Annotated in this window: 59 protein-coding genes (1 of these 59 running past the window's edge); 29 read left to right on the forward strand and 30 right to left on the reverse strand. The window is 42.1% G+C overall.

Annotation, left to right across the window (positions count from 1 at the left end; genetic code table 11):
- From J8L84_RS11950 to J8L84_RS12025, 16 genes are all read left to right on the forward strand, one after another.
- Positions 1 to 450, forward strand: a 450-nt coding sequence (locus J8L84_RS11950) for a hypothetical protein (protein ID WP_211070898.1), incomplete at its 5' end; no start/stop codon positions are given.
- A gap of 541 nt (positions 451 to 991) precedes the next feature.
- Entirely contained in the window at positions 992 to 1,378 is a 387-nt protein-coding gene (locus tag J8L84_RS11955) for a hypothetical protein (RefSeq protein ID WP_211070899.1), read from the forward strand.
- A gap of 153 nt (positions 1,379 to 1,531) precedes the next feature.
- Positions 1,532 to 1,978 carry a GNAT family N-acetyltransferase gene (locus J8L84_RS11960; RefSeq protein WP_211070900.1) on the forward strand — a complete coding sequence of 149 codons (447 nt, stop codon included), beginning with the start codon at positions 1,532 to 1,534 and terminating at the stop codon, positions 1,976 to 1,978.
- A gap of 110 nt (positions 1,979 to 2,088) precedes the next feature.
- Positions 2,089 to 2,814 carry a hypothetical protein gene (locus J8L84_RS11965; RefSeq protein WP_211070901.1) on the forward strand — a complete coding sequence of 242 codons (726 nt, stop codon included), beginning with the start codon at positions 2,089 to 2,091 and terminating at the stop codon, positions 2,812 to 2,814.
- 87 nt (positions 2,815 to 2,901) lie between these two features.
- A complete protein-coding gene (locus J8L84_RS11970) occupies positions 2,902 to 3,369 on the forward strand; it encodes a DUF2314 domain-containing protein (RefSeq protein WP_211070902.1) in 468 nt (155 codons plus the stop codon).
- Between the two features lie 86 nt (positions 3,370 to 3,455).
- A complete protein-coding gene (locus tag J8L84_RS11975; protein WP_211070903.1) occupies positions 3,456 to 4,037 on the forward strand; it encodes a M23 family metallopeptidase in 582 nt (193 codons plus the stop codon).
- Between the two features lie 436 nt (positions 4,038 to 4,473).
- The gene (locus tag J8L84_RS11980) at positions 4,474 to 4,980 is read left to right on the forward strand and encodes a GNAT family N-acetyltransferase (RefSeq protein WP_211070904.1); all 507 of its coding nucleotides are present in this window, start codon (positions 4,474 to 4,476) and stop codon (positions 4,978 to 4,980) included.
- 333 nt (positions 4,981 to 5,313) lie between these two features.
- Complete coding sequence (locus J8L84_RS11985) at positions 5,314 to 5,565, forward strand: superinfection immunity protein (protein WP_057791723.1); 252 nt, start codon at positions 5,314 to 5,316, stop codon at positions 5,563 to 5,565.
- 132 nt (positions 5,566 to 5,697) lie between these two features.
- Positions 5,698 to 5,856 carry a hypothetical protein gene (locus J8L84_RS11990; protein ID WP_211070905.1) on the forward strand — a complete coding sequence of 53 codons (159 nt, stop codon included), beginning with the start codon at positions 5,698 to 5,700 and terminating at the stop codon, positions 5,854 to 5,856.
- 326 nt (positions 5,857 to 6,182) lie between these two features.
- A complete protein-coding gene (locus J8L84_RS11995) occupies positions 6,183 to 6,536 on the forward strand; it encodes a hypothetical protein (RefSeq protein ID WP_211070906.1) in 354 nt (117 codons plus the stop codon).
- A gap of 158 nt (positions 6,537 to 6,694) precedes the next feature.
- Positions 6,695 to 7,633 (forward strand): acyl-CoA thioester hydrolase/BAAT C-terminal domain-containing protein, encoded by a 939-nt coding sequence (locus tag J8L84_RS12000; RefSeq protein ID WP_211070907.1) that lies wholly within the window; start codon positions 6,695 to 6,697, stop codon positions 7,631 to 7,633.
- Positions 7,634 to 7,725: 92 nt separating this feature from the next.
- A complete protein-coding gene (locus J8L84_RS12005; protein WP_211070908.1) occupies positions 7,726 to 8,145 on the forward strand; it encodes a hypothetical protein in 420 nt (139 codons plus the stop codon).
- An 86-nt stretch (positions 8,146 to 8,231) separates the two neighbouring features.
- Positions 8,232 to 8,612 (forward strand): VOC family protein, encoded by a 381-nt coding sequence (locus J8L84_RS12010; protein WP_211070909.1) that lies wholly within the window; start codon positions 8,232 to 8,234, stop codon positions 8,610 to 8,612.
- Positions 8,613 to 8,708: 96 nt separating this feature from the next.
- Positions 8,709 to 9,035: an antibiotic biosynthesis monooxygenase gene (locus tag J8L84_RS12015; protein WP_057791715.1), complete on the forward strand. Its 327-nt coding sequence runs from the start codon at positions 8,709 to 8,711 to the stop codon at positions 9,033 to 9,035.
- Between the two features lie 87 nt (positions 9,036 to 9,122).
- A complete protein-coding gene (locus J8L84_RS12020) occupies positions 9,123 to 9,638 on the forward strand; it encodes a hypothetical protein (RefSeq protein WP_057791713.1) in 516 nt (171 codons plus the stop codon).
- A gap of 1,095 nt (positions 9,639 to 10,733) precedes the next feature.
- Positions 10,734 to 11,879 (forward strand): alpha/beta hydrolase-fold protein, encoded by a 1,146-nt coding sequence (locus J8L84_RS12025; protein WP_211070910.1) that lies wholly within the window; start codon positions 10,734 to 10,736, stop codon positions 11,877 to 11,879.
- Between the two features lie 46 nt (positions 11,880 to 11,925).
- Here the strand turns inward: J8L84_RS12025 and rluF are convergent, their stop codons facing one another.
- The 4 genes from rluF to J8L84_RS12045 form a co-directional block, all read right to left on the reverse strand.
- Entirely contained in the window at positions 11,926 to 12,666 is a 741-nt protein-coding gene (gene rluF, locus J8L84_RS12030; protein WP_211070911.1) for a 23S rRNA pseudouridine(2604) synthase RluF, read from the reverse strand.
- A 136-nt stretch (positions 12,667 to 12,802) separates the two neighbouring features.
- Complete coding sequence (locus J8L84_RS12035; protein ID WP_013784036.1) at positions 12,803 to 13,045, reverse strand: EF-hand domain-containing protein; 243 nt, start codon at positions 13,043 to 13,045, stop codon at positions 12,803 to 12,805.
- 61 nt (positions 13,046 to 13,106) lie between these two features.
- Complete coding sequence (locus J8L84_RS12040) at positions 13,107 to 14,102, reverse strand: rhodanese-related sulfurtransferase (RefSeq protein WP_211070912.1); 996 nt, start codon at positions 14,100 to 14,102, stop codon at positions 13,107 to 13,109.
- A gap of 86 nt (positions 14,103 to 14,188) precedes the next feature.
- On the reverse strand, positions 14,189 to 14,674 hold the full coding sequence (locus J8L84_RS12045; protein WP_211070913.1) for a VC2046/SO_2500 family protein: 486 nt from the start codon (positions 14,672 to 14,674) through the stop codon (positions 14,189 to 14,191).
- Positions 14,675 to 14,866: 192 nt separating this feature from the next.
- On the opposite strand from J8L84_RS12045, the gene J8L84_RS12050 reads away from it, so the two are divergent.
- Together J8L84_RS12050 and J8L84_RS12055 are read left to right on the forward strand one after the other, a co-directional pair.
- Positions 14,867 to 16,510 carry a response regulator gene (locus J8L84_RS12050; protein ID WP_211070914.1) on the forward strand — a complete coding sequence of 548 codons (1,644 nt, stop codon included), beginning with the start codon at positions 14,867 to 14,869 and terminating at the stop codon, positions 16,508 to 16,510.
- Positions 16,510 to 16,839: a hypothetical protein gene (locus J8L84_RS12055; RefSeq protein WP_211070915.1), complete on the forward strand. Its 330-nt coding sequence runs from the start codon at positions 16,510 to 16,512 to the stop codon at positions 16,837 to 16,839. The genes J8L84_RS12050 and J8L84_RS12055 overlap by 1 nt, the downstream gene beginning before the upstream one ends.
- Here the strand turns inward: J8L84_RS12055 and J8L84_RS12060 are convergent.
- A complete protein-coding gene (locus J8L84_RS12060) occupies positions 16,836 to 17,024 on the reverse strand; it encodes a hypothetical protein (protein ID WP_211070916.1) in 189 nt (62 codons plus the stop codon). The genes J8L84_RS12055 and J8L84_RS12060 overlap by 4 nt on opposite strands.
- On the opposite strand from J8L84_RS12060, the gene J8L84_RS12065 reads away from it, so the two are divergent.
- The gene (locus J8L84_RS12065) at positions 17,023 to 18,018 is read left to right on the forward strand and encodes an ATP-dependent 6-phosphofructokinase (RefSeq protein ID WP_211070917.1); all 996 of its coding nucleotides are present in this window, start codon (positions 17,023 to 17,025) and stop codon (positions 18,016 to 18,018) included. The genes J8L84_RS12060 and J8L84_RS12065 overlap by 2 nt on opposite strands.
- 146 nt (positions 18,019 to 18,164) lie before the next feature.
- Here J8L84_RS12065 and J8L84_RS12070 read toward each other — a convergent pair whose 3' ends face one another.
- From J8L84_RS12070 to J8L84_RS12085, 4 genes are all read right to left on the reverse strand, one after another.
- Positions 18,165 to 18,992, reverse strand: coding sequence for a LytTR family DNA-binding domain-containing protein (locus tag J8L84_RS12070; RefSeq protein ID WP_013784030.1), 828 nt, complete (start codon positions 18,990 to 18,992; stop codon positions 18,165 to 18,167).
- Positions 18,989 to 20,068, reverse strand: a complete 1,080-nt coding sequence (locus J8L84_RS12075) for a histidine kinase (protein WP_211071093.1) — start codon at positions 20,066 to 20,068, stop codon at positions 18,989 to 18,991. The genes J8L84_RS12070 and J8L84_RS12075 overlap by 4 nt, the downstream gene beginning before the upstream one ends.
- A gap of 119 nt (positions 20,069 to 20,187) precedes the next feature.
- On the reverse strand, positions 20,188 to 20,649 hold the full coding sequence (locus J8L84_RS12080) for an Mpo1-like protein (RefSeq protein ID WP_211070918.1): 462 nt from the start codon (positions 20,647 to 20,649) through the stop codon (positions 20,188 to 20,190).
- A gap of 57 nt (positions 20,650 to 20,706) precedes the next feature.
- Complete coding sequence (locus tag J8L84_RS12085; RefSeq protein WP_211070919.1) at positions 20,707 to 21,390, reverse strand: PilZ domain-containing protein; 684 nt, start codon at positions 21,388 to 21,390, stop codon at positions 20,707 to 20,709.
- A 130-nt stretch (positions 21,391 to 21,520) separates the two neighbouring features.
- On the opposite strand from J8L84_RS12085, the gene J8L84_RS12090 reads away from it, so the two are divergent.
- Positions 21,521 to 23,305, forward strand: coding sequence for a PDZ domain-containing protein (locus J8L84_RS12090; protein WP_211070920.1), 1,785 nt, complete (start codon positions 21,521 to 21,523; stop codon positions 23,303 to 23,305).
- A 208-nt stretch (positions 23,306 to 23,513) separates the two neighbouring features.
- Here the strand turns inward: J8L84_RS12090 and J8L84_RS12095 are convergent, their stop codons facing one another.
- The 3 genes from J8L84_RS12095 to yejK form a co-directional block, all read right to left on the reverse strand.
- A complete protein-coding gene (locus tag J8L84_RS12095; RefSeq protein ID WP_211070921.1) occupies positions 23,514 to 24,401 on the reverse strand; it encodes a M23 family metallopeptidase in 888 nt (295 codons plus the stop codon).
- A gap of 152 nt (positions 24,402 to 24,553) precedes the next feature.
- A complete protein-coding gene (locus J8L84_RS12100; RefSeq protein WP_211070922.1) occupies positions 24,554 to 25,429 on the reverse strand; it encodes a 6-carboxytetrahydropterin synthase in 876 nt (291 codons plus the stop codon).
- A 65-nt stretch (positions 25,430 to 25,494) separates the two neighbouring features.
- Positions 25,495 to 26,559, reverse strand: coding sequence for a nucleoid-associated protein YejK (gene yejK, locus J8L84_RS12105; protein WP_211070923.1), 1,065 nt, complete (start codon positions 26,557 to 26,559; stop codon positions 25,495 to 25,497).
- A 160-nt stretch (positions 26,560 to 26,719) separates the two neighbouring features.
- Here yejK and J8L84_RS12110 point away from each other — a divergent pair, with 160 nt between their 5' ends.
- Both J8L84_RS12110 and J8L84_RS12115 read left to right on the forward strand, forming a co-directional pair.
- Positions 26,720 to 26,935, forward strand: coding sequence for a DUF1414 domain-containing protein (locus J8L84_RS12110; protein ID WP_211070924.1), 216 nt, complete (start codon positions 26,720 to 26,722; stop codon positions 26,933 to 26,935).
- A gap of 12 nt (positions 26,936 to 26,947) precedes the next feature.
- The gene (locus J8L84_RS12115; RefSeq protein WP_211070925.1) at positions 26,948 to 28,465 is read left to right on the forward strand and encodes a DUF3413 domain-containing protein; all 1,518 of its coding nucleotides are present in this window, start codon (positions 26,948 to 26,950) and stop codon (positions 28,463 to 28,465) included.
- Between the two features lie 196 nt (positions 28,466 to 28,661).
- On the opposite strand, the gene J8L84_RS12120 is transcribed toward J8L84_RS12115, so the two are convergent.
- The 4 genes from J8L84_RS12120 to J8L84_RS12135 form a co-directional block, all read right to left on the reverse strand.
- Positions 28,662 to 29,219 carry an HAD family hydrolase gene (locus tag J8L84_RS12120; RefSeq protein WP_211070926.1) on the reverse strand — a complete coding sequence of 186 codons (558 nt, stop codon included), beginning with the start codon at positions 29,217 to 29,219 and terminating at the stop codon, positions 28,662 to 28,664.
- 24 nt (positions 29,220 to 29,243) lie between these two features.
- Entirely contained in the window at positions 29,244 to 30,107 is an 864-nt protein-coding gene (locus tag J8L84_RS12125) for a putative RNA methyltransferase (RefSeq protein ID WP_211070927.1), read from the reverse strand.
- A 148-nt stretch (positions 30,108 to 30,255) separates the two neighbouring features.
- Positions 30,256 to 31,386 (reverse strand): enoyl-CoA hydratase/isomerase family protein, encoded by a 1,131-nt coding sequence (locus J8L84_RS12130; RefSeq protein WP_211070928.1) that lies wholly within the window; start codon positions 31,384 to 31,386, stop codon positions 30,256 to 30,258.
- Positions 31,387 to 31,433: 47 nt separating this feature from the next.
- Entirely contained in the window at positions 31,434 to 32,588 is a 1,155-nt protein-coding gene (locus tag J8L84_RS12135) for an acyl-CoA dehydrogenase family protein (protein ID WP_211070929.1), read from the reverse strand.
- 313 nt (positions 32,589 to 32,901) lie between these two features.
- On the opposite strand from J8L84_RS12135, the gene J8L84_RS12140 reads away from it, so the two are divergent.
- The gene (locus tag J8L84_RS12140; RefSeq protein ID WP_282100440.1) at positions 32,902 to 34,545 is read left to right on the forward strand and encodes a response regulator; all 1,644 of its coding nucleotides are present in this window, start codon (positions 32,902 to 32,904) and stop codon (positions 34,543 to 34,545) included.
- An 81-nt stretch (positions 34,546 to 34,626) separates the two neighbouring features.
- Here the strand turns inward: J8L84_RS12140 and J8L84_RS12145 are convergent, their stop codons facing one another.
- Positions 34,627 to 35,538, reverse strand: a complete 912-nt coding sequence (locus J8L84_RS12145; protein WP_211070930.1) for an NAD(P)-dependent oxidoreductase — start codon at positions 35,536 to 35,538, stop codon at positions 34,627 to 34,629.
- Positions 35,539 to 35,634: 96 nt separating this feature from the next.
- Between J8L84_RS12145 and J8L84_RS12150 the strand changes: the two genes are divergently transcribed.
- Positions 35,635 to 36,117, forward strand: coding sequence for a glutathione peroxidase (locus tag J8L84_RS12150; protein WP_211070931.1), 483 nt, complete (start codon positions 35,635 to 35,637; stop codon positions 36,115 to 36,117).
- A gap of 35 nt (positions 36,118 to 36,152) precedes the next feature.
- A complete protein-coding gene (locus tag J8L84_RS12155) occupies positions 36,153 to 37,169 on the forward strand; it encodes a 2-hydroxyacid dehydrogenase (protein ID WP_211070932.1) in 1,017 nt (338 codons plus the stop codon).
- A 124-nt stretch (positions 37,170 to 37,293) separates the two neighbouring features.
- Here the strand turns inward: J8L84_RS12155 and J8L84_RS12160 are convergent, their stop codons facing one another.
- Complete coding sequence (locus tag J8L84_RS12160; RefSeq protein ID WP_211070933.1) at positions 37,294 to 38,199, reverse strand: LysR family transcriptional regulator; 906 nt, start codon at positions 38,197 to 38,199, stop codon at positions 37,294 to 37,296.
- Positions 38,200 to 38,312: 113 nt separating this feature from the next.
- On the opposite strand from J8L84_RS12160, the gene J8L84_RS12165 reads away from it, so the two are divergent.
- Both J8L84_RS12165 and J8L84_RS12170 read left to right on the forward strand, forming a co-directional pair.
- Positions 38,313 to 39,611, forward strand: a complete 1,299-nt coding sequence (locus tag J8L84_RS12165; RefSeq protein ID WP_211070934.1) for an SGNH/GDSL hydrolase family protein — start codon at positions 38,313 to 38,315, stop codon at positions 39,609 to 39,611.
- The gene (locus tag J8L84_RS12170) at positions 39,611 to 40,699 is read left to right on the forward strand and encodes an alkene reductase (RefSeq protein WP_211070935.1); all 1,089 of its coding nucleotides are present in this window, start codon (positions 39,611 to 39,613) and stop codon (positions 40,697 to 40,699) included. The genes J8L84_RS12165 and J8L84_RS12170 overlap by 1 nt, the downstream gene beginning before the upstream one ends.
- A 309-nt stretch (positions 40,700 to 41,008) precedes the next feature.
- Here J8L84_RS12170 and J8L84_RS12175 read toward each other — a convergent pair whose 3' ends face one another.
- From J8L84_RS12175 to J8L84_RS12225, 11 genes are all read right to left on the reverse strand, one after another.
- Positions 41,009 to 41,860, reverse strand: coding sequence for a universal stress protein (locus J8L84_RS12175; RefSeq protein ID WP_211070936.1), 852 nt, complete (start codon positions 41,858 to 41,860; stop codon positions 41,009 to 41,011).
- Between the two features lie 10 nt (positions 41,861 to 41,870).
- Complete coding sequence (locus J8L84_RS12180) at positions 41,871 to 43,361, reverse strand: SulP family inorganic anion transporter (protein WP_211070937.1); 1,491 nt, start codon at positions 43,359 to 43,361, stop codon at positions 41,871 to 41,873.
- Between the two features lie 365 nt (positions 43,362 to 43,726).
- Entirely contained in the window at positions 43,727 to 44,488 is a 762-nt protein-coding gene (locus tag J8L84_RS12185) for a methyltransferase (protein ID WP_211070938.1), read from the reverse strand.
- Positions 44,485 to 45,246 carry a Nif3-like dinuclear metal center hexameric protein gene (locus tag J8L84_RS12190; protein WP_211070939.1) on the reverse strand — a complete coding sequence of 254 codons (762 nt, stop codon included), beginning with the start codon at positions 45,244 to 45,246 and terminating at the stop codon, positions 44,485 to 44,487. The genes J8L84_RS12185 and J8L84_RS12190 overlap by 4 nt, the downstream gene beginning before the upstream one ends.
- Positions 45,247 to 45,365: 119 nt before the next feature.
- A complete protein-coding gene (locus J8L84_RS12195) occupies positions 45,366 to 45,605 on the reverse strand; it encodes a hypothetical protein (RefSeq protein WP_348771834.1) in 240 nt (79 codons plus the stop codon).
- Positions 45,606 to 45,770: 165 nt separating this feature from the next.
- Entirely contained in the window at positions 45,771 to 46,151 is a 381-nt protein-coding gene (locus tag J8L84_RS12200) for a hypothetical protein (protein ID WP_211070940.1), read from the reverse strand.
- Between the two features lie 294 nt (positions 46,152 to 46,445).
- Positions 46,446 to 46,853, reverse strand: a complete 408-nt coding sequence (locus J8L84_RS12205; protein ID WP_211070941.1) for a GFA family protein — start codon at positions 46,851 to 46,853, stop codon at positions 46,446 to 46,448.
- A gap of 72 nt (positions 46,854 to 46,925) precedes the next feature.
- A complete protein-coding gene (locus J8L84_RS12210) occupies positions 46,926 to 47,585 on the reverse strand; it encodes a TetR/AcrR family transcriptional regulator (RefSeq protein ID WP_211070942.1) in 660 nt (219 codons plus the stop codon).
- Between the two features lie 128 nt (positions 47,586 to 47,713).
- Positions 47,714 to 48,742: a protease SohB gene (sohB, locus tag J8L84_RS12215; RefSeq protein ID WP_211070943.1), complete on the reverse strand. Its 1,029-nt coding sequence runs from the start codon at positions 48,740 to 48,742 to the stop codon at positions 47,714 to 47,716.
- 116 nt (positions 48,743 to 48,858) lie between these two features.
- Positions 48,859 to 51,444: an acylase gene (locus J8L84_RS12220; RefSeq protein WP_211070944.1), complete on the reverse strand. Its 2,586-nt coding sequence runs from the start codon at positions 51,442 to 51,444 to the stop codon at positions 48,859 to 48,861.
- A gap of 195 nt (positions 51,445 to 51,639) precedes the next feature.
- On the reverse strand, positions 51,640 to 54,243 hold the full coding sequence (locus tag J8L84_RS12225) for a VolA/Pla-1 family phospholipase (protein WP_211070945.1): 2,604 nt from the start codon (positions 54,241 to 54,243) through the stop codon (positions 51,640 to 51,642).
- Between the two features lie 316 nt (positions 54,244 to 54,559).
- Here J8L84_RS12225 and J8L84_RS12230 point away from each other — a divergent pair, with 316 nt between their 5' ends.
- A complete protein-coding gene (locus tag J8L84_RS12230) occupies positions 54,560 to 55,327 on the forward strand; it encodes a YciK family oxidoreductase (RefSeq protein ID WP_211070946.1) in 768 nt (255 codons plus the stop codon).
- A gap of 160 nt (positions 55,328 to 55,487) precedes the next feature.
- Here J8L84_RS12230 and glnS read toward each other — a convergent pair whose 3' ends face one another.
- Positions 55,488 to 57,155 carry a glutamine--tRNA ligase gene (gene glnS, locus J8L84_RS12235; protein WP_211070947.1) on the reverse strand — a complete coding sequence of 556 codons (1,668 nt, stop codon included), beginning with the start codon at positions 57,153 to 57,155 and terminating at the stop codon, positions 55,488 to 55,490.
- Between the two features lie 279 nt (positions 57,156 to 57,434).
- Between glnS and J8L84_RS12240 the strand changes: the two genes are divergently transcribed.
- On the forward strand, positions 57,435 to 57,671 hold the start of the coding sequence (locus J8L84_RS12240) for a LacI family DNA-binding transcriptional regulator (protein WP_211070948.1). The gene runs 804 nt beyond the window's last position; only the first 237 of its 1,041 coding nucleotides appear in the window; it begins with the start codon at positions 57,435 to 57,437; the stop codon falls past the right edge of the window.

Genomic DNA, 57,671 nt, shown 5'->3' on the forward strand with positions numbered 1-57,671 from the left:
ACTCCCGCCCCTTATTTAAAAGTTAGGTGTTTCGTGAAGCATATATCTATAATTGCATTTTTATCGCCACTTATTTCTATTCCTGTAGCGATCTTGTATGGCGCGTTTTTGGCCGGTTACTATTCGTATTTAGTTAACGGAAACGTTGATATTAGCGGTTTCGGAATTTTCGTAATTAACGCTCTTTTTCTCTCTCTTCCGATAGGATATGTTTTTACGTTTAGTTATGGTCTTGCCATATATAAATTATTTAAATGGCTCAAAATCGATGGACTTTTTTATTATGCTATTGCAGGTTTAGTTCCAGGTTTTATCTATAGCTTCTATGCTAGGGTGTGGGTTGAAACAGGGTTGGCTAGTATCTTATTCGGACTATCAATATCTCTCTGTTTTGGGTATCAAGTTCGAAAAAACAAGCAAATAGCGACTTTATTGCAAAACAACACCTAACAAGTACATTAAGACGGTCGCAAGCTCCCTAGGGCAGTAACACGTGGGCTCTGTCGCTTCGCTCGGATTTTAGCCCACGTATTACTGCCCCTTATGTGGATGTTAGAAGGCGCCAGCCTAAACCTCGTTTGGCTTAATACAAATCTCAATGCAACTACCCTCACCTGCTTTCGCCAACATCGCTCTGGCTTTTGGTGGTTTTAACTTCGCCGCATTAACTTCAAAAGTTGCGCAATAGGCGCTTTACCGCCAAGTTATTGTTCTAGGCCAGCAAGCGCCATTGCACTCGGTAGCTCAAATGGCGGCTTGTTTCATCTAAATCACCTACATCACTGCACTGGCATTTTGCTTGTTTGCTTTAACAATCAATCGTATGCTGGCTTTATTAGTTTTTAATTAGGCCAAAGGAACAGGCTCTGCTTCTAACAAAGCGCTTAAGCCTCTCCCTTCGGTCGCTGGACGCCTATACGCGGGGCGGCTTCGCCAATTATGCCTCACGTATCTGCGCCCCTTAGCTTAAAGTTATATGCTAGGAGGTAACTTGAAAAAATTTCTTTGTTCATTTGTCTGTCTTTTCTTGGCTTCAGGTTGTGCCATATCACCGGAACCAAATTTTGCCTACTATAAAAATTCAGATCCTACTTCATGTCACTTGGTTGTTGGTTTGTCACAAGAAGACAATCTATATGTGTATGAAGTTACAACGGATTCTCGCTCTGTTAGGGGAAACTTCATGAAAAATGGCCAAACAATTGTCTTTTCGGATCTATTCGCCTCAAAACCGCGTGGTGATTTTAAAGTTAAGGTAAGTGCCTCGTTGCAAGATGACACGTTGCAGTTCCAAAATTACGGGAATAGCATGAATCCTTTTACACTTTTTTCAGAATGCGATAGCAAATATCTATCACTGGTTAGAGTACGCATATAACAAGCGCATCAAGCAAGGTTCGCTTCGCTCACGGGACACCAAAACTACGCGGCGATTTAGTTTTGGTGCTTCGCAAGTTTAACCAAATCGCCGCTACGTTTCGGTGCCCCTTCTTGGGGTGTTATACCCCAACTCTAATTTTGGATGTTTTATATGAGTTTTATTATTAGAACAGGGACCTTGGGAGAGTTAATGCAGGTAAATCTCAAAATACCAGAATTTGATCGAGAAGTTACTCAAGATAAATTTAAAGCTCGATTAGATGGTAAAGATTATCTAATTCTAGTGGCGTGTTCTAGCTCTGAGCCTATTGCCTACAAAGTCGGGTATGCGGTATCTCCAACTGAATTTTATAGTTGGATGGGCGGAGTTGCTCCTGATTACAGAAAAAAAGGAGTAGCGACAAAATTGAGGAAAGCTCAAGAGTTATGGGCTGCCAATAATCACTATTGCTCTATAAGCGTCAAATCCATGAATCGATATCCTGATATGCTCCAACTACTTATATCAAGTGGTTACAAGATTTGTGGTTACGAAGATCAAGGCAGTGAAAACAACAGCAAAATTAGGTTTGTAAAAAGTCTAGTATCAAAGGTATAACAAACCAAGTAAGCGGGACAATAACACGTGGGCTCCCGTCACTTCGTTCCGAATTTTAGCCCACATGTTATTGCCCCTTCTTGGGGTGTTATGGATACTAAGGAAGTTTGGTGCGAATTCTAATCGTTCTATTGTTTTTACCTTTGGTTGCGTTAGCAGACGAGTCTAGTCTCGTAAAACAGTTTTTTGGCCAAGATGGAATTAAAAATAAAAGAGAAGTGTATGCCGGTGAAATGTTGGAGCATTATCTAGATAAACCTACTTTGGGCGAGAGTTTGCCCAAAGGTATCGAGGTTAGCCTGAGGGCGCTTGAAAAAAATCCGAAAAGGGAGATTTATGCTGTATTGCTCTCAAAGGACGGTAGATCTCAAGACTGGTATATCTATTTAGTATATGACCAAAACAGATGGAAAATTTCAGCCGTCAGAAATCTAGCATTACCAGGTTTGTTCTTTATGGCTTTGCAAGAGGTTCAAAGCAAAGCTAATCGAACAAAAGAAGAGGAGCACCAATATCAGAATATGCTACTTACTTTGCAATTGGATTCCGAGCTTAAAGAGTTTCTACATAAGAATATTGATAGCCTAAATACGATAGCGTTGGAGGCTAAAACAAGTCAGGAAAAGGCCACTGAATCAGCCAAACATCTAAATTTTAATTTTGTAGGATACGAATCAACTAGTGGCATCGTTGACGTCAATATAGGCGGAATCTTGGATAATTCAGTTGGTTATTTGTTTGTGCCAACTGGAACTGAAATGCCAATAATGTCAGACGATAACTATATCTATATTGAGCATATCGTTGGAAATTGGTATGTGTATAAGACATCGTAACCATAACAAAGCCAGCCAGAGGGACAGCCAAACCGCTGCGCGCTTTGTCTGTCCCTGCTGGCGGCGTTATGAATCATGAGGTATATAGTGAAAGGACTTGCAGTATTTCCGCTTTTATTAATATGCACACCGATATTGGGTTCTAATGATGAGTTTTTCCTCAAGGAAAGAGGTGATCAAGTTGTCGTTAATGCTTTTGCGAAGGCCAAGCAGCATAGAGGCTTATTTTTAGATGCTTTAGAGGGTAGAGGTTCTGAGAATTCTAAATATAATTATTATGGCGCTTATCTCAAATTTACAGAGGGAGAAACTGTTGAATATTTGTGGTTGGGGGACGTACAGAAATATAAAGATTTCTATATAGGCGTAATTATCAGCAACCCGCGGCTCTTGGAGGATACTAAAAGTGGAGAGACCATAGGGTTTCAAGCATCAGACATCTATGACTGGCAGCTGACTGAGAAGAAAAGCGGTCAGTCTCTTGGTGCATTTTTGATTTGTTCCACCTCAGAAGATGAATATATTAAAAGCAACGGGTTTACTTGTGAATTGTAGAGTTCATAACAAACCATTGAAGACGGATAAAAACAAGAGCGGTTTTTACCGCTTAAAAGGGTATTATGCACTTAAGGATGAGACAAATGAATATCAAAGCTAAGTTACTTATGCTTGTGATTTTGATTCCTTTCAAATTACATGCGAAAAAACCTATAGAAATTCACGCTATCCATAAAGAAACATTCGCATGTACGGAGCATTGGGATGGTCAGTTTAAGTATGCTGGCGATGCACTAGGAACAGACTGCGTTATTGGGGGGTGGTATGAAGATGATAAAAGGCTATTTCAAAGATCCTTCATAAACAGCGGTTTTGAAAATGAAGATTGGTTTGGTTTTAAAAAGAATGTGCTAGCACCATGCGATTGCACAGTCACGAAGATCCACTTAAATCCAATTACGAATCAACCAGGCGTTATGACCCCGGGAAGAGCAAGCTCAATAACCTTCAAAACTAAGGATGGATTGTCAGTAATACTAGCCCATATACGAGAGATAGATGTAAAAGAAGGCGAAATAGTTAAGCGTGGCACTGTCGTTGCTAAAGTCGGTAATAATGGATACAGCCGAAACCCCCATATTCACATTGGTGCGTGGGATAAAGAAGGCAAACCTATTCAAATACAGTTTGATCAAAGTACGTTGGCGCTGCTTGATCGCGAGTAAGTGCATAATAAATTGTTAGGTGTCACTAGTTTAAAGTTTCTACCGTATATTTATATGGGTGCAGCATTCTATTGTGTGGTGTACTGGATTATTTGGTTTGTTCCATTTACTGCAGTTATCATTGGTACGTATGGTTCATGGTATTTCGGACTTGGAATTCTTTCATTATGGATTTTACCATTCCTAGTTTTGGGCTGGTTTTTTTCCGTTGTCAGGTCAATTGTTATTGCAACGTTAGGAAGCATGAAATCTTATATATCAGTTGGTCTCATTATTTGCTTTTTTTCGTGGGGTGCTTTTTTAATGGCGAGTTTGTATATTCATGGTCCGTGAGCACCTAACAAAGCAAATCAAGTCGGACGCGGATTACGTGCAGTTGTTGTTTTTACAATGAAAGCGCCCCTCATTTAAAAGTTAGGTGCTTCTAGGATATTTAATGCTTATCAATCCTTTAGTTGAAATTGAAGATAGCTATTTAGACTACATCAAAGAATTGGGTAGCGAAGAACGTTATCCCTACCCAATGGATTTAGATTGCTCGAACTTTCCTGCTTTTGTTCAGTTGCTAAGCGATTATTCAGAGGGTATCAACTTACCCTGTCACATGGTGTCCAATACCACTTTCTGGCTCATCGAAAACCAAGAAATTATTGGCTGCTCCCATTTACGGCACACATTAAACGACTCATTACAACATGCTGGCGGACATATCGGGTTAGGTGTAAGGCCGAGTTATCGCGGCAAAGGCGTTGGAAAACGTTTGCTATCTCAAACCATTGAGCAAGCGAATAAAATGGGTATTTTAGCGGTGCATATTCACTGCTACAAAAGCAATATCAGCTCTACAAAGCTCATAGAATCTTCTGGCGCAATACTACATTCAACTATAGATTTAGAGGATAGTTCGGAAACGGTACTTAGGTTTATTCATGAGCACACCTAACATCTCAATAATCTCACTTCGTTCGCTAGGCGCATACACTCAGGGCGACGCGCTTGTAGGCACTCATGAGTAACGGAATACACTCTCAAAAAAATGAACTTGCTCACCTCGTGGGCTGTGTCGCTAATACATAGGCTGTATCTCTTAGTTCCTGATTTTTGCCCACATATATTTGCCATTTTTTGGTGGGGTTATGTTTCAATTGCTCCTTTGTATCGAAAATATTTTGATTGGTTCTGTAATAAATTTCTTAGATTCAAGACTACTACCTTTGACAATCAAATTTCATTGTCAGTTTCATCAAATCAGTAGTTAATATTAAGGGCGAATAAAATGGAATACATCGATAGTATTTTGGCAAGTGACAACTACGCATTTATAGGCTTTTTACTTGTTGGGGTATTAATCCTCTGGTTCCTTCCAGCATTGCTTGCCTTGGCTTTTAATAGAAAACAATTCAAATATATATTGCTTGCTTGTATTCCCGCAGGCTTTTCTCTAATAGCATGGGGAGGAGTAATGGTTTGGGCTACAACGGGCAAAGCAATTGGTAAATATGCAAATAAAGCCAGTAGTGAGAATTAAAAAGTAACAAGCGCATTAACCACTCGCTTCGCTCGTTATTATCGCCCACGCATTTGCCCCGCTATGCGGGTGTTAGCAGGCTTTAAAATTTTCGCATTTACAATCGACGTAAAATATATAAGGATAAATTTTATGGAAAAATCAAAAAATAACTATACACCGATAAGTCTCATGTTAACTGCAGTTGGCACACTGTTAATTGCTCAAAATCCACCCTTTTATTTAGATATAGCTATTTTATGTGTCGCTTTAGTAATAGGTTTTATAGGTTACAAAAAAGGTGAAAAATAAACGCGCTGCCCTACAAAACTGATTAGGGATCAACATGCCAATTAAAAAATGGATATTTCAATACAGTATCGCTTTTCCCCTGGTATTCGCGTTACTTTCAGGTATTCAATACATTAAAGGGCATACGCTTTATGACTCTGTCGTTTTTGGTATAACGTGGTCTTTTATTTCAGTAGCTATATTTGCCACTCGAAGAGCTTATAATTTTAAGAAAAATATCGACTGCCAATTATGTAACGACTTAACCCAAAGTGATTCACAACAAAAGTAGGTTTAAAATATTACTTATTTAGAAGCTATGTTTCTCTCAACTGGAAGTGCGTACTATGAAAGAATGGCTTGAAAAAGTAGAAAGCGCTTTATCTAAAGCCCTGGAATCTGTAGATAGCAGCGATGAAGTTCCTAGAGAGAATATGTATATGCTCGCTCCTATTTTTTATTCTCAGGCTCAAAACATGAATGATGGGCAGTTGTTAAAAGAAATGATAGAAGCAAATGATGAGCAATTTAAAGAAGACTGTTCTCATGATGAAAATTCAAAACTCCAATACAAGTACCATTATGTGTCTTCTTTTTTGAATTGCTACGTTGTCGCTGGAAAAATTGATGAGATGAAATTCGATGAAATAATGGATTATATAAACGAAAAGTTGAATCTTTTTGAAGACGGTTATGAATAGTACTAAAGCATATAACCTGCGGCGGTTTTCTCCTCTTAAGGTCTGTGACTGCCTTTTTGCTGCTTCACCTCTGAGCCGTTTAGCATTAGCTAATCTTAAATAGTAATGAAACAAACTTTAAAAAGTAACATCTTTTAAAAAATGAAAGGAAGCAAACGGTGTTGAAAATAGTTAAATATTTTAGCTTTATAGTTCTCATCATATTAATTTTGTTAGTTGGATTTGTATTCATTATTCCAATGACATTCGATTCTAGTACTCCCCCTTTGAACTATGGAAAAGTTGATGCTGAGCTGTTTTTGGGTGAAGGTAAGGAACAGCCTTTACTTGTATACTTTGGCGGTAGTGAAGGCGGAAATAGTATGACGAGGCCTCATAACATTAAAGAAAGACAGCAATATATTGATCAAGGATATGCGATGTTAGCTGTTGGATATTTTGGTATGGAAGGTATACCTCAAGAGCTAGATCGAATTTCTCTAGATGCTATTTATAATGAAATAGTTCTAACATTAAATAACCCAAGATTAAATTCGAATTGCGTCGCTGTTATGGGGGGCTCTAAGGGAGCTGAATTAGCACTTACCTTGGCTTCCAAATACACACAAATCAACGGTGTTGTTTCATTAGCTGGAAGTCATGTCGTATTTGCCGGCCCTTCTTTTTTTGCTGATGGCAAAACCTCTTCATTTATGTTTAATGACCAAGAGCTCCCTCACGTACCACTAACGCTAAATATTTTACCATCAGTTTTAATGGGCGATTTACGACGTGCTCATGAAATAGCGCTAATGGATATTGATTCGGTCGAGGAGGCTAGAATAAAGGTAGAGGATATTAATGGACCTATCTTATTAGTTTCCGGTGAAAAAGATCACATATGGCCTTCACAAGAAATGTCGGAAGAAGTAATAGAGAGATTAAAAACAAAGGGCTTCCCCCATCCTTTTAAACATATCGCTGTTCCTAACGGAAATCACTTTCAACCTCAAAATAATTTCCACCCGGAAGTGATTAAATTTTTGAATGAAAAATTCTTGCCTTACTGCAATGCTCATCACCAGAACATAGCCGTTGACACCAAAAAGGCCATTTAAGCTCGTAAATTCGCTTGGACAATTAACAATACGCTATTGTCGCTGTGCTCAATAATGCTTAAGCTTATGTTGACGTTTAACAAGGATGATTTATGAAACCAGTACTTTTAATATTGTTACTAAGCCTGTATGCATGTTCCCCTTCCCCTGAAGATTTAGCGAATATAGCAAGTCAGCAGTTCAGGGAAAGTGGCGAAACAGAAGAGAGCTGGCTACATGACGGTGAACTCCATTTTTCCACCGCATTAGAATGGCAAAAAGCGTCTTTTCAAAATAAACGGGCGACTTCTTCAGATTTTCTATTAGCGCTCGACGAACAAGGGCGACTGGTAATTAACATTGCTGACAATCAAAGTTTAAAAATACATAGCGAAGAACTTACCCGCAAATTAAACAAGCAATTCGAAATTATTGGTCCGGCAGTGGATAACAAAAACAAATACAAAGACCTATTAATTAGTGATGCCGTAGTCTTAATAGCATCTCAAAATGGTTGGCTAAAAAGCGTATAACAAATTAACAAGATAATCATAAGCGGGTGTTTAAGCTTGCTAGCTGTAAACTTGCCACATAATCAGCTTTTAAAGTAGGTCAATAAATGGAACTCAATCAGGTTACTTTACCAGTAAGCAATATGGATGATGCTGTTGGTTTTTACTTAAATCTTGGCTTCACCCAAATTGTCGACACTCCTCACTATGCTAGATTTTCTTGCCCAGATGGAAACGCTACATTTTCTTTATCTCTTGAAACTGAAGTGTTTGAAAATAAGTCGGTAATTTATTTTGAACACGAGCACCTTGATGAGCTTTACCAAAATTTATCTCAAAAAGGTATTCAGTTTTTACAACCCCCTATTGAGCAAAGTTACCTTTGGAAAGAGGCTATTCTAAAAGACCCTTCTGGTAATAAGATCAAACTCTACTGGGCGGGAGAAAACCGCTTAAATCCGCCGTGGAAAGTAGAAATACGCGAGTAACTCGCGCTTGAAAGTACTCGTTAGATTGCTTACTTTAAATATCAGTAAATTATTTCTAGCCGTCTATTGCGGCGTTTATATCAAGGAAGAATTGTAATGTTCGTCGTAATGTTTGAGTTCGTAGTAAAGACTGGATATGAAGAGCAATTTCTTTCCGCATGGCCCAAAACCACGCAAGGTATTTTCCTATTCAAAGGAAGTCTAGGTTCTCGTTTACATAGGCATAAGAACGATACTTTTATCGCTTACGCTCAATGGCCAGATGAAGAAACCTATCGCCAAGCCGCTAAAATCGAAATGAGCGCTGCATATGAACAGCAACGTCAATTAATGCGAGAAAGCCTTAATTTAGAATCAACAAAAACCTTGTATGAAATGGAAGTTGAAATTGATTACTTACATCGTAGAGTCTTTGACGTATAACAATAAATTGAGCAACGGCTGACACGGCCTAAATCGTAAACATTGTTGCCAACTGGCTTCGTAATAAGTGTCTTAAGGGCTAAATTTATGGCAAGAGAAAAATGGTACAGAAACCCAGAGATGATAATCGCACTCACAGCTCTGTTTATTGGACTGCTTACCGCTTTCATTTCAATTTACTCTGCTTACACTGACCGCGCTTATGCTAAAGCTTCGGTATGGCCTAAAATTGAAATTTCTAGAAGCCATAATACTAATTCTTTTAGTTATGGCGTTGCCAATAAGGGAACTGGCCCAGCGCTCATCAAGTACGCAAAAGTTTATTCGGGTACGAAATTTCTAAAAAAATGGTCAGAATTTCCAGAATTCAAAAATATATCTCAATCCCATTTAAACAATACTACTTTGCCGTCGGGTCACTCTATAACACCTCTAAAATACAAAGGTGAGTCGGTTTCGGATATATTAGCTATAGATGATAATATTGAAATAGAGCTCTGTTATTGCTCAATTTATGAGGATTGTTGGGTAGTTGATCGCACAAATATAACCCAACCAGTTAATTCATGTTCAGTCCGCTCTGAACACGCATTTTGGCAATGAAGGAATTAGTTAGAATGGCGCTTAGTCAGTTCTATTGTTGTGGTAACTGATGTAGCCAAATCAGATTTAGAATTATCCAAAGGTGCATGGATACTTTATTTAACATACATATTACCGCCCTCATTAGATTGTTATTTTTAAGGAATATATGCGTAGCATCCAAATTTTAGGCTTAATATGCGCACTGGCTGCTCTAGTAGTTTCGTACTGGTCAATGTTTATCATAACTCCGGTATCAAGTGGGTCTGCCGCAAGTTCGGTCGGCTTAGTATTAATGTTTGTTGTCGTTCCTTTATTTGGACTTTCTGCCACTTTATTAATCCCATCTTCCTTAGCTTTACTGAACGCTAAGTTAAGGAGAGCCACCTTTATTTTCGGAAAATTTTGGTACGGTATATGGGCCATTAATAGCTTTTTTTCATTGGCCTATTTAGCTATCGGGTTATACTTTTGTTCCCTGTATCTTGTTGTTGGGCTTGTAAATTAATTGGGCTATTACTAAAGCCTTTATTTCGAACTGCTAACGCCTGAAGGTATTTTCGCTTTACCATAAACTCCAACGCGCCTCTAATTGGCAATATTTGATCTAGCTAAAACGGCAACTCGTTAGGCATTGGGAAAATGGAAAAGCTAATGAGACAGTTTCTTTTAGGTTTGTTTGTATCAACCCTGCTTGGTGCTGCTATTTTATTTTTTTTCACCCTTTTTTATCGGTGATAATTGAGCCTTGGATCTCATCCTATTACTACACTGGCGCGCTAGTATTGGCAGGTTTTATAGTGCTCATTGATCGGCATGCTTCTTACGAAAGCATTTTTATAGGCATTATGCTTCGGCAGGCTATTTACATGTTTACTTTTATACCTGTAGATTCACTGGTCGGGGTGGCCTTGATTATTATGGCCTTCAAGAGCCTATTGTCTTGTGTAGGTCTATTGGCAAAGTCCGCAATTATTAACATTCTGTATGTGATTAAAGGGGATGCCTAACACCATGTTATCTGCACAGCTGCGCCCTACTCACTCGTTGTTTGAAAGATAATCTTAATTGCCCGTTAAAATTTCATATAACAATTTAAAAATAGGGAAATATGTAATGAAAAGGATACTTTACGGCTTGTTGCTTATATTGGGAAGCCAATATAACGCGTGGTCAGTTGAAGCCGTATTTACAACTGAAGACCTAGTTATCAATAGTAAAAAGCTTGGTGAAACACGTAACCTTGTAGTGTATTTGCCTGCAGGTTACTCAAAAAGCGATGCACATTACCCTGTATTGTATGTTACAGATGGTGATATTCAGGGGCCTCATACTGCAGGTACGCTAGATTATTTGGCAAAATTCGATCAGGCACCACAGATGATTGTTGTGGGTATTGTAAACCCACGTGAAACACGCGAAAGAGACTTAACCTTAACCTTAACCTTAACCTTAACCAGTGCAGATAAACAAAGCCCAGAGCAGTTAGCAAATGCAGACCTGTTTCTAGCTTTTGTTGAGCAAGAAGTGATACCCGAAGTAAAAGCGCGTTATCGTACTCTAGATTACCAAGGGTTAGCTGGCACCTCGCACGGCGGTCAATTTGCTATTAATGCTTTAGTGAAACGACCAGGTTTGTTCAATGGTGTTGTAGCAGTAAGCCCGTCTCTATATTGGAATAAAAGCCAGTTACTTACATTAACTGAAACCGCGTTAAAGCGAGGCAGTTTGCAAGGGCGCTTGTATATTTCTATAGCACAAGAAGAGCCTACAATGACTGAGCCCTTCGCCAATTTTGTAGCACTCATTAAGCATTACCCTAAGCAGCAGCTAGCTGTAACCAGCCAAACGTTTAGTAATGAAACGCATAACACCACTGCCTTACTTGGTCAGTACTATGGTGTGAAGTATTTATTTGATGGTTGGGCAATACCTGAAACACCGCAAACCTTAGCCGATTTACAGGCTATCTTTGCAACACGTTCCTCATTGTTAAAAACATCGATGATTATTCCCGAAGATCGTGCTGCTGGTTATGGGCAGTGGTTACAGTACTTAAACAGGCAAGACGATGCGCTAGCCCTGCTTAATTGGAATACAGAAAATTACCCACATTCTTTACATGCACATACCGCATTGATCAATGCTTACCTTCATTTTAATATGGAAGATGAAGCTAAACAGGCGCTTGGTACAGCATTGCAGTTAATTAAAGGGCTTAGCACAGAACAAAAAGACCAACTTCAAGGTTTGTTCTTATAACGTATAAAGCCCTTCACGTGTGTTAAGCAGCTTGATTTTATAGCGCCTACTCTGCAGTTTTAGATGATTTTTGAACAGCGCTATTTAGTTGATTTAGCTCTTTTTCCGTAAGGTTACGCCATTGGCCTGGTTTCAAATTACCTAGCTCTAAGTGCATGATGCGGGTGCGTTTCAGTTTAGTCACTTCGTAACCAAGGAATTCGCACATGCGACGAATTTGTCGGTTTAGGCCTTGGGTTAGAATAATTGAAAATTGAAACTTGCCACGTGCATTTACCTTACACGGTTTAGTCACTGTGCCTAAAATCGGAACGCCTCTTGCCATTTTTTGAACAAAGCGTTCACTGATGGGTTGGTTAACGGTAACTTCGTATTCTTTATCGTGGGCATTTTCAGCACGCAGGATTTTATTCACAATATCGCCGTCACTGGTCAGAATAATTAATCCCTCTGATGGCTTATCGAGTCTGCCTACGGGGAAGATTCTTTGTTTGTGCTTAATGGCATCGATAATATTACCTTTCACATGGCGCTCGGTGGTACAGGTAATGCCAATGGGCTTGTTGTATACCAAGTAAATGCGGTCTGATTTGTCTTCGGCCACGGCTTTAACAAGCTTACCATCAACCTTAACCTGATCGCCCTGCGCTACTTTAGTACCCAGTTCTGGCAGCTTATCGTTAATGGTAACCCGATTTTGCTCAATTAATTTATCAGCTTCACGTCGTGAGCACAGTCCAGTATCACTGATATATTTATTAAGACGCTTTGTTACCTCAGAGGTCATGCTAAAAGTCCTTACCCTTTTGCTTCTAAACGATAACGTGAGTAAACCTCGCCGGTTTTACTCTCAATTTTGTTACCGTTAATTTTACTATAAAAAAAGCGAGCTAAAAGCTCGCTTTTTTAACATTCAGTTAGTATTAATATTCCCACCAACACTCTTGCCACCACTCAAGGAATTCCTCGAAGTCGATATAGCCGTCGTTATTGCTGTCTATTAATTTAAAACCTTCCTGTACATGGCTGGCTTTTGTTTTTGGAGAAATAACGGTTAATAACTCGATAAACTCCGTTAAATCAATTTGACCATTACCATCTTGGTCGAAGAAGGTGAAATCTTTCTTTATTTCTTCAATTTTTTCGTCTGAAAGTTGAGCGGTCACGCGCTTTCCCTTTTTTAGCAACTACATAGAGGGTGAGTTTAACGCCCTTATTGAGTAGTGTCTATGCTTGATTTTCTCTTGCTTTTAATGCGCGCTCACGTTGTAAACGAGCCTTTTCTTCACGTTTTTGTTCCATGGTAATTCGCGCCTCTGTACCCACGTGTTCTTGCTTTCTCATCTTGGCAAGATTCACCTGCTTTTCGCGCTCACGAAAACGTGAAAGTTGATCTTCTGTATGGGTCCCAAAACAATGCGGGCAGCTTACGCCAGACTCATATTTTTCACTTTGCATGTCTTCATCGGTAATCGGTAAACGACAGGCATAGCATTGATGATAATCACTTTTTTCAAGATCGTGATTCACAGCCACACGATTATCAAATACAAAACAGTCGCCTTCCCACAATGACTCTTCTTTTGGAACATCTTCTAAATATTGGAGAATACCGCCTTCCAAATGATATACCTCATCAAACCCCTGCTCTTTTAAATAAGCCGTAGATTTTTCACAGCGAATACCGCCGGTGCAAAACATGGCCACTTTTTTGTTTTTTTCTGGGCTTAATGTTTTAGCGACATACTCTGGAAACTCGCGAAAAGTCTCAGTTTTAGGGTCGATAGCATGCTTGAAAGTACCAATTTCGATTTCATAGCCATTGCGGGTATCTATCACGGTGACATCGGGGTCGCTTATTAACGCGTTCCAGTCGTTTGGTTTCACGTACGTACCTACGGTTTTACGTGGATCGATACCTTCAACACCCATGGTCACGATTTCTTTTTTAAGCTTAACCTTGGTGCGGTAAAAAGGTTGTTCTTCGTGGAGTGATTCTTTACAAGAGATAGGATTAATTCTCTCGTCGGCATTAAGGTATTGAAGTAATCCATCAATACCTTCTCGAGTGCCTGAAACTGTGCCGTTAATGCCTTCGCTGGCAAGTAAAAGCGTACCTTTAATGCCATTAGATTCCATGGCAGTTAATAGTGGTTGGCGCATGGCCTCGAAGTTTTCAAGCGCAACAAATTTGTACATCGCGCAAACGATATATTTAGACATAGTAATGTTAACCTTTGCTAGTTGGAACGTAAAACCAGTGCAAAAATGCGGCGCGCACTATACCAAACCAGTTTTAAAATTTCCAGCTAGGCGGCAAGAAAAGACTCAGACTGCTCAATAATGTCACCAAGCATGGTGTTGTCTTCATCAATAGCGGTGGAATAAGTAGCGGCGATACGCTTTTGAGTTGCTAACGAACAGTTAGTAATAATATCTTGGCTAATTTTCTTAGCGTCATTCGTTTGTGCAAGAGGCACTGGGTGCATTTCATTGTGAAGGCGTATTTCGTCAAATTGCAATGATGAGGGTTCTTGCTGTGTTGCTTGATGCGCTATTTTTTGAGACAGTCGATTCATGTGTAACCAATCTGACTCACTCGCAAAAAGTGGTGCTTTACGGTAAAAATTAAGCGCTTCTAGACGTTTTGTAATGTCACTACTGGCTTCGTCCTCGCTTGGGCTTTCTATCGATATCGTGTCGGCTAGCGCACTTTGTTGCATTGCCAAATACAAAGCAAAAAGCGTGGCATTACCCGCTGCTTTTGACAGCGTGCCGTTCCATTCCCATGCCATACTAGGGTCTATGGATTTAATTGTGTTTATATCGTTATCAGACACAAAAATAAGACGATTTAAAATTCATACCTATAGTGTCGGCAAGATAATGTTTTTCTTAAGCTTATTCTTGCCCTTATCGTTATTTTAAACAATCATGTATAGAACCTCTCAAGTAGTTAAAGTGTCATGGTTATCATTGGATGAAAAATGAACTTTTCGAATAAGCAGGTGCTTATTGTTGAAGATCAACGCCCTTTTCTCTTACTGCTACGTGGATTATTGCATTCCATGGGCGCAAGCGACGTTGTTACCAAGTCATCTGCGGAAAAGGCGCTGTCCCTTTGTAAGAAGCAAAAGTTCGATATTGTTGTTTGCGATCTTCATTTAGGAGTAGATAAAAAAAACGGTTTCGAGCTTATTGAAGAGCTGAGAATAAAGCGCTTAATTAAACCCACCACCGTGTTTATATTAATTAGCGCTGATAGTGCGCGCCCGGTAGTACTCGGCTCTATTGAACGGCGCCCTGATGATTATCTTATTAAGCCCTTTTCACAGGTACAACTTAAAACCCGTATTACCCGCGCATGGCAAAAACGACAGTTTTTAGGGGCAGTATTACAAGAGGTGGCCAATGAAAACATCAACAATGCTATCGATTTGTGTGAAGATCTTATTAGTACCCCATCGCCTTATAAAGGCACGTGTGAGCAGCTTTTAGTTGAATTGTATTTGCGTCTAGAACAGTACGACAAAGCACTGGATGTGCTTGCGCCTTATTTAGATGGAAAGCCAATACTTTGGGCCAAAGTTGCATTGGCGAAAACCTATCTAGCTTTAGAAAAATTCGATAAAGCCATTGGTATTGCCGAGGATATTATTAAACGCAACAGGTTTAATGCCGAGGCGCATGATGTATTGGCGAAAGCCAATGATGCAAAGAATCAGGGCGAAGCCGCGATCTCTGCGATAAATCATGCCATAAAACTTTCGCCCTTTTCTTTGCCTAGGCATTTTAGTGCATGCTCCATAGCCCGAAACCATAAGGATTACATTTTAGCCTCTACGTCCAGTTTGGCCATTTGGGACTTATCGAAAAGAACCGTACATCAGAACAGCCTGCATTGGTGTGGATTTATTCGAAGCTTGCTTGATGTAGCCGAATATACCGATGACAAACGCACACGAAATCGCTACCAACAAGAAGCTTTGCTTGCCCTTCAACGAGGTAAGTTTGATGAAAATATATTACGTATCGACGAAGATTTTGATGTCAGTATTTTTGGTAGCATCATTAACGCCCGCGTTAATGCTATTGATGGAAAAATGCTAGATGCCAAAAAGAATTTGGCACAATCACAAGCTGCCATAGACGAAAAGTACACCACCCCGCCAATCGCATTTATCCCGGATAGTCTTAAAGTCATGTACGACCTTGGGGAATTTGAAGATGCATTGCAATTACAAGATATTATTAAACAGCAGAGTTTAGAATTCGATTCCAACAGCGAATTTTTATTGCATTCTGAGTCGGTAAAAGCCCAGCAGAATCTTACTAACTATCAGCAGTTCAACCGTGAAGGCATTCAGCTTTACCAACAAGGGCAGTATGAAAAAGCAAAAGACTCCTTTTCCCTTGCACAAGGCTTTTCGCCGGTAAATACAGGTGTAGCCCTCAACCTATTACAGTGCTTATTACAGATATTAAGCAAAAACCAAAAGCCAGATCCAGATTTATTTAAAGAATGTCGTCGACTTTATAAACTTATTGATGACATGCCACTAAAGGCGCAACACGAAGAGAAATACTCTACGCTACGTAACGACTTAGACACTTTTATGGGAATTACATAATGACAATAACCCTAATTAAAAAAATCTGTGCGCTTGCTAGCCTACTTTCAGTTTTAGCACTTAATGGATGCAGCCAAACACCACCTTGTGAAGATATTGTAGAAGTAAATCGTCAATTACATGTATGCAAAAGCTTGTCAAAAGTGATGAATGATAATCGCTACCCTCAGCAAGCTATGTCAGCGAAAAAACGTTATGAAAGTGAATGTGAAAACTTCAGGTATTATCGCGATGATTACGACACTATTTGTAAGGGTGAGCAACAAGCCATTGGTAAAAAAGCCAAAGCGGCGGTTAACAAAGAAAGTTTACCCCCTAAAGATTATTAAGTAGCGGGTTGTTTTTGATACCAAGGGTTATGCGGTGCTTTAAAGCCAGCAACTATTAGGCAACACAAGATTTTATTGGCGGTGTGGTTTTGATGCTGCCATGTTACGGTATGGTCTAGCGCCTTGTTCGTAGTAACATCTTTTAAAGAGGCGTTATCAAGTAGACAAGAAAAGGATATAAACATGTCGAAACGCGTTGCAGTGCTAACATCGGGTGGTGATGCGCCAGGAATGAATGCTTGTATTCGAGCTATTGTTATAGCCTGTGAAAGACAAGGATTTACGCTGTTTGGTTACCAGCATGGTTATAACGGCTTACTTGAGCAAGAGTACGAAATACTTGCGCCTCAAGCAACACACAACCTCATTCAGCAAGGAGGCACCGTACTGCACAGCGCCCGTTGCGAACCGTTCAAAACCGACGAAGGTGCAAGAACCGCTGCCACTAACCTTACAAAACTAGAGATTGATACCCTTATTGTGATTGGCGGTGATGGGTCTTTTAGAGGTGCTGATCATTTGGCAGATTTCTGGCACGGTCAAATTATTGGTATTCCAGGCACCATTGACAATGATGTCGCTGGCACCGATGCCACCATTGGTTATTACACCGCTATCGATACCGTCGTTTCATCAATCGATAAAGTCAGAGACACTGCAGACGCGTTTGAGCGCATTTTCATTGTAGAAGTGATGGGCAGACATGCCGGTTTTCTTGCGTTGAATTCAGCCCTCGCCTCGGCGGCTGATTACGTTATTTTGCCAGAAACCTTTGAGCAATGTGATGCAGAGCTCGATAAAATTACTGGGCAAATTGAGAAGAGAAGACAACTCAAAGGTGCCATTAGTTTTATCATAGTGGTAGCTGAAAATGTGTGGCCTGGTGGACTTAATGATTTGGCCGACAAACTGGTTTCGAAAACTCAGTCTGAAGTTCGTCCTGTAACGCTAGGTCATGTTCAGCGTGGTGGTTCACCGGTGAGTCAAGACAGGTTGCTTGCCACTAAATTAGGCACCTATGCTGTGAATTTAGTGGGCAGTGACATCAACGGTGTTATGGTTGGAGAACTCAATGGTACGCCCAGTGAAATTCCCCTTACGCAAACATGGGAGAAGGACAAACCACTAAATCCTTCTAGTATGGAAACCATGCTCACCATCATGAATGAGCGATACTGAAATACGACTGATTAATTGATATAGCATCGAAGAAAAAGTTACGCATAACCATAACTTAATATTTTATATCAACAAGTTAGATTAATTTTTCATTAAATTGGTTGTTTGCATTATCAGTTTAAGGCTAATGTGCTCAAGCTATTAGCTTACATTTTCATAGCGGCTTTTACTTTGTCTCTATGACTACGACTTACTTTTAGTTCGGTGTCATTTTGCAAAATGAGGTGATATTCACCGCTAATGTGGCTTACTAACTTTTTCACGAAACGAATATTGGCGATAGCGGAACGATGTACTCTTACAAACCACTGAGGGTTAAGCTCTTGCTCAAGCTCCTTCATGGTTTTACGCATAATGTGCATACCATCTAATGCATGAACACACATGTAATCACCTGCCGCATCTATCCACTGTATGTCTTGCACATTCACTCTGGTAACTTCAGAACCATCTTTAATGGCCAATACATCGGGGTAAGGATTGGTTTCTACCGGTTCACCATTGGCGAGCTTACGTAAGATTTCTTCGCAATCGTCGCCAGTCAATTCGGCTACCAAATTCACTAAGCGTTTAGACTGTTCATCTTGATGCTGTGTGGCGAAGTATTCTCGTACTTTCACTAAAGCATCTTTAAGACGTTCGTCGTCTGCTGGCTTTAATAAGTAGTCTAACGCATGCACATCGAATGCTTTAATCGCATAACTGTCATACGCGGTAACAAACACTACCATGGGGATCGGTTGATTGAGCTCACGCAACTTATGAATAACCTGAAAGCCATTTAGCCCAGGCATTTGTATATCAAGAAACACTAAGTCAGGACGAAGTTGTGAAATGCTACTTACCGCTTCAAGCCCATTTTGACACTCAGCAAGCACCTGAATGTCGTCATGACGTTCTAACCTAGCGCGAAGTCCACGGCGTGCAAGTGGCTCATCATCTACCACTAAGGTTTTAATTACTTGCTTTGTCATGCGCATACATCCTTTACTTCATAGGGAATACGAATTCGAACTCGTACACCCGACGGCTGATTATCTTCAATAGAAAATGCGAAATTGCGTTGATACAGTGAATGCAATCTCTCTTTAATATTCGCCAGTCCAACACCATTTTCACGGCTTAACTGACCATCTATAATGTCGGCACCGGGCCCATTATCAGCCACATCCATTAGTAAATCGTTTCCAAACGCGCGGGCTGTTATGGCAATTTGACCACCATTCTCCATTTTAGAGATGGCGTGCTTAACAGCATTTTCAATAATAGGCTGTAATATCATGCTAGGAACAAGTGCGTTTTCACACTCTTCATCAATATTCCAGACCACTTCTAGCCTGTCATCAAATCGTACTTTTTCAATCTCAAGATATAACCGCAAGGCCTTTGTTTCTTGGCCTAAAGGCACCCGTTTAATAGGGTCGTTATCCAAAGAATAGCGTAAAAAGTCGCTCAAGCGAGAGACCATCGCTTCTGCGGTATCGTTTTCTTTTAGCAACACTAAGGTAGAAATAGCGTTTAGCGTGTTGAACAAAAAGTGAGGGTTAAGCTGATAACGCAGCATCTTAATATGCGCTTGATGCGCCATGGTGCTGGCTTTAAGCGCATTTTGCTTTTCTTTTTGCAACATCTGGAAGTTCTTAATGCCGAAGTAAACGCCACTCCAACAGCCCACCATGATAAGTGAGTTAATGGTATTGGTAAAATACATGTACCAAGCATCAGGCCGATAGCCATGCTTGTATATTTCCCAATAGTTTATATTTTTAACTACAGCCCACAGCAACGCTATCAGATAACAGGACGCAATCACTGTCATTAGCATGTTCAACGGCGACTGTTTTCTTGCCCAGCGATAGACGTAACGCAATGGTATAGTTAGCAACCAGCCAGCATAAGCGTTGAGTAATATTATAAATACCCAAATTGGCCTTACATCGTGAAGGAACGAGCCAATATAATAAATGATGGCAAAACCTGCCCAGCCTGCGCTGTGCAAAGTCCAAAATAACCTTTCGTTACTTTCAATAACGCGCTGAAAGCGGCTCACATGTTTACCAGTGGTTGAATTGATTGATAGATTATACGCAAGGTAAGCCCCTTGCGGAGCATCTTGGTCGTACTTCATATGCGACTTGTCGCACGGGTTGTTAAGATTAGTGACTGCAACTAATAACTAATATTCAATCTCTTAAGCCAATGCATCCACCACCACGCTGGGCCTACAAGTAAAAACCGAAGATCTTCCAAAAATGAGGGCTTTTTACCTTCAATTTTATGACCGATAAATTGCAGTATCCACATCACAACAAACAGCGATAGACAGAACAGCCAAACATTAAGGCCATAGTAGGCAATAAGATTAATACCACCGAAACAAACAATGGTAAGCAGTGTCATGGCCGCACCAATGGGCCCAGACAATTTGAAATAATAAAACAGAATAGGAATGGCAAGAAGGTGTGCCCAAGTCACATTGAAATCGGCAATGAAATCGGGCACGGGTATCGCCCAAATAAGTCCTAAGGTGACAAAGTAGATACTGGGCACCGCAATGGCGTGAATAAGCACGTTGGTTTTATTTTGGTGGCTTTCGTTGTATTGCAGTAATAGCTTTTCAATCGTTCTCATAGCAAATTCCACTTATTGTTATAATAATTGCTTCAATTTTTTGTTGTGAACATCGTATTAACTAATTAGCGTATGGCCGGCCAACAATGCGTTTACCGCATCGTCATCGCTATCGAATTTCAAGCCATAATAAACAAAATCTGATTCTAACTGGTGATTTTTAACAGTGGCATTCAACGTGGCTTCTTTACCATCGGTTGAATAAACTAATGCAATTTTAGTTTCATCAATCATGATGGGCCATTCAGGCTTAAGCGGCAGAGCTATACGGCAGCCATCGTTAGATATATCCACAATAATACCGGTCACATGTTCAGATTCAGGGAAGGCTTCACACGACACTTTAACCGCTATACCAGGCTGAGCCCGCTTATTAGCACGAAGGCCTATAGATTCAATGCGGCGCGGAAAGCTGGTAATCAATAACCCTGAGGGTTTAGCCAATAATTTGAGAACCTTTACTCTAAACGCTATAACTTGCCCGGCATCGCCTTCAAGTACAAAGCGTACTACTACGTCGTTACCCACCGTCAATAAGTCTCTGACAACTATCCATTTTGCGGAAGTGGGTATCTGGAATATCATGCAGGTCGCCAGTTCCATTCCTACATAAGCGGTTTTCACACGCTTAGGCGCCGTTGGTGTCGTAATTTGTAAATCTACCACTGCACCCGGTGGCAAGGCACACAAATTATCGACGTCTTGTCGGTTAAGTTGACTACTTACTGCATTATCTGACATGTATTTAAGAACATTCTTATTATACTTACTCTAAATGTAACCAATTTTGTGTCGGCTGACAAAACCTTCTCTATCAGGCATGATGTCGCCATATTTTTAAGATACGAATAATTTTTTTATAAAGGTCACCATGAATAGCGCTTCACTTCACTACCAACTGTCGATTTACTCGTGGCAACAACATTTGTTTGATGTAACGTTAACCGTGCCTTCTCACGAATCACAAACCTTATCGCTCACGTTACCGTCTTGGATCCCTGGCAGTTACATGGTGAGAGACTTTGCCAAAAATATAGTGTCGTTAACGGCTAACAATACTGCTTCTGGCGAACCGGTTACTTGCACAAAATTAGATAAGCAAACGTGGCAGGCCGATACCCAGGGTGAGGCAGTCACTATTACTTATCGAGTGCATGCCAACGACTTATCAGTGCGTTCTGCGTTTATTAATGACGAGTATGCCTTTATTAACGGTACCAGTGCATTTCTAAGTGTTGAAGGCTTTGAACAACAGCCATGTAAATTGCAAATTATTAAACCCGCTGTAGCGAATTGGCGTGCCTATACCAGTATGCCAATGAGCGAAGATATGCCAGATAGCTGGGAATATGAAGTGGCAGACTATGCTGAGTTTATCGACCATCCACTTTATATTGGGGTATGTAACTTTCACAGTTTTGAAGTAGAAGGCGTTACCTTCGAGTTGTTATTCTCTGGTAGAAATAACCTCGACATAGAGCGTATTGCAAATGACTTAACCCCAATCTGTAAGCACCACATGCAGTTATTTGGCGATCCCCAGCCTATTAAACGTTATTTGTTTATGACGTTGTTGGCTGATACTGGCTTTGGTGGTTTAGAGCACCGCGATTCTACCGCCCTGCTCTTTCCGCGTTTCGACCTACCTATGTTGGGCGAAAGCGATACGAAAACCGATGGTTACATTACGTTTTTAAGTTTGTGTAGCCACGAACTTTTCCATACATGGCACGTGAAGCGTATTAAACCCGAGGTGATGGTTAAGCCTGATTTACAAAAAGAAACCTATACCAATCAACTTTGGATTTATGAGGGCTTTACCAGCTTTTATGATGACGTAACCTTAGCTCGTGCAGGCTCAATCTCCCCACAAAAATATCTAGATATTGTGTCGCAGAACTTAACTCGACTACTGCAAAATGCGGGCAGGTTTAAGCAATCTGTAGCAGAAAGCAGCTTTGATGCATGGACAAAGTTCTATAAACAAGATGCCAGTGCTGCTAACTCTATTGTTAGTTACTACACCAAGGGTGGCATTATCGCTTTTGGACTAGATTTGTTGCTACGTGAAAAGTCGAATAACGAAATCAACTTAGATTCGCTAATGCGTCATTTATGGGATCAGTACGGCCGCGACGAAAAAGGCACCCCTGACGACGTTATTGCCACGTTGTGTAAGCAAGATTTTGATATTGATATTACTGACTACCTTGCCGATGTGGTTTACGGCACTAAAGACGTGCCGTTAGAGAATTGGCTGTCGAACATTGGTGTCGAACTCATCACACGCAGCAAAGTATCTGCTGATGATAAGGGTGGTAAAACAAGTGCCGAGGGCATGAAACGACAGTTGGGAGCTAACTGTAAGCCAGCTCCATTAGGATTAACGGTTACGCAAGTTTTTGAAGGTTTAGCCGCTGCCGACGCAGGCATTATGGTTAACGACATCATTATTGCTGTAAATGGTTTTGTGGTGAATCAAGCGAAGTTACAGCGGATTTTAGACGCAACCAATACTGGACAAGTCAGCGTTTCACTTATTCGAGATGGCCGATTGCTAACGGGCGATCTTGATATAAGAAACGCACGAGAAGATGTGTGCCACTTTTCAATTGTGGATGAGAGAAAGTTTTCGGCATGGTTGGGGCTTAACTAATCACCCTCGGTTAATCTTTGCTTATGTAGAATTACGTCTCTGCAGGTTAGTGTATCTGCAGATTCGCACTTTTTTAGATACGCACATAGTAAGAGTTACCAGTAAATACAAAAAAGGCTACCACACTGGGTAGCCCTTTTTATTGTAAGGTGACAAGGAACGTTGTTGGTCTATTTAGGCGTTTCCGCTCTATTCTGGCGTTCCCGCTCTAATCTGGCGTTCCCGACACTACCGTCTGAGGGTCGAGGCGCATTTTGCCCAAGTTAATTCGCCAATCTAGGTGCGGGCCCGTTGCTCTACCTGTAGCGCCAATGGTGCCAATCTGCTCGCCTTGCGCTACCGTATCGCCTACTTTCACTGTAATTGAATCTAAGTGAAGAAAGGTAGAAAAGACGCCCATTCCATGATCAAGAATTAACGTATTGCCTGAATAATACAAATCTTCTGCTAACGTGACTGTGCCTTCAACGGGAGCTGTAACGGGAGCGCCTGTTGGGCCTCCCACGTCTACGCCGAAATGTGGCCACTTAGGCACACCGTTTAATACACGCTGACTTCCGTAAACGCCAGTTATTGGACCTTTTGCTGGCCACTCGAAGCGTGTAAACAATGCGTCGGCATCAGTTACTTTACTTCTGGCAATCGACACATTAACGTTGTCTTGCCTAATTCTTTCAAGCACTGCTTTTGGCGGCGTTACCATTTTAGAATCAAGCCCGTCTATACGTTGAATGTCGTATTCACGTTTAGTAAGGGTAATTTCTCGTACTGAAATAGTGCCATCAGCAAGCTCGACTTTAAGCTTGTGAGACAGGCCTGCATCGCGAGGAAAACCAAAAACGAATTTGCCTTCGCTATTTAGCGACAATGTTTCGCCATCAAGAGTAACGACAGCATCAGGGGCAACCTGACCTCTTATCAAGCTCCCTTGAGTTAGAGTGCCATTTAACGTTATTCCGTCTTGCTGCGCATTAGCGGCAGTTAAACTACCACCCAACAATAGTAAGGCTGACATGCCAGCAGAACGCGCTGCGACTTTTAGTGAGTTAATCACACTAGATTGGATAGACTCTCCCCCCTTAACCCTAGAACTCATTACTACTCCTTTTCGTACTTTCATCACACATGATTCGCATTGATAGCGAATTTATAAAGTACTTGTGCCGCGCTTGTACTGTTCTTTTATCCTAAGCTTGCCAATAGTCTTTACCCGATTTTGCCTACCATATTTAAACAAAAATGAGGTAATTAGTCAGATACCATGGCGCCTTTACCCACACCTTCATACGCCACTACTTGGCAGTGGTTGTTGGGAGTGCGTTTCTTTTGCTCAACTAACAAGTACTGAGCTAAACATTCCACCGTTGAATCTGTGGTGATCACCTCGCAATCGGCCTTAGGAATAAGTAACTCAAAATAGCCTTGTGATGATTCGTAAGCAAACGAGAAATAATCGCTAGGAGTAGCGACTGAACCGGTTATTTTGCGATTTTCGTACGCGATTTCATCTTCCGTAGTGGCGATATAGATATCGTCCCAACGGTTTGCCCAATAAGCTTGTTCTTGTTCGCTAATTTTACCATCAAGGTAAATATCAATACGAGAACGATGACCATGCGCTATACGCTGACAATTTCCATCATGCTTTTTTAACCCGTGGGTATAGTGATAAAACGGAGACTCTATCACCTCGGTACGCAGCTTCAATGTAATGTTATCAACGTTTTCGGGTAAATGGGTGGCAAGCACCTCTTTTAAATAAACGCTCACCGATTCCATGGTAACCACATCTGAATACAAAAATGCATAGGCTTCTGCTGGGCAGCGAAGCATAATTTCTCGCGCATCTTCACAGGTAAAGCGCACTTCAACCTGTTCATTTACGTCATCATGGATAACCGTTGCGCCCGCATATTCTGCAGGCACAAGTAATTTATGGTCGACATATTCGTCAATCAGTCGTTTAAGATCTTTCTTAACAATTCCAAAATCCTGAACCATACTTTCTTCGTTAAGTTCACCGGTTAGGATTACATCGACAATCCAGCTTTCACCTACCATGCCGCGTTTGGGGCAAAGGTAAGAAAAGTCCATTACTGTCAAATCGTTTACAAATAGTTGCATGACACCCTTGTATCGTGTTCGTTTTCTGTTGTTAGTATACGTTTTTTACGTGTTAAACGCAGTGATTAGTCCATAGAAGATTGGCGATTAAGCTGATCTTTTAAATTGGGTGGAATTCCGCGAATCGTTAACGTATCGGTGGCGGGGTCGTAAAATACCCGATCGCCCATCAGCTTGCGCTCGAAACTTACCGATACTCCGCCGCCTTGCCCCGTAAATTTCGCTAACTGTTTTAGTGCGGCGGGATCTGGCTGAATTTCTTTTTCCAGCGGTACTTCCATAGACTGAGTAAATGATGAAAAGTTGCTACTGGTTTCTTCGTTCGAAGGCAGTCTGTTCGCTAACTCATCAACCGATAAGCTTTCGCCAGCATCAATCTTTTCTTTAAAATACGTTTTCACTTCTTCGCGGTGCTGGTGCTGCTCTTGAGGATCTAACGATTCACTGGCCAAATAAGCATCTACCGACGAAATTAACTGCTTATTTTGCTGCTTAACATCAACCAGTTCTTCACAACCAACAAACTGCATAAAGAAGTCAGACACTTTACGGCCCATACGGCCTTTGATAAAGCTTACATAGCGCTGCTGTTCTGGTTGTATGTCCCATTGGGTTAGGTCAATACGAACTGCCAGTTGCATACGTGCCAAATCGAGATGCTCTCGAGCAGACAAATCCAGTGAATTGGTCACTTCAACGTGAGAGCGCGTATTTAGCAACGCAATCATCAAATATTGCGTCGCCAAAAATTCATACTGACAAAAGATAAGAAACCCTGTTTCTACTGTGCCTGTATCTATTAACGTTTTCACTAATCGCTTAGTGGCTGATAACGAAAAGCTATGAAATTCTTCTTCTAAATTGTCGCCGCCCGCTTTTTTCTGCGCTAGGTAGTTTTTTAGACCTTCGGAAAACTCTGCAACGTTATCAGTGTTTTCTTCATCGCTTTGTGAAACAAAGTGACCCACCCCTTTACCTGGCTTAGCATTAAAGCTGTGGTTAATCTGGTGTGCGAGAAGCTCAATTTCTGGCGTTACTGCCAAACAATTGTCACGAGGGATAGCTCCAATTTTATCCTCGTTATTAACGACTAAACGGTGTACAACAAAGTGATGAATCAGTGCACTCATAGCGATTAGGGTGTCCTGTTGCTTAAAAAATGTCAGAAAAACTAACGGAATTGCGGGATTTTAGAATGAATGATTGTTATCACTCAAACAACGATTATAATCATTTTACGAGTAAAACCATTCTTTTTATCAAAGAAATCATGAAAAAAGAGGCGTAACAGTGCCCCAGAACAGTCGTTATACCAATGCCGAATTTGAAACCTTAATGAATAAAGTCATTCTAACCCTCGAAGAAAACGATGCGGGGAGAGATTTATCGCTAATGGTACTAGGTAATGTGATTACCCATATTTTACAGAATCAGGTTAGTCCTGACAAACGCGAAGCCATGGCAGATCAGTTTGCTAATGTGCTCAAGAAGAGTGTTCAAGGTTAAGTAGGCTTTTTTATGATTTTAGCCGAATCTCCTCGCCGCCAGCGAGTGACGAAATTAGTTAATTGGGGCCATTGGTTCGCACTAGCGAACATAATAATAGCCATTGTTATTGCATCAATTTTTGTTTTTTCTTCACCCATGCCAGGCACGGGCGTAGGGACGCTCTATTTACTCACCAATTGGTTGGGCCACATTGGCTTTATGACCTTTTTCGGGTTTGTAATTTTTATTTTGCCCCTGTGTTATTTAGCCACCAATCCAAGGGCAATTAAAGCCAGTGCGTCTATCATTGCTGCGGTTGGGCTTGCCTTGCTGGCATTCGATGCGTTGTTATTTAATCGTACCGGTTTTCATATTAGCTTTCACGCTGCCGATTTGCTTAAAACTGAAGCACAAACGCAAATAAGTGAATTCTATTGGCAACAGTGGGCTTATTTATTCATGCTGTTTTTAGTGTGGTTAGGCTTTCAACTTGTGCTTGCCAATGCTATTTGGAAAAGGGTCGAGCGCTTTTCACAGCATAAAATTGGTGTACCAGTAGCCAGCTTTTTTGTGGTGTGTTTTGTTACCAGTCATGCGGTGCATGTTTGGGCCGATGCCGAACTTTATCAGCCTATCATCAAGCAAGATAATATGTTTCCGCTGTCGTACCCAGCTACGGCTAAAACTACCATGTCGCGTTATGGCTTACTTGATTTAGCCGCCTATGAAGAGCGAAAACAGCTGCAGTTTAATACCGACATTCATAATATTAGCTATCCTGCGGAGCCTGTATATTGCTCTATAGATTCCGGTAAGAATATGACAGTGATAGTGCAGATTGATGATGCCCCTATTGCTGGTATCGACACACTTGGGCTTGATGCGTTAGAAAACTACCATTCTACCGCCAGTAGTTTACAAGGGTTGATAACCACCACCTTGTTTGGTGTACCAGAGATTTATCAAGACTCATTAAGTAAAAAGCGCCCTGTGCTACTCGCCTTACCCGTTGGACTAGGAATGCCTGTCTCTATTCATTTTGATGAAAGTTTACCTGACGATTTGTTTACTAGTTATCGCCAGCCTCTTTCAAACAATCACAATGGGTTACACTTGGCATTTTTACCTGCATCTGCGATTGAAGGCTACGTTACGCAAAACATGCTGCAAACCAACAAGGTAATGATTGCTACCGGTTTCGGGAGCGAAAGCTCGCAAGGTATGCTTTACAGCAACATGTCGCTAAGTGCTGATATCGCTAGCACTGAAGATCTTGCGCCTACAATTATGAATGCCCTTGGATGCGCGGCGCCTACAACCTTCTACTCGACGGGTCAAAACTTGTTAAACCCCAGCCGAAAATGGCTAGTCAGTACCTCTGGTGAGCGTATTGTGGTGTTCCACAATGGAAAACGTACTGATGTGTTAAGTAACGGTAGTTACGAAATTACTGACGTTGCTACAGGCAAACGCAGCAATGCACCGCTTAACGTTGATTTATTGAGCCAAGCCATCAAACACTTGTCTCGGTTTTCTAACCAAAACTAAAACGTGAAAGGCGCCACTTCACTTCAAACTTGGGCGCCTTTTTTGTATCCGTTCAAAATGCTTTTTAACGCACTCTCAACGCAAAAGTTTTTGACGTACGGCTTTGCTTTCTCTTCATTCTGCTTACTAGTCTCAATTAGCGCCCCAGCCATTAGCCATTAGCCAGCGTGAAGGAAAGCATGAAGGAAAATGTGAGTTAAACGCTACTGGGAACAGGAATGTCGTTCAAAGATGTGACTTGAATGACATTGCTTAGCTCTACTCCAGCTGGCGGGGCTTTACGGGAAACAAAATAGCAGTGGGATAAACTTACTTTTTGCCCTGCTTGTATATCTCGCCAACTGTCACCAACCATGATGCTCAAAGGTAGTGATATAGCATGCTCTTCTGCGGCCTGAAGTAGCATGCCTGGGTTTGGTTTTCGGCACTCACACTGTTTTTTGTACGCGCCAATGCCATGCTCTGGATGATGAGGGCAAAAATAGACAGAAACCTCGCCGATACCGGCTTGGTAAAAGTCTTGCTGAACAGCGCTCATCAAAGCGTTAAAATCATCTTCGGAATATAAACCGCGTGCAATGCCCGACTGATTAGTAACGATAATAATTTTATAGCCTGCTTTTTCAAAACGCTTTATTAGCGGGAATATGCCGTCAACATATTCAAAATCTTCGTATTGCCCCACATAACCATGATCGACATTAATGATCCCATCACGGTCTAGAAATAAGGCTTTAACAGTGTGTGAACCCATGTTGTGCTTTCTCTTCAAATGCACTCAAGCGGTCTCTGGCATTTTTAGCCAAGCTTGAACACGAAAATCAACGGTGACTTGGTTTAGCTTCTCAACAATTTCTGCCAATCTGTCCGGTGGTAAACGCCAGTAATACGGCGTCATTTTAATCAACGCGATTTTTTGCTCATCGTTGTCGAAATGCAGGGGATAATTGACTGTTTCATCCATAGATTGTTCGAAACCCACCCGCGTTTCTTTGTCTACAGCATGTTTTGCGGGGTTGTCATATACCAATGACTTTAACTCGAACAAGTGCATGGGCGCAGGGTCCACGGTAAGCAAAAGCCCACCCGCTTTCAACACACGTGCATACTCTTCACTGCTTCCGGGGGCAAAAACCTGAATAACCACATCTTGAGTATTTGACCCAATAGGCAAATCAAAGCTACTGGCCACAACAAACTGCTGCGATTTATACGCCTTAGCTGCTAATTCCACCGCAATTTTCGCGATATCACTACCGCTGCCGCTAGTGTGGATACCAATGGCTTCTAAACCTGTTACTAGGGCGTTTAGGTAACTCCCTTCTCCACACCCTGCATCGTAGATCGCAAGTTCTGGCTTTGCATTGATATCAGCATTGTCACTACTCCGGGTATCGGTGTAATACTGCGCCACTATATCTGCCATGCGCTGCTTTAAGGGGCCATAACCATTTAGATCGTGGAACTCTCTTCGGGCGCGAACCATACTTTTGTCGTCACCAGGTGACTTGGAATTTTTAAATTGTACGGGAAGAAGATTAACGTAGCCTGCTTTCGCTTTGTCAAAACTATGATTATTGCTGCATTGAATGACCGAGGCACTCATATCGATTGGGCTTCGGCAAAGTGGGCATTGCCACATAAAAAGAGTCCACTGTAAAACTGTCTAATACTGGCGGCGAGTTTACCAAACTTCGCCGCCGGTGTCGTGACTGCTTCAGCGTTGATACTAGGTTGTGAATGTGTTTACGTGTTTTAACACGAAGGAACTCTCACACGGTGAAGCCTGGCTACAAATCAGCCAAAGGGTGGGCTTCATTGGTCCATGGTGAGTCAAAGAAAGAGGCAACAACCTCTTCTGGCACATCTTCCACTTTCTTGTATTTCCAATTTGGCGATAAGTCTTTTTCTATTAGTAGTGCGCGTACACCTTCCTGAAACTCTCCGTGTTGACCACAGCGACAAGACATAATCGCTTCCATACGAAAGCAATCAGCCAAAGACAACTCAGCGCCACGTTTGCACTCTTCAAACACTAAGTGCGCGGTTATAGGCGACCCTTTAGCCAGTGTAGATTGCGCCCGACTTAACCATTTATCTTCGCTTACATCCGCTGATAATAGGTTATTAACCACATCGGTGACGTTGTCTGGTTCACACCATTTCTCAATAACCGCTCGGTGAGATTCTACATTTTCCGCTAGCTTACTTTCTGGTGCGTTTAGGCCGTCTAATATAGCGGTGACTTGCTCGTTAAGGGACTCAGATTCATCATCAAGTTTCCATGAGAAGCTTTGCAGCGCATCAAACATCGCCGGTTGTTGATCTGACGCTACTAATACGTCAGCTAATTCTACATAACACGCGTCAGCCCCATTCATTTGCACACCGGTAAGTCCCAAGAAAAGCCCGGTTTTACCTGGCAAGCGTGGCAGAAAATAGCTGCCACCTACATCAGGGTACAATCCGATGGTTATTTCAGGCATCGCAAGGCGGGACGTTTCGGTAACAACGCGATGGCTTGCACCACAAATTAACCCCATTCCACCGCCCATGACGATGCCAGACCCCCACACAATAATGGGTTTAGCATAATGGTGAATGGTATAATCAAGGGTATACTCGGTACGGAAAAAAGAAGCGAGAAAGTCAGGGATTTCGCCATTCGATTCAAGCATGGCGTTGTACATAGATACAATATCGCCACCGGCACAAAATGCTTTTTCACCTGCGGCTTTCAACACTACGCAAACAAGGTCGTTTCTATTTTCCCATGCTTGTAGTGCGTCTAATAACAAACTCGCCATTTCTAAATCTAACGCATTTAGGGCTTTAGGCTTATTAAGGGTAAGCACGCCAATAATATGCCCTGAGTTTGTTGTGATTTCTTCAACAATCACTACTGATTCTGTGTGTTCCACTTTTTACTCCTTGTTACATCACCTATTCTTTGCCACCGCGCCTGTTATCACAGAACGCTGCTTTCATCGCTTAGCAAGCGCCTACCGATGATGACTCGCATAATTTCGTTCGTGCCTTCTAGTATTTGATGTACTCGTACATCTCTTACGTGACGTTCTAGCGGATATTCTTTGATATAACCGTATCCACCATGTAACTGTAACGCGTCGTTACATACCTTAAAACCCACATCTGTCGCAAACCGTTTGGCCATTGCGCAATATGTGCTGCTATCGGCATGTTTGCTATCAAGCTTACTGGTCGCCATTCTCACCATTTGACGGGCTGCGACTAATTCGGTTGCCATATCCGCGAGTTTGAATTGCAACGCTTGAAAGGTAGCTATGGGTTTTCCAAACTGCTCACGTTCAGTGAGATACTGCCTGGCCACATTGAGCGCTTGTTGCGCTGTTCCTATGGAGCACGTAGCTATATTAATTCGCCCACCGTCTAACCCTTGCATGGCCATTTTAAAGCCTTGCCCTTCATCACCTAGGCGACACGACGCATCAATTTTTACATTGTCGAAAGTGATCATTCTGGTTGGCTGGGCATTCCAGCCCATTTTTTCTTCTGCTTTGCCATAAATAATACCATCAGCATCAGCTGGAACGGCAAAGGCACTGATCCCTTTTGGGCCATCTCCTCCGGTACGCGCCATTACCACGAGCACGTCGGTACTGCCTGCGCCAGAAATAAACACTTTTGCGCCGTTAAGCACATAGCCATTGTCTACTGGCGTAGCTTTGGTTTTTAATGAAGCAGCATCTGAGCCTGCACCGGGCTCAGTTAGGCAATAAGACGCCAGTTTTTCACCTGATACAAGTACGTCACACCATTGCTTTTTAACGGCTTCTTGGCCCCAAGTCGCAATCATCCACGTGGCCATGTTATGAATTGTCAGCATGGCCGTGGTGGTGGTACATCCCATAGAAAGCTGCTCGAAAATGATAGATGCATCGAGGCGCGATAACCCCAATCCGCCTTCTGATTCAGGTGTATACAAACCGCAAAAACCTAGTTCACCCGCTTTTTTAATGGCCTCTATGGGAAAGTGATGGTCTCTGTCCCATTGTGCTGCATGGGGTGCAAACTCCTGCATCGCAAATTGGCGAGCAGTTTCTTCAAAGGCGAGTTGATCATCTGAAAGGTCGAAATTCATGTTACTTGCCCTTCTGGGTTATAAATTGGTAATTTGTCATATTGGTTTCAAGTGAAACGCAACCATAGCGTTGTCAGTCGTAAATACAGTATCTAACAACTTACCTTCACGTAAACGTAAACATCAAAAATAAATAAAGTTAATGTAAAATAAATGTGACAAATATGAAGGTATTTTACCCAAATTTCTAACCCCTTTAGCCTCAAAATAATAAATAAAGACATACAGTTAGAAAGTTAAACTTACGACTAATGCACTTTACACTCAGCGCTGATAAGCTATGTTTATTAAAACACTACTATACTGACACCTTTTGGATTATCGGATTGCTATCGTTGAAGATAACGCAACTGCGCGCACCACGTTGCGAGGTCACCTTTTGCCCATAGCAAAATTAAACGTTAGCAGTTTTGGTTCAGGTGTAGAGCTCAAATCTGCGCTACGTAAGCAGCATTTCGAACTCATTATAATGGATTACCACCTAGGCCAAGGAAGAACGGGTGTGGAGTGGGTACAGAGCTTAAAAGAATCAGGTTTTATTCGCCCTGGAACGGGACTTATATTTCTTACCTCCGATCGTTCTCCTCAAACGATCGGGCGAATAATGGATTTGCAACCAGATGCATTGCTTATAAAGCCTTACACCATTGCGTCATTATCTCGTCAAATTAAGCACTATTTGAGCTACCGCCAGTATATTGACCCCGTGTTGCGGGAAATGGATAACAAACAACGCCCTGCTGCTATTACGCTATTGCGCAAGAAGTTGCGTGAAGGCGTGCCGCCAAGGCTCGCTTCCGACGTGGGTAAACTTTACGCCAAACTCTTATTTGAGAACGACGATATTTTGCATGCGATGCGAGTGTATGACGATGTACTCACTCGTTCAGATAAAGTGCTTTGGGCACAATGGGGCAAAATTAAGTGCCAGTATGCGGCGGGGCTTTGGCCCGATTGCCAAGACGAACTCAGTGACATGGTAACTTCAAGCCTTGCTCGAGACAGCGCGTTTGAATGGCTAGCCTCTTTGTCTTTTGAGCAAAAGTCGTATGAGCAAGTAGAGACCTATTTAAGTCAGATTAAATTCAGTGAACTTAGCTTACCCGCTGCTAGGTTAAAATCTATCGCGTATCAAAAACAGGATAAAGTGGTAGAAGCCATAGATCTGCTTCAAAAAAAGCGCGCTATGCATCGAAGTGCCAAAGACAGATTTAATGATTTCACCTTTGAATTGGCGGAATTTTATTTACTACTTGCAGAAGAAGCGCCTAGTACTAATCGTGAAGAAAGCTTAAGCCAAGCGCGTAAATTAGTTGGCCTGGCGGGTCGTAGTCAAAGCGATCGCCAAGTTTTACAAAAAAGAGACTATCTACTGGCCTTTTCAGCCATTTTAGAAGGCGAAGATCAAAAAGCCGCTCACTTACTTGAAAGTGACTACATGGATGATTACTTACGTACCGAGCCCTCGATGCTAGTTATTGCCGCCAAAGTGCATCATGGATTGGGCGAGGAAGGGAAAGCGAGCCAATTACTTGCCCTTGCAAAACAGAAGAATTCGGAGCTACAGATTATTTCTGAGCAAGTCGCTAACGACGATCTCATTTTTAATGGTGGTGAGCGTTTAGGCCTGAATCATGACCAAGCCGTCATGCTAAATGAAACAGGTACAAAGTTGTTTATGGATAAACAATACTTACCAGCGATGAAACATTTTTACGATGCATTGAATTTATCGCCAGAAACCGCCGCATTCGGGCTTAATTTATTGCAGTGCATGATTGAGTCAGACACCGCTGTTTATCGCAAATACGGCATTCGCAAATTGCTTAGAGTTGTTGCTGATATGGCACTTTCAGATAGTAACCATCATAGGCTCACCCAATTAAATTTAGCAGCACAAGCGAACGCTGAAAAGCTAATGGCTCCTGCTATCAACGAAGACAACAAGCGCCACTAGCGGTTAGATGTAAGCTTGGGTTACCAGTCAGGCAAATTAACTAGGTAAGAGTTAACTGGATGAGTTCATACTAGTGATGCGTTATTTCAAACGCATTAGCAGGCTGGATGTATCCCAACGATGGCCACCCATTTTTTGAACGTCGCCATAATATTGGTCGACCAAGGCCGTTAGCGCTAATGTAGACCCATTTCGACGCGCTTCATCAAGGGCGATAGATAAATCTTTTCGCATCCAATCAACCGCAAACCCATAGTCATAATGATTGTCGAGCATAGTAGCTGCACGATTTTCCATTTGCCAGGATTGCGCAGCGCCCTTACTGATGACATCTATCACCGCATTACAGTCTAACCCTGCTTTTTGCCCAAAATGAAGTGCCTCTGCTAGCCCTTGAACAATGCCAGCAATGCAAATTTGGTTCATCATTTTTGCTAACTGACCACTACCACTTTCACCTAATAATTGACTGTGTCTAGCATAAGCAGAAAATACAGCTTCAGCGCGAGCAAACGCTTTTTGTTCGCCTCCCACCATAACGGTGAGTAAACCATTTTCAGCACCGGCTTGGCCACCTGACACTGGCGCATCTAAAAATGCGATAGACTGCTGCTGGCATAGTGAAAACATTTCACGCGCGACTTCTGCCGACGCGGTCGTGTGATCTATCAGCAAGGTACCCGGAGCCATTGTACCTAGCGCTTGGCTAGCAACATCTTTAACATCATTGTCGTTACCTACGCACATCAACACTATATCAGCATCTTTCGCAGCTTCTGCAGGGGATAGCGCCAAGCTGCCGTCAAACTCTTTTACCCACTTATCAGCTTTCGCTTTTGTGCGATTATAAACAGTAACATCGAAACCTGATTTTGCTAGATGCCCAGCCATGGGGTAGCCCATTACGCCAAGCCCTAGAAAACTGACCTTAATCGAAGCATTATCGATAAGTGAACCTTCAGATGAAGACGTTGTAGTTGTATCATTTGACATAGTGTAACTCTCTTCATAACTGATTATACTGAAGCGAAGTGTAACAAACTTTTTGATAACTAAAACAAATCAATAACTAAAATAAAGAGAAGCGCTATGAGCATATATAGTCACCAAGTGGTTAAAAATAACGGCGAAGCTATTGCTATGTCAGACTTTAAAGGCAAAGTCTTACTTATTGTCAATACTGCCAGTAAATGTGGCTTTACTAATCAATATGAAGGTTTAGAAAAACTCTATAAAGATTATAGCGCGAAAGGCTTCGAAATATTGGCGTTCCCTTGCGACCAATTTGGCCACCAAGAGCCGGGGTCAGATGACGATATCGCTCAATTTTGTGCTATGAACTTTGGTGTTTCTTTTCCACTATTTAAAAAAACTGACGTTAACGGTACCCAGACGCATCCTCTTTACGTTGAATTAAAATCTGAAGCACCTGGTTTGCTTGGCTCTAAACGCATAAAGTGGAATTTCACTAAGTTTCTTGTCGATACAAACGGAAACGTTGTTAAGCGTTACGCACCAACTACGAAGCCGAGTGAAATAAGTAGTGATATTGATGGATTACTAAAAGCCTAAATTATTATCGTCTAATGAATAGGGAGTGCAATGCAATGAAAGTCGCTTTTTTTAGTGCCAAACCATATGAAGAAACTGTCTTTAGGGCAGCCATTGAGCGTGTAGAAAGCCCCCCTATTTCTTTTACTTATTTCCCCCATCAACTCACCGCTGAAACCGCGCTATTGTGCCAAGGTTTCGATGCGGTTTGTGTTTTTGTTAATGATGAACTTAACGCGAAAACCTTGTATATCCTGCATGAAGCTGGCGTTAAACATATTGCCCTACGCTGCGCTGGCTTCAACAATGTAGACATCGCCACCGCCAATGAGTTGAATATCAGTGTGTCTAGAGTACCTGCCTATAGCCCTGAAACAGTAGCGGAACACACCCTAGCGCTAATTCTTACGCTAAATCGCAAAACACACAAAGCGTATAACAGGGTAAAAGAAGGTAACTTTGAATTAAGCGGTTTATTGGGTTTTACGCTACACGATAAAACCGTAGGCGTGATAGGTACAGGACGCATTGGCCAATCGGTGATTCGAATATTGAAAGGCTTTGGTTGCAATGTATTATGTTATGACCCCTACCCTAATCAGCAACTCGAACAAGAAGGCGTTGTTTACACGTCTCTCGAATCACTTTTTAGCCAAAGCCACATTGTTACCCTTCACTGCCCGCTTACCGAGCAAAGCTATCACCTTATCAATGAATCGAGTATTGCATTAATGCCCAAAGGCGCGATGCTGATCAACACATCACGAGGCGGACTCATTGATGATAAGTCGGTAATCAATGCGCTAAAAAATGGGCATTTAGGGTATGTAGGCTTGGATGTTTATGAGCGAGAATCAGAACTGTTTTTCAGTGATCATTCCCAAGACATTATTCAAGACGACGTATTTCAGCGCTTGCTAACGTTTCCAAATGTATTGGTAACCGGCCATCAAGGCTTTTTCACTAAAGAAGCCTTAAGTGAAATTGCCGCTATTACTCTCGATAACTTACGCTTCTTTGCAGGTGACGCCAGTCTAAACGTTAATAACAATATGGTTAAGCAAATAAACTAACCTGCATTAGCGTGATTACCAACAGATTACCAATAGATTGATTTTAACTTTACCAAGCACCACCCATGGTAAGACTTAACGAGTTCTGACAGTCTGCTCACAGCCAAAAGAGTATATAAATTCATTACTTTATTTTTACGCGTGAATATAAAAAATCAATAAAGGCGCTAATTCTATTTGGTAGGATCCCTCCTTGACCAACATAAACAGCATATACATCTTCAGTGGAGCTTGGCGTGTAGTCTTCCAGAACAGAAACGAGTCTTCCATTTTCCAAATCATCTTCGACCTGAAAATATGCCAACCTGGCTATACCCAAACCTGACAACACAAGGTGGCGCAAAGTATCACCATCGCTCACTTTAATATTTCCTTGAGGCGCTATCATTCTCTCTTTACCATCGACTATAAAAGGCCATTCGCGGGTAACCCGGGAGAATGTAAAGTCGAGTAAATTATGAGTTTTTAGATCATCGGGTGATTGCGGATTACCATTGATTTTCAAGTAAGTTGGTGTAGTGACGACCATCATCCTAGCGGTACCAAGTTTCTTTGAAATAAGGTTAGAATCTGACAGGTTTCCCGTTCTGATAGCAATATCTGCACTTTCTTCCAAAACATTGATTACCTTGTCTGTTAATTCAAGATGAATACTAATTTCTGGATAAGCTGCCAAAAAATCTGGGATCAGGGGTAGAACATACTTCTTACCAAACGGAATGTTGCTGTTAACTCTGATATTTCCTGACGGCTTGGTTTGTCTCCCAACTATACTTTCGGCCTCATTTAACGCGGCTATAATTTCCAATCCATGTTCATAAAAGACACAACCCTCACTCGTTAGTGTGAGTTTCCTGGTAGAACGGTTAAACAATCTTGCACCTAAGCGCTGTTCTAACTTTGAAATAGTTTTACTAACCGAAGATGGAGTATTGTCAAAAAAACGGGCTGCTGCTGAAAAGTTTCCAAACTCAACCACTTTTAAGAAGACCTCTAGCTCTGCAGAACGATTAAATTCGTTTTTCGCCATCTATTCAAACCCTAACCTTAGACTTTATGGCACATATGATATTCCTCTGTGAGTATTTTTCACACTAATTTATTATTTAACAATGGCTACACCCTTTTAATCGGCATGTAATTATGAAAAAAAATTATGGTGTTTCAGTTTATCAATTAATAGTTGGTCTCCTTTGTGTTCTGCTATTGGAGCCTGTTTTGGCAAGTAACTTGCCTTCTCACTTTGTCACTTCTTGGACATCCAGTCCGCAGCCTATATGGGGTGACGATTTCATTTTCCCCACAAACATTCCAGCCAAACTGGAAAATAAAACGATAAGGCAAAGTGTCAGGGTTAGTTTAGGGGGCGATAGCTTCAGAATAGAAATGTCTAATGCATACGGGAGCATCCCTGTAAAATTAGGTAGAGTGACGGTTGGGCTTCCTGTAAGTGAGAGAGACAATTATGTACTTGAGCAGACAATCTCAGTCACTTTCGGAGGAGCCATAGAGGCCACTATCCAGCCCGGAGCCGTGCTACTGAGTGATATAATTCCGCTTCAAATACTGCCTTTATCAAGCATTGTGATATCTGTATACCTCCCTGAAAGAACAGAATTAGGGGCATTCCATTGGGATGGAAGGCAGACAAACTTTATCGTTTCTGGTGACCAGAGTCAGGCCTCAGTTCTAAGTTCAAAAAGGTATGAAACTACAGCCCGTTTGTTAATCAGTGCTCTGTTTGTTGAAAACGAAGGAGGTAGTGCTATAGCTGTAATTGGAGATTCAATTACGGATGGTGCGACAGCGAGTCTTGATAATAATGCCCGGTGGACTGACTTTCTTGCTGAGCGTCTTAAATGGCAGAATACCGCGGTATTTAATGCCGGAATCTCTGGGGCAAGATTATTATCTGATGGAATGGGAAGTAATGCCCTAAGTCGACTTAACCGAGACGTAATCTCAAAACCGGGACTAAAAAGTCTTATTGTGTTGCTGGGTATAAATGACATTGCCTGGCCAGGAACTCTTTTTGCGCCAAGCAGCGAAAGACCCAGTCTCAATAAACTGATTGCTGGTTTCACTCAGCTTGCAGAACAAACACATCTCCATGGAGTTAAAATCTATGTCGCCACTCTTCCTCCATTTGAAGGTGCATTATCTGATACGGCGTTGAGTGATTACTATAGCGAAGAAAAAAATGCACTTCGTTTGGCATTAAATAACTGGATTAGAGGCGCAGATGTTTTCGATGATGTCATCGACTTTGATAGGATACTTCAGTCTGAGAACAACCCAAATAAGATAGGAAAGGAATTTGACTCTGGCGACCACCTGCATCCTAGTGATGCTGGGAATAAAGCTATGGCTTATGGCATCGATTTAACGATATTTACAAATCAAATCGGTCTAAAGCTAGCTGAAGAGGGAGCGAAGGAATAATGCTTTTTTCAAAATATCAGTTACATGGCAATCAGCTAAAAAATCGTATCGTTATGCCTCCAATGACGAGAGCAAGAGCTGGCACTGGAAATATTGCCACACCGCTAATGGCTAAGTATTACGCTCAGCGAGCATCGGCAGGCCTCATCATTTCAGAAGGGACCCAAATTAGTCAGCAAGGTCAAGGTTATGCATGGACACCAGGAATTTATACAAACGAGCAGATCAAAGGTTGGAAGAAAGTAACTAGTCAAGTACATCAATCTGGGGGGATTATTTATGCGCAACTCTGGCATGTCGGCCGGGTATCCCACCGTTCATTACAACCAGGTAATTCAGCGCCTATCAGTTCGTCAGCTATCAAGGCTGAGGGAGTAAAAGTATTCATCGACCCAAAAATGTCCGGTCCGGAGAAAGGTGTCGGGGAGATGGTCCAACACTCGATGCCTCGAGCTATGACATTAGAGGAAATCAAAAGCGTTGTTAATGAATTCAGGTTAGCAGCGAGAAATGCCAATATTGCTGGCTTTGATGGTGTTGAACTGCATGGGGCTAACGGGTATCTGATTAATCAGTTTATTGATTCTGAAGCCAATAAAAGGTGTGACTCATACGGAGGGACTCTTCAAAAACGACTGCGATTCTTACGCGAAGTAGTCAATGCGGTTTGCAAGGAAACTCCCCCAGAGAAAATTGGTGTTCGTCTGGCTCCGCTGACAACGCTGCAAGGTACTATAGACAATACACCAGAAGTTACATATCTAGCAGTTGCTTCTTTACTTCAAGCGTTAAATGTAGGTTACATTCACATTGCAGAAGCGGATTGGGAAGATGCGCCGATTATGCCTGAAGGCTTTAAAGAGGCACTTCGTCTGATTTACAAGGGTACTATCATTTATACAGGGAAATATGACCTAGCCAAAGCGCAGCTTGCTCTTCAAAATAACTGGGCAGATTTAATTGGTTTTGGTCGACCATTCATAGCAAATCCCGATCTTCCCTCGAGACTTTTTAAAGGGTTACCCCTGAACATACCTCAAGAGGACTATTTCTTTGGTGGAAATCATATCGGCTACACTGATTATTAGCTTATAGTAGATTGATTTATAATTATTGAATTCAGATAGAGTGCGTGAGTAGCTCCATGTTTGTCTCTAAAAAGCGAATCGAATCTGATTTCTTTAAAGTCACAAATTTAAATTAATGTCTGCAACACTCTGGTTAAATCTCGGAGCCGGTGTTCACTTAGAGCGAGTGTCCGCTCTCACTGCGCCCAGATTTTAGGCTAATCGATCCGAGAATAGCAAAATCCTGAGTGACTGATTAATGGGATGGTCTACTACCGATCAAATGTGCGCATAGCGCGCAATAACTATGCTTATTGCGCGCTATGTGATTTATCGTAAAACAATCAGCGGAATATTTGTTGTTTCCAGCATTTTTATCGTGTTGCTACCAACAAAAAGTTGTCGCAATCTGGAGTGTCCAAATGCCCCCATGACTAATAAATCAATGTTATTCGCTTTCTGATATTTCACCAACTCTTCTTTAATGTTGCCCTCTAGTAAAGCAGTCGACACATTTAAGCCTCGCTCTGCTAATTGCGATGCAGCATTATCAAACTTAGCTTTAAGACCGGGTTCATTATTTTTTATCGCCACCAAATGACAATCAATGCCATATAAGAGTCCGCCATCTAGCACTTTTTGCAACGCCCTATCAGCAGACTCACGCCCGTCATAAGCAATCATAAATGAGGTAGGCGCTGAGAATTCTTCAGGAACAATGAGCACTGGCTGGGATGCTTTTCGTAGCAGTGTTTCGAGGTGAGAGCCAATAGCTTTAAATTCGTTATCGTGACCCACACCTTTACGACCAATAACAATTAAACGGATCTCGTTCTCGATTTCAATTATCGCCTCAACGATATCACCGTGACGTAGGATAGACCCAGCCGTTTCTATGCCAGTTGATTGCGCCTCAGAGACAGCGGATTCAAGTAGCTCACTGCCAAACTGTAGTGCTAGCTTACTCTTTTGCTCGTCGAGTTTCGTCATCTCTTCCAATAATGAAGAGCGAGCACCAAGACCAATAGCACCCGTATAATCATCAGCGCCATGTTGATGCGTTTTTTCTATTGTATGGAGAAAGCACAACGGCTTTGCCAGCTTGTTTGCAGCCCATTTTCCTGCTTTGACAACGGCAGGGGTCATTCCAGAGCCGTCAATACAAGTCATTATTTTGTCCATCGCTTATCTCCTAGTGACCACCCATCAGCTTTTCAACTTCCGCGGGGTCGTTATGTACCCCAAACTTATCGACGACAGTTTCTGTAGCTTCATTCATACCTATCACCGACACTTTTGCACCTTCACGGCGGAATTTAACGACAACTCTGTCCAGTGCATTCACGGCAGTAATATCCCAAAAATGTGCGTGATTAAGATCTATCTCAACGTTATTTACAGCTTCTTTAAAATCAAACGAGGCAATGAATTTCTCTGAAGAAGCAAAGAATACCTGCCCTACTACTTTATATGTACGTATTTTAGCAGACTGTGAATAGTGAGACTTGACTGTCATAAATCGGCCGATTTTGTTTGCGAAGAACAAGGTGGCAAGCAGAACACCGATTAGCACACCAATGGCTAAGTTATGCGTCGCTACAACAACGAGAACAGTGCTAATCATCACAATATTGGACGAAAGCGGGTGTTTTCCTAAATCTCTTACTGACGCCCAAGAGAATGTACCTATCGCCACCATTATCATTACAGCAACTAACGCAGCCATCGGAATCTGACGAAGCCACTCATCCAGTACAAGCACCATAAACAGCAAAAATGTACCTGCAACGAAACTCGAAAGTCTCCCTCGTCCTCCAGATTTCACATTGATTATAGACTGACCAATCATGGCACATCCTGCCATGCCTCCGAGTAGGCCAGCACCAATATTAGCAATCCCCTGCCCTTTGCATTCTTTGTTTCTGTCACTGGAAGTATCGGTCAAATCATCAACGATGGTAGCTGTCATCATTGACTCCAGTAAACCTACCACAGCAAGACCAGCGGCATAAGGAAACACTATCGATAGTGTTGTAAAGTTTACCGGGACATCCGGCCACAAAAATATCGGTAATGTGTCGGGCAACTCTCCCATATCACCTACTGTACGTATGTCTAACCCTGTAACAATAGCAACAATAGTCAGTGTAACAATACACACGAGTGGCGAGGGAATTGCTTTTCCTACAACAGGTAGATAAGGAAACAGATATATAATACCAAGACCAGCGGCGGTCATAACGTACACATGATAAGTCACGTTGGTCAGTTCTGGTAATTGCGCCATAAAAATCAAAATGGCTAAGGCATTAACAAAACCAGTAACGACTGACCGTGAAACAAACCGCATCAACTTACCCAAGCGCAAAAAGCCAGCCACAATCTGTAACACGCCGGTAAGCAATGAAGCGGCTAACAGATATTCGAGACCGTGCTCTTTCACTAGTGTCACCATTAATAGTGCCATAGCGCCAGTGGCAGCCGAAATCATACCGGGTCTTCCGCCAACAAAAGAAATGATGACCGCGATGCAAAACGATGCGTACAAACCTACCTTGGGGTCAACGCCAGCAATAATAGAAAAGGCAATGGCTTCGGGAATGAGGGCTAAGGCCACAACAATACCCGCAAGCACATCACCACGAATATTAGAGAGCCAATCTCTCTTTACGTGTTCAAACATGCAAAGTTACCTAAACTGTTTTCCTCTAATAGAGGAGAAGAAAATTATGTACTAATATGTCTCGCAAGGAATGCGATAAATTGCTCATCAAACTGAGCAGAAGATCTTCAGAAGGGGAAACCTAGGGCGGCGTAAGTGTCAAGTTTGACTCCATGTGATTTCAGATTAAGGGTTCATACATGACATAAATGTCAGGATCCACACCATCTTCAAGAAGAGGCCACAGCTACTTAGTTTCCGGTTTTGCTTGGTCAATTGTCACACTGTATTTTACGGGCGACAACGTTGCAGGGTAATTATACCGATAGTATCTCTTGGTATTAGCAGCACTAAAGCTAACCCTATCGAGAAAGTACCAATTTGGGCTACTTTTCCAACACAAGATGAAAGTACTTGCCTAACCACATAAACGGCTCGGTTTGGTTGTAAGTTCGCTCTAAGGTTAACAACCCTTCGAACTGGGTAGTTTGATGTTCTGGGTTCTTCAAGTAGTCATGAAAACACCGTATGCCAGTTTTCGCTTTTACAGTAAAACCAATAGACTCACAAAAGTCACTAGCTTGTTTAGCCGGTAAAGGATTTTTGGGGTTCAGCCGAACTTGATTTCTCACTTTCATCCCCTGCGCAATATAATCAAAATTACCATAGATAGCGTTGGTCATTAGATTTGCATCACGGTTAAAAAAGCTAAGGCTTAATATTGCCCCTTTACGCATATTGTCATACAGAAATTGAATAGCTTGGTAAGGATCATTCAACCATTCCAAAACAGCATGGCAAACCACAAGGTCGTAGTGTTCCATGTTTTGAATATCTAACAAATATTGATGTTGAATATCCACGTTAGAGAATGTTTTTAAGTTCTCTTTGGCATGTTCCAGAACGTCTTCCGAACCATCGGTTAACAGTACCCTATGCCCTAGCGATGCCAAGTGAGCGGCCATCACACCTGTGCCGCCTCCCACTTCTATCACCTTTTTAGGCTGTGTGTTTTCTGATACTTCAACAAAAGGCGCTAACGCCTCACAAAGCATAATTTGCCTAAGTTTACCTTTTGTCGTGCCATAAATATTATCGGCAAACTTTGCGGCTATACCGTCAAAAATATGATCTGATTTTTCTGTCATGCTGGGTTTGGAATATCGATAAACGTCACGTCTAGGTTAAACTCAGACTGAATTTGCTCACCCAACGCCTTCACGCCGTAGCGTTCAGTGGCATGATGACCCGCCGCAAAAAAGCTAATACCCATTTCTCGCGCCGTATGAATAGTTTGTTCAGAGACTTCGCCAGTAATAAACGCATCTACGCCAGCTGCTACCGCTTGCTCAATAAACCCTTGACCGCCACCAGTGCACCAAGCTAGCGTTTTAATGGTTTTAGTTTCATCACCTTCCGCTAATACCGTTCGCCCTAACATATCAGCTAAACGTTGCTGTAGCTCATTCTGAGACATTGGCTTTTCGAATTCCCCTTGCATCACTACACCCGTAGGTTTTACGCCACTAAGGGCTTGCACATTGTCAATTTCAAGTAGTGCAGCAAGCTGTCGGTTATTCCCAAACTCAGGGTGAACATCTAAAGGTAGATGGTACGCAAATAGATTTATATCGTGTTCAAGCAATGCCTTGATGCGCTTTTTCTTCATGCCACTAATTGCTTGAGATTCGCCTTTCCAAAAATAGCCATGATGCACCACTATGGCATCAGCATTTTCTGCAATGGCAGCATCAATTAACGCTTGTGAGGCCGTTACCCCTGTAACCACACGTTGAATTTCTGCTTTCCCTTCAACTTGCAGACCATTAGGGCAATAATCGCTAATCTCATGGGCTCTAAGTGTGCCATCTAGATAGCGTTTAAGTTCAAGGTTATTTACTGACACAAACACTCCGGTTTACTGTTATACAATGAGTCCAACAATCTCGCTGAACCTATAGAATTGTTGAGCATTATACTGATTTTAAACCACTACTGCCGTCATTTCTTTTGACACATGCCATGCTACCATTCCCCGTTCTTATTCAAAATATCCGTAATGGACTTTGCAATTTCCCAGCGCGGTGTACCACTTGAATTACTCAGTATAATGATTGCGTTTTTATTGTCTGGGTACGTAAGCACGAGCGATTTGTACCCACGAACGCTACCTGGATGCCTGGCGACTTTGCCATATTCATTCTCATAAACCTGCCAACCAAGCCCCATGTATATTTCGCCCCACGTTGTTTTAACTCGTGGCACTAACATCGCTTCGAAGGATTGCGTTTCTAAAATGAAGCACCCAAAGAAGAATTTAACGTTAGCAGATGGTTAGCATACGCAGAGCCAGAATGACTAACAGCCCCCTCGTGTGCGTTCTAAAGTGCAAATAGAATTGGGGGGCACAAAAAAATAAGAAAATAGCTATTAAAAGTCAAATACGTTTGCTGATAGATAACCTACGCCGATACCAAAGCACAGCATAGAAATTGTTCTAATGAACTTCAAAACCTTTGAAGCATCGTATATATGCTTACCTTTGAGCAGTGAATCAATTATATGATCTTGCCCCATTATTGACATGATAATAGAAGCCACAAAAAAACCGAGGGAGATATAAAGGTCTTTACTTGCTTCTACAGCTTTCAATTGAACGAGAACAACGATTGCACCTATAGCCGCAGATGATAACCACGCATATTGTTTTAACAGGTCAAAATGGAGCTCCGTTGTAAGCGTCTCATTTCTAATTTTATTCTGACTGGCCGAATCCAGTTCGGCGGTCTTTTTTACTTCCAGTGGTTCCATTATTAATAATTCCAATTTTAATTTAATGCTAGCCACATTCATCGGGTTAACAGTAGTTTGCTGTAAATATATGAGAAATAAAAATTAACAAGCTGTTCTGATGGGCTTCTTGTTAACCCTAACCCTCAAAGAAAGCATGAATTTCTTTAGCCAAAATTACAGGCGCTTCTTCAGCGGGCTTCCCTCACCTTCAATACCGTACTTTACCTGACGGTCCTTGAATGTGAATGTATATGGCAATTTCCAATTACTCAAAATACTACCCTCACATATTAGATAATGGGGATTAAGGTGCTATGACCGCGAAGGTTCAAACTTATCATACCTTGGCAATTCAGCATCTAGGTTATCCCAGTTTGCCTTTGAAGTAACAAAGTTGTGAGAGATTGGCCTTTCAGAAATATCTGAATCTAAAATACCAAGCCGAATTCTAATCTTTTTAGGATTGGCTGCGTTTGAACTATAAATTGGTGAAGCACATACTGAACAGAAGTGTCTATTTTTACCGGGTTTGAATTCGTAAGTGGCAAGTTTCTTCTTATGATCGATCACGCGGAATTCGTTTATGTTTATAAAACCATTGGTGGCGCAGGCCGTACCGCTATTCTTTCTACAAAGTGAACAATGACAATGAATAATGTCATCTATCGAGCCAGAAATTTCAACGTTTATCACGCCGCACAGGCAGGAGCCGTAGTACATTTCACTTCCTTGTAGTAATAAGGGCAGATTACATTCTTACTTTAAATTTTTGTACCGCCACTTTAAGGTCGTTTAGCTAACACTACTAACCTTGCTTTGCGGTGTAGGAAGGTTGCCAGCAACGCCTTGTGCTACAAATGGCACAAGATGACTGATCACCTCTTCAATATTCACATGTTTATGAAAATCTGACTCAGCAATTTCTGTTAACGCTCGGCTTGAGGCCATTGAGAAAACAAAACTTCCCATTGCAAAGTGCAAACGCCAGAATAGCTCTTCTTGAGGTAGGTCGGGCAAGCATTGTTGAATAGCGTCAACCAAGGCTCTAATCGTCTCGCCATAGTCGTTCATAATAAAGCGACGTAAATGCCCTTGGGTTTCATTATATCCGCGGCCCAAAAGCTGAACAAAAATGGCTGTACCAGATGGCCTGAGCAAATTGAGTTTCAACATGGGAGGAATAAGTGCATACAACAAAGTAGCGACACCTTGGCTACCAGAAGATACCTTATTGTTAGCTAGGCAGGTATTTACTTCAGGCATTAAGATATCGAAATACCGTTTCAGTACCGCTTGAATAAGATTTTTCTTACTACCAAAGTGATAATTGACTGACGCTAGATTAACCTCGGCTCGAGTAGTAATCTCGCGCATCGATGTCTGCGTGAACCCTTGCTCTGAAAAGAGCAGTTCTGCGGCATCCAAAATATCAGCTTTAGTTTGCTTCGCCATTTTTTATTTTTCTTTAACCTAAGTACAATCACCCCCGTCCCAGTACGCAGGAAACGGCTTAGAACGGGGTGAAAAGGTTACGCATAACCAACCAGGGTTCTGCAACCTATTAATTTATATTAATTATTTTAGAACCAGTGTCTTGCTTTATTCCAAGACTGCATAACTACCCGTTCGGCCACAGCAGCAACAGACAGCCCTAGTTTTTCTGCCACATTTTTCTTCAACGAGTACTTCACTTTAAAGATTTCACGCTCTGGAAAGTGAGATAAAATGTAATCATCAGAGGTTGAAAGCTCATCCACCAAGCCTAACTCTTTCGCTTTAACACCAGGCCAATATTCGCCTGTTGCTACTTTCTCTATGTTCATTTCTGGGCGTTGGCTATGAACAAAGTCTTTAAATAAAGTGTGGATTTCTTCAATCTCTTCTTTAAATTTTGCGCGACCTTCATCGTTGTTTTCACCGAACACGGTAAGCGTTCGCTTGTATTCACCCGCCGTATGCTGCTCAAATTCCACATCATTTTTCTTCAATAATTTATTGAAGTTAGGTAATTGTGCTAGCACACCAATTGAACCGATATACGCAAATTGAGACGCTAACAATTTATCTGCCACACACGCCATCATGTAACCGCCACTGGCCGCGACTTTGTCTACTGCGATGGTCAATGTGAGACCTTTCTCTTTAATGCGCTGTAACTGCGAAGCTGCTAATCCGTAACCATGTACCACGCCACCGCCACTTTCTAAACGCACAAGTACTTCATCTTTCTTACTGGCTACACACAAAATAGCGGTAATCTCTTCACGTAAATGCTCAACCTCATTGGCATCCATAGAGCCTTTAAAATCAATCACAAATAAGCGAGATTTTTCTTCTTCATCGCTCGCTTTCTTATTTTTACTTTTGGCCTTATCTTCTTTCTTCTGCTTTTTAGCCAATTGCTTCAGTGCTGCTTTATCGAGCAGTACTTGCTTAGCGTAATGGGTAATGTCCTTTAGTTGCTCTGATAGCGATATTATTTCTAACTGACCTTTACCCTGTTTCTGCTTACTGGCAACGCCAACGATGGTTGATACCACAATAATAAACGCGATAACCAAGGTAACGGCCTTAGCCACAAATAAACCGTATTCGTACAAAAACTCCAAATCTATCTCCTAGTACAAAATAAAAGGGTCTGTTGTCAGACCCTCCTTAACGACCTTATTGTCTAAATAGAACTTACATTAAGGCAACATTATATAATGGCGCCTATAATAGCAGTCTAATTTTCCTCTGACGATAGGGTTAATGTACTGATTGTATTTGCAGATATTTCTTCGTCGGTAAAATACAACTCACGTAACGTAGGTTGAGACGAATAAAGTCCGGTTTGATCAAGGGAATGTTCACTGCCATAAGCCCTAGATTGAGAGTATGAAAGAAGCCCTCTTCCCTTTGGCCCTTCTTCTGTAAAGTTAATGACCATCATCCAACTGCTACCATAATTAATATGATAACCCTCTGCTTCTGCGCTCATAATAGTATTGCTATTAAGCGGCGCATAGGTATGCCTTGGTAACAAGGTGCCATTATTGTTAGGCACAATACTAAAGACATTAAAGCCACCTTCAATGTTATGTGCACCCGCCCATGGAAGTTTCACCCCCGATGCGGTGCCATTCGGCAAGCTACGCTCTACAAATTGAACTTCACCTAATGTTGCATCAAGTGCTACGCCCGCTTGGTTAACAACTTGAACCGCTGTAGCAAACTGATTAATTGTGGTTTCATTCTGCAATAAACCACTAGGTGTGGTAACTGGGTTGTCTACAGAAAACGGCGTTTCCCACTGGGGATCCCTGTCAAATTGAAACGCAAACTCTCTAAATACGTGTGCTCCAACACTGTCTTTATTCATGGTGCCATCCCATGAGGCTAATGCTGCACAGCCACCAGAGATATCTACGTCTTCACCATTAACCGAAACTGGATCACTGCCTTGCGCGGTACAAGCTTGAAGTAAGCTAGGTAGCACCATATCGGCTAACATGCTTCGATTGTTAAGTAGCAAAGTTTCAACTTCGTCAGGCGTGAATGTGTTGTCACTGCCTGCTTCAGATTCAATAAATTGCTGAGCTAAACGCGATCGCAGACTTTGTTGATTTTCCACATTCCCATAAAGAGGCGATACACCTGTGATGGGCGACGATAAGTTTGTTAACCAAAAACTGTCGTTAGAGTTTTGTACTGAATCTGTTCCCTCATACTTTGGTGCTTCCTCGTAAGGCACAGGTCCATCAAAATCAAACGCCGAGGCAAAACCGGGTAGAACCGTAAAACCAGCCGCTATTTTAGTCTGAACTAACACAGGATTAGTGGTTAATTCTGAAATGGCAGTTTCCGTTAAGTCAGGGACAGTAGAATCATCAATGTAAAAAACCTGACCGTCAGCAGAAGCAGACATGGTGTTATTGAAAATAACGCCGTCATAGTCTTTAAAAGCTTGTTTGAACTCATCCATAGAGCCAGCCATATTCATCGCTAGCCAATGATCAACAACGTCCAAATTCGGCAAGTTTGCGTCTTTTATGGCAAACGCATTGGTGTCCGTCCACTCAAAATTACCCGGCACTTCAATCATAGGCCCGTAATTAGTGTAATAGGCTGTTTTATTGAGCATGATGGTTTGACCTGGCGCCACTGCTACCTCAATTTGCATTGGCTTTTCGTAAATGGTGCGTTTACTACCATCGACTCTATGCGTAAGACCCGTGTTATCATCTTCATCTAACGTTAATTGGTAAACGACAAAATGCTCAGCAGTAGAAAATGTGTGTGTCCACGCAACATTTTCGTTAAAGCCTATATTCACCGCACCTGGTAAACCCGTCAAAGAGCCCCCAGTCACGTTTAGATAACCAGGTATTTGCGTATGAAACTGCCAAAAACGTAAATTACCCGTGTGAGGGAAATGAGGATTCCCCAATACCATTCCCATACCATTCGTGGTTTTATCACTGCCTAACCCCCAGCCATTTGAGCCCATGTCCTGCGGATTTTTTTCGGGTAGCGTTATGGTCGGGTTTATTTTAAATGGTGCAGCATTTTCATTTGCCAACAAAGTGGCGTTAGGTGATGTCGCTGTGACTTGCGAAGCGGTATTGATGCTCGCTGCCGGTGTAGGTAAGTAGCTTTCACCTTCAGGTGCAGCTAAAAACATTGGGCCTAAAAAGTTAGCTGCACCTGGTAATAAAGCTACACCCAGTGAGTAAGTTAACAAGTCAGTGCTGTCGATATCCGTTACCCAAGGCTGCCCAGCACACGACTGGTCTTGATCAGCCACAGGTGTGTCGGCTAAATAGCGATTATAACCTGCTGTATAACCTTGAAACATGGCTCTTGAGTTAGCTGACATGCGGGATAAATTTTCTTCAGCCAGCGCACGAATTCCCAATGTTAAAAAACCAAAATCATTTATAAGGTGCTCTGAATCACCACTGCCCGCTTGCTTGTCGGGACCAAAGTATTTCGAGCGCTCCGAATTATATTTAATAATTTGATCGGCCAAAATACATAAATTATCTTTAGCAAACGCATAACCCACCCCGTAGGCCATACTTTCCAGATTGTCCGCTTTAACATGAGGTACACCGTACGTCGTCCACGTTATGTCAGCCGTTAATACGCCATCTGTATCAAAAGCGGGTACCGGTGCGGGTGTAGGTTCAACGGGATTTGGCTCAGGCGTGGTAGGCGTTTGAACGTTATCAAAATTATTATCGTTCCCTCCACAACCTATAAGTGTGGCAGCAATAGAAGCTGCGAGAAGTGTACGATATGGCAAAATACGTTTCTTTGGTATGTTCACAAACTGTCCCTTATTGTTGTAATACTCGAAATCAAGATCCTGTATCCTTCTTTCTTCAACAGATCCGACCAATTAACACTACATTAACAACAAGAAACATTCAAACAACATTTTAATTTTTTAGCGTAAATAAACAAAAAAAAGACCGACATAAGTCGGCCTTTTCATGTTTATGAATCAACTAGTTACATAACATTAGTTAGATACAACAGTCTCATCAGTAATAGGTAATACCGTAGCGTCAGACGCAATGTAGCCTGCTACTTCTCTTTGCATTTCAGCCGTCACTGCCGCACTGGCTGCTGGGCTTAAACTTGATGCATGTGCACCATTGTTAAATAAGACCAAGCCACTTAATGCATCGGTACCAGATTGGGTAGTTGTCACCTGCTCTAAACCAATGGTATTAGCAAGAGCTAACTGACCAGACAATGGTAATGATGTACTAACGGGTATAACTTGATCAGGCAAGTTTTCTTCACCGCCGTCACCTACCACTGTCATCATATGTACCGGCGTCGTTTCACCAAGCGTAGTGGCATAGTTAGTTGGGTCACCAGCGTCCATCACCGTTTGTGCAGCAAATGCGAATTCAGCAAATACCGCATTCACTTCTGCAGATTGTTCATCGCTTAAGGCATCCATAAATGCGCTTACCGCACCCACTAACTGTGCTTCTGAAACATCAGTTGTGCCATAAAGCTGAGTTAACAAGGCAACAAACTCTTCAGACGACTGAGATAACAGCAATCCTTTAATGAGCGGACCAAAGGTAGGAGACTCAAGTAAGAACTGAGCCGCACCGCCTCCAGGAGACTCTAACGAGGCTTGTTTAACTGCGTACATACCGTCTAACGCACCTAATGTTTCGCCCATGCTGGTGTTAGCTACTGCGGCAAAGTTACCACCAGTAATAGCACCTAATGATACACCCATGATAGATACACGAGACATATCGAATGACACGTTCTGGCTTGCGGTAGCATCAACTACTGCGTTTAAACCTAAACGTAAGCCCAATAAATCAGACACGCTTTGACGCAGGTTATCACGCGCAGTTGGCAAACTTGCCAAGTTCATATAATGCGTCGCGCTTACCGTTGTTGCATTAATTTCGTCAGTGCCGTCACCGTCTAAATCGTATCCACGAGTACCGTGAAGTGGTTGGTCGATAGCTACCGAAGCAATACCTGCCAACGACAACGTCCCCGTAATCGCTAACATGTCTTCTTTTTGACTAGTAATGCCGTGAGCTAATATTACCACTGGCCAACCCGCTTCAGGCATGCTGACAGAAAAGCCAAGTGCACCCGCAATTGCTGGGTCTGGAATAGTCACCTGCACATCTAGCGTCTCTTCACCCATGTTTCCGCCAGTCATCTGAGGGAATGGGTTAAACTTAGTGATGTTACGGGCGTTATCTAGCATTTCGCCATCAACACGTAAATCAGATAAGCCAAGGCTCGAGCACGTTTCGAAGTTCGGACCTGGTGTGGCACTAGCGAGTACTTCGTCAGAAGCCGTTGCTAACACAATACCGCTGTCACAGGCTGCTTGCCAAAATTCGTTAACCGGCGCGGTTGGGTTTTCTGCGCTTGGAACACCTAGGAAATAAGGAAGCGATACGCTACCTTCATAACGTTGTGCCGCACAAAACGGGCCCGCTTCAGCAAGTATGCCAGTTGACACAGCTACAGCGAAATCGTTAACCGCACCCCATTGGGCAGATAACTGACCTGATACAGTACCCGCTAACCCAGCACACGTTTCAAGGGCACTGAAGTCAGTGGCTTCGATAACAGGTACTAAGGCTGCTGCCTCAGCAGGTAAACTATCTATACCAACTGAAACTGCACCAGCCACCACATCTTCGGTAACTAAGTTTAATGCTTCCATTGCCGTAGGTGCGCTATCAACGTCCCCTACTACAATAACTGGAAGTGCTTCACCTGCGGTTGGGTCTCCAGCAGCAGCGCGCGCAGCAAACTCACCCACCATCACTTTTTTAATGGTATCGAGTGAATTCTCAATTGATTGGGTAGTGAATGCAGAAACATAGGTTATATCTTCGCGCTCATAACCTGCACTAATTACGGGGTTAACCAGTGAGTTCACAATACCTTGAAGCAATAATTGATCATCACTTGATAAAGGCAGTGTATTGATATCTTGTCGCGTTAAATCCCACGATGTAGAGCCTTGAACCGCCTTACCCGACGAATCTTTCAAAGCAGTGGTCATCACCAACATGTGACCTTGAGCCGGCTTCAGTGGCTTTAATGGCACAAAGGTGATTGTTGATTCATCAGCAAGCGAAAGTACATAATCTTCACCGTAAACCAGTTGATCGCCAAGCTTACAACCTGCAGAAGGCGTTGTGATTTGCGCGCAGTCTGGATCGTTTAAATCCAACCCTAAGGTTGCTTCAAACATCAATACACCCGCTGCTAAGGTAGAAGCGTCTAGCGAAACACCCGCTGGCGTCTCTACTGAAATAGCAAATGGATGCTGAGTTGACCAACCATCTAGTACGTTAAGTGCGTTTTGTGGGTCAGCGAAGTTTGTTGGATCGTCTACCGGAATGTTAAGGGTATAATCGAAGAAGCCGTCATCCCCAGGCAGCATTAAAAGATCGTTAGGTATATTTAAATCGCCACTAGCGGGATCAAACACGATACGTGAAAATGGTGTTTGGACCTCTGTCTCGGCCTGAATATCGGACAGGGTATCATCGGAGCCGCCACAGCCTGTTAGACCCAGCGCAAGGGCCACACTGGAACTTAATATGAGTTTTCTCATTCTTACTCCCTACAAGCATTGTTGTTATTCTGTGTATCTAAAACTCGCATTGCTTGTAAGATGGCACCTTTAAAGCCTTGTTCTTACTGCAAACTCACCGAGTTTCAAACATGTTAGACCAGTTGTATCTCCCTCAATCTTATTAACTTTGTTGCAACTTTGCAAAGTTTTGTTAACGCTAAATGTTATTTTTTTTTACGTTTGGCGTTTTTATACTTCGAAAGTTTTACTTATTGCCCAGTGTGAGTATCATCTGCACCTATATAATATGAACCTATTGTGCACAAAAACACATGCGAATTTTTTAAGGATACTGATGAACGATTATCAAGCCCCTGCCGATTTATTAAAGGGTAAAGTCATTCTTATCACGGGTGCTGGCGATGGCATCGGTGCTCAAGCCGCTCGAACATACGCAAAACATGGCGCAACCTGTATTTTATTAGGCAGAACCGTCTCTAAGTTAGAAGCCGTTTATGACGAAATCGTAAATGCTGGGAGTGTTGGGAATGCTGAGCCGGCACCAGAACCTGCAATAGTACCTTTAGATATAAAAGGCGCAACACCGTCACACTATCAGCAAATGACACAAACCATTATAGACCAATTCGGTAAACTAGATGGCGTATTGCACAACGCTTCGGTGCTTGGACATTTAAGCTCATTTAAAGATATTGAGCAGCAAGAATGGCTTGATGTGATGCAAACCAATGTAAATGGTACGGTGTTTTTAACTCAAGCATTAATACCTGCCCTTGAAAAAGCTGACAATGCATCGGTTATTTTCACTACCTCTAGCGTTGGGCGCAAAGGTCGGGCGTTTTGGGGAACGTATGCGGTATCTAAATTCGCTACAGAAGGTGTTATGCAGACATTAGCTGACGAGTATCAAAATAAGTCGCTACGCTTTAACTGTATTAACCCAGGCGGCACACGTACTAATATGCGGGCACAGGCTTTTCCAGCTGAAAACCCTGATACATTGAAAACACCTGCCGACATCATGCCTATGTATCTTTACCTCATGGGTAACGACAGTATTGATGTAAATGGTCAATCTCTTGATTGCCAACCTAAGCGCTAGCGCAAAAGATAACAATCAACATATACCTAAAGAAAAAGCCGCGTAAAACGCGGCTTTTTATGTTGAACCTTTGTGTTTAGCCTAGCGCACTTCATTGAGTGCGCTAGTAACGGGCTAAAACAGTCACTATTCCAGTGACAATATTAGCGACTATCAAGCTTTAGTCGCCTATTTTAGCCCAAGTATCACGTAACCCTACTGTGCGGTTAAACACAGGCTTATCGTCAGTACTGTCGGCATCTAAGCAAAAATAACCTGTACGCTCAAACTGCCATGCACCTGCTTCAGATCCTCGCTTGGCAAGCCCAGCTTCTGCCCAACCAGTTAGCACCGTTAATGACTCAGGATTTATCACATCGGTAAAGTTCTCTTCAGCGGCTGGATTTGGTACGTTGAACAAGCGATCGTACAACCTAAATTCAGCTTGCTGCGCAGTACCGGCATCAACCCAATGGATCACGCCTTTAACCTTGCGGCCATCGGCGGGATCTTTACCTAAAGTGTCAGCATCATAAGTACAGTAAACAGTGGTTACGTTACCTTCTGCATCTTTTTCTACACGGTTAGCTTTAACCACGTACGCATTACGCAAACGTACTTCTTTATCTAGCACTAAACGCTTGAACTTTTTGTTTGCTGATTCGCGAAAATCTTCTGCTTCAATCCAAATTTCACGACCAAAACTAATTTCGCGAGTACCCATAGACTCATCACTTGGATGATTCGGCGCTACTAAGGTTTCGCTGTCGTTTTCTGGGTAGTTTTCAATAACCAGCTTAATCGGATCTAGTACTGCCATTGCACGAGGTGCGTTCACGTTTAAGTCTTCACGAACACACGCCTCTAACATGGACATTTCAACCATGTTGTCCATTTTAGTCACGCCAATACGTTTACAAAATTCACGTACCGAACCCGCGGTGTAACCACGGCGGCGTAAACCTGCAACGGTGGGCATTCGAGGGTCGTCCCACCCGCTAACGTGATTTTCTTCAACCAATTGAATTAAGCGGCGTTTGCTTAACACAGTGTATTCAAGGTTAAGACGTGAAAATTCATACTGACGTGGCGTGCTATCAATAGTGATATTTTCAATTACCCAATCATACAAACGGCGGTTGTCTTGGAACTCCAAGGTACACAACGAGTGCGTAATGCCTTCTATTGCATCCGAAATACAGTGCGTGAAGTCGTACATAGGGTACACACACCACTTATCACCTGTTTGATGATGATGAGCAAATTTAACGCGGTAAATTACCGGGTCACGCATGCACATAAAAGGTGAAGCCATGTCAATTTTGGCACGAAGGCTACACTCACCTTCTTTATATTCGCCCGCTGTCATTTTAGCGAATTCGCGTTGATTGGTTTCAACGTCGGTATCACGGTATGGGCTGTTTTTACCGGGCGCAGTTAACGTACCACGTAATTCACGCATCACTTCTTGGGTTGAAAAATCGACATAAGCTAAGCCTTTGTCGATTAATTCATTGGCGAAGCCATGAAGTTGATCAAAGTAATTTGAAGAGTAGCGCTCTTCACCATCCCATTCAAAACCCAGCCATTTAACGTCTTCTTTAATAGAGTTAACGAAAGCAATGTCTTCTTTTGCTGGATTTGTGTCATCGAAACGCAGATTACATGAACCTGCGTAATCTTGTGCAACACCAAAATTTAGGCAAATAGACTTTGCATGACCGATATGCAAAAAGCCATTTGGCTCCGGCGGGAACCGAGTTTTAATACTCTCGTGCACACCATTGGCAAGGTCTTTGTCGATGATCTGACGGATAAAGTTGGTCGGACGGTGCTCAGTCTCGGCCATTCGCGTGTTCCCCTTAGCGTTTGAATTAACGTTAAAAAATAATCTTAACGTGTAAAATTAATAAATATTATGAATTAGTATAACACTGACCTAAAACCGACAACCACGTTTTATTACACCTAGCCTTACAAGTGATTAGTTTTAATGCGATGAAACAGTTTTTTATCGTCACTAGTATTAAAAAACAGCATGCGAATAGCAAAAAAAGCGTGGTTAGAAGAAAGTATGGTATCTTTCTTCTTGTCGACAACTCGGTCGTAGCAGACAAACATGGTGCCCATGAAAGAAAAAGCAACCTCTTTTGATATTGCACATTTGGCAGGCGTTTCTCAATCAACAGTATCAAGAGCGCTAAATAATAGCCCTTTGGTAAATCAAGAAACCCGTGATCGGGTTCAGCGTATAGCTCGCGAACTTAATTATAAAGTTGACAAGAATGCCAGTAATTTACGCAAACAAAAAAGTAGTACCATCGCGCTTTTACTGTTTGAAGATCCTACCTCAGATGACTCAATG

This window comes from Alteromonas sp. MMG017 (assembly GCF_018100795.1).
GTDB lineage: Bacteria > Pseudomonadota > Gammaproteobacteria > Enterobacterales > Alteromonadaceae > Alteromonas.

Bases quoted from the DNA above. Each gene is read 5' to 3' on its own strand.
- J8L84_RS12085 (WP_211070919.1), bottom strand. From the start codon at position 21,390: ATGTCAGATAATGCAGTAAGTAGTCAACTTAACCGACAAGACGTCGAT.
- J8L84_RS11975 (WP_211070903.1), top strand. From the start codon at position 3,456: ATGAATATCAAAGCTAAGTTACTTATGCTTGTGATTTTGATTCCTTTC.
- J8L84_RS12010 (WP_211070909.1), top strand. From the start codon at position 8,232: ATGGAACTCAATCAGGTTACTTTACCAGTAAGCAATATGGATGATGCT.
- J8L84_RS12080 (WP_211070918.1), bottom strand. From the start codon at position 20,649: ATGAGAACGATTGAAAAGCTATTACTGCAATACAACGAAAGCCACCAA.
- yejK (WP_211070923.1), bottom strand. From the start codon at position 26,559: ATGAGTGCACTGATTCATCACTTTGTTGTACACCGTTTAGTCGTTAAT.
- J8L84_RS11995 (WP_211070906.1), top strand. From the start codon at position 6,183: ATGAAAGAATGGCTTGAAAAAGTAGAAAGCGCTTTATCTAAAGCCCTG.
- J8L84_RS12165 (WP_211070934.1), top strand. From the start codon at position 38,313: ATGAAAAAAAATTATGGTGTTTCAGTTTATCAATTAATAGTTGGTCTC.
- J8L84_RS11990 (WP_211070905.1), top strand. From the start codon at position 5,698: ATGGAAAAATCAAAAAATAACTATACACCGATAAGTCTCATGTTAACT.
- J8L84_RS12015 (WP_057791715.1), top strand. From the start codon at position 8,709: ATGTTCGTCGTAATGTTTGAGTTCGTAGTAAAGACTGGATATGAAGAG.
- J8L84_RS12115 (WP_211070925.1), top strand. From the start codon at position 26,948: ATGATTTTAGCCGAATCTCCTCGCCGCCAGCGAGTGACGAAATTAGTT.
- J8L84_RS12125 (WP_211070927.1), bottom strand. From the start codon at position 30,107: ATGTGGCAATGCCCACTTTGCCGAAGCCCAATCGATATGAGTGCCTCG.
- J8L84_RS12040 (WP_211070912.1), bottom strand. From the start codon at position 14,102: ATGTCTAAATATATCGTTTGCGCGATGTACAAATTTGTTGCGCTTGAA.
- J8L84_RS12070 (WP_013784030.1), bottom strand. From the start codon at position 18,992: ATGACAAAGCAAGTAATTAAAACCTTAGTGGTAGATGATGAGCCACTT.
- J8L84_RS12160 (WP_211070933.1), bottom strand. From the start codon at position 38,199: ATGGCGAAAAACGAATTTAATCGTTCTGCAGAGCTAGAGGTCTTCTTA.
- J8L84_RS12135 (WP_211070929.1), bottom strand. From the start codon at position 32,588: ATGAATTTCGACCTTTCAGATGATCAACTCGCCTTTGAAGAAACTGCT.
- J8L84_RS12095 (WP_211070921.1), bottom strand. From the start codon at position 24,401: ATGAGTTCTAGGGTTAAGGGGGGAGAGTCTATCCAATCTAGTGTGATT.
- J8L84_RS12055 (WP_211070915.1), top strand. From the start codon at position 16,510: ATGACAATAACCCTAATTAAAAAAATCTGTGCGCTTGCTAGCCTACTT.
- J8L84_RS12050 (WP_211070914.1), top strand. From the start codon at position 14,867: ATGAACTTTTCGAATAAGCAGGTGCTTATTGTTGAAGATCAACGCCCT.
- J8L84_RS12025 (WP_211070910.1), top strand. From the start codon at position 10,734: ATGAAAAGGATACTTTACGGCTTGTTGCTTATATTGGGAAGCCAATAT.
- J8L84_RS12005 (WP_211070908.1), top strand. From the start codon at position 7,726: ATGAAACCAGTACTTTTAATATTGTTACTAAGCCTGTATGCATGTTCC.
- J8L84_RS12145 (WP_211070930.1), bottom strand. From the start codon at position 35,538: ATGTCAAATGATACAACTACAACGTCTTCATCTGAAGGTTCACTTATC.
- J8L84_RS11985 (WP_057791723.1), top strand. From the start codon at position 5,314: ATGGAATACATCGATAGTATTTTGGCAAGTGACAACTACGCATTTATA.
- glnS (WP_211070947.1), bottom strand. From the start codon at position 57,155: ATGGCCGAGACTGAGCACCGTCCGACCAACTTTATCCGTCAGATCATC.
- J8L84_RS12225 (WP_211070945.1), bottom strand. From the start codon at position 54,243: ATGAGAAAACTCATATTAAGTTCCAGTGTGGCCCTTGCGCTGGGTCTA.
- J8L84_RS12210 (WP_211070942.1), bottom strand. From the start codon at position 47,585: ATGGCGAAGCAAACTAAAGCTGATATTTTGGATGCCGCAGAACTGCTC.
- J8L84_RS12100 (WP_211070922.1), bottom strand. From the start codon at position 25,429: ATGCAACTATTTGTAAACGATTTGACAGTAATGGACTTTTCTTACCTT.
- J8L84_RS12045 (WP_211070913.1), bottom strand. From the start codon at position 14,674: ATGGCATGGGAATGGAACGGCACGCTGTCAAAAGCAGCGGGTAATGCC.
- J8L84_RS12020 (WP_057791713.1), top strand. From the start codon at position 9,123: ATGGCAAGAGAAAAATGGTACAGAAACCCAGAGATGATAATCGCACTC.
- J8L84_RS12180 (WP_211070937.1), bottom strand. From the start codon at position 43,361: ATGTTTGAACACGTAAAGAGAGATTGGCTCTCTAATATTCGTGGTGAT.
- J8L84_RS12060 (WP_211070916.1), bottom strand. From the start codon at position 17,024: ATGTTTATATCCTTTTCTTGTCTACTTGATAACGCCTCTTTAAAAGAT.
- J8L84_RS12205 (WP_211070941.1), bottom strand. From the start codon at position 46,853: ATGTACTACGGCTCCTGCCTGTGCGGCGTGATAAACGTTGAAATTTCT.
- J8L84_RS12170 (WP_211070935.1), top strand. From the start codon at position 39,611: ATGCTTTTTTCAAAATATCAGTTACATGGCAATCAGCTAAAAAATCGT.
- J8L84_RS12120 (WP_211070926.1), bottom strand. From the start codon at position 29,219: ATGGGTTCACACACTGTTAAAGCCTTATTTCTAGACCGTGATGGGATC.
- J8L84_RS11980 (WP_211070904.1), top strand. From the start codon at position 4,474: ATGCTTATCAATCCTTTAGTTGAAATTGAAGATAGCTATTTAGACTAC.
- J8L84_RS11960 (WP_211070900.1), top strand. From the start codon at position 1,532: ATGAGTTTTATTATTAGAACAGGGACCTTGGGAGAGTTAATGCAGGTA.
- J8L84_RS12185 (WP_211070938.1), bottom strand. From the start codon at position 44,488: ATGACAGAAAAATCAGATCATATTTTTGACGGTATAGCCGCAAAGTTT.
- J8L84_RS12150 (WP_211070931.1), top strand. From the start codon at position 35,635: ATGAGCATATATAGTCACCAAGTGGTTAAAAATAACGGCGAAGCTATT.
- rluF (WP_211070911.1), bottom strand. From the start codon at position 12,666: ATGACCTCTGAGGTAACAAAGCGTCTTAATAAATATATCAGTGATACT.
- J8L84_RS12155 (WP_211070932.1), top strand. From the start codon at position 36,153: ATGAAAGTCGCTTTTTTTAGTGCCAAACCATATGAAGAAACTGTCTTT.
- J8L84_RS12090 (WP_211070920.1), top strand. From the start codon at position 21,521: ATGAATAGCGCTTCACTTCACTACCAACTGTCGATTTACTCGTGGCAA.
- J8L84_RS12175 (WP_211070936.1), bottom strand. From the start codon at position 41,860: ATGGACAAAATAATGACTTGTATTGACGGCTCTGGAATGACCCCTGCC.
- J8L84_RS12200 (WP_211070940.1), bottom strand. From the start codon at position 46,151: ATGGAACCACTGGAAGTAAAAAAGACCGCCGAACTGGATTCGGCCAGT.
- J8L84_RS12065 (WP_211070917.1), top strand. From the start codon at position 17,023: ATGTCGAAACGCGTTGCAGTGCTAACATCGGGTGGTGATGCGCCAGGA.
- J8L84_RS12230 (WP_211070946.1), top strand. From the start codon at position 54,560: ATGAACGATTATCAAGCCCCTGCCGATTTATTAAAGGGTAAAGTCATT.